This is a genomic window from Mycobacterium sp. NPDC004974, from assembly GCF_053600815.1.
Map to the genome: position 1 here is coordinate 572118 of NZ_JBSGAQ010000002.1, position 55711 is coordinate 627828.

Here is a 55711-nt window from a genome sequence, read left to right on the forward strand (position 1 = left end):
GGCGGGATCGCGTCACGGATCTTGAACGCAACGGCGCCAATCGAATTGAAGTCCGTTCGGACCAACGGCACCTCGATGCCGATCCGGCTGTCGGCGAGCGAGACGCTGAGGAGTTCATGCGCGACGGCCAATGCATCGTTGAGCTGACGGGTGACGCCGCGGCTGTGTTCCAGCGTGCCGGAGGCGACGAAGCGCTTGATCCGGCGCGCACAACGCTGCCGGGTCCGGCCCACCTCGGCCGTCTGCGCCGACACCAGGCTGAAGAACCCCGTCATCACCTCACGCAGGCCCGGATCCAGGTGCGGCAGCTCACGGGTCACCGCCTCGATGTCGGCCACCAGCGCGGCCCGCTGCTCGGGATCCTGGATCATCCGGGTGAAGGCGGTGTAGGAGGCACTCTCCCGGGAGGCGAACAGTGACTCGTAATCGTCGAACAACTGACGCTGACGCTCCCGGTACCCGAGATCGGTGTCGGCAGAGGCGTCGAGCAACCGGGTGGTGATGCGGTTTAGCATGCTGCCGTACTGGCCGATATCGGAGACGATCTGCTCCATCTGCAAAGCGATGGCACGGGCCTCGTCCTCGACGTCGACCAGGTCGGGTTCGGGGCGCTGCCCCTGGTCCAGGGCATCCAATTCGTCACGCAGCCTGGCGATTTCGGCTTCGATGTCGGCGCGGATGCGCTCGGGATCGTTGCTGACCTGTCCGGCCACCCGTCGCAGCCCCGCAGCGATGCCCGTGATCGAGCCGCCGGTGGCGATGGTGTCCTCACGGCGCATGCGGCGGCCGAAATCCAGCACGGCGCGCGCCTCGTAGGTGAGGTAACAGACATTGCGTTCGGTGTCGCCGGACTGCTCGGTGATCCGGTGCAGCCAACCCTGGCTGGCCCAGTACTTGATCAGGGCCAGGCCCGACTGGTCGGTCTCGGAGCCGAGGTCGGCCAGGTCACGTTCCAGGCGGACCACCAGTTCGATCTCGGTGAGCTTGGCGCCGCGGTCCAGGTGGCGTTCCATCAGCGTGAGGTAAGTGGCCAGGTTGTTCGTGACCAGCAGGCGCGCCGAACGCGAATCGGCGACCTCGCGATTGAGCTGGTAGAGCTGCTCCAGCGACGGGCCACTCATGCCCGCCTCAGGCATGGCCGGGCGTTTCCGTCGCGGTGAACATTCGCACCACTTTAGGCGGCAGCCGCGACAGGTTCCGTGCCAGTTCGGTTTGCTACCGGGGGAAAGCCGACATAGTGACCAACACCTCAACCAATACGCCCTACAGTCATCCGGTGACTCCCGCCAAGGTGCCGCCTGCCCGCGTTGTTCGTGCAGTCGAACGCGTTCGCCATCACCTGCGTCGCGTGCATCAGCGTGCCGTCCCGCCGCCCGCGGCGATGCTGGAGATGATCCTGGGCGCCTGGGTCGCCCAGGGCATCGCTGCCGCCGCACAGCTCGGGGTGGCCGACGCGCTGGCCGACGGCCCGCTGCACACCGAGGAGCTGGCGCGCCGGGTCGACGCCAACAGCGACACCCTGGACCGGCTGATGCGGGCCCTGGTCAGCGAGGGGATCTTCCAGCGCACCCGAGACGGGCGCTATGCGCTGAACCCGCTTGCCGACACCCTGCGCACCGACGCCCCGGTGGCCATCGGTGCGATGGCCCGGTTCGTCGGCGCGCCAGAGCACCGCGAACACTGGAGCCACCTCACCGATGCGGTGCGCACCGGTGAGGCCGTCATCCCCAAGCTCCGCGGCCAGGAGACATTTGACTACCTCGGCTCCCACCCCGAACTCGCGGTGATCTTCAACGACGCCATGACCAACGTCTCCGAGCTGGCCATCGCCCCGGTGGTGGCGGCCTACGACTTCACCCGGTTCGGCACCATCGCCGATATCGGCGGCGGGCACGGCCGACTGTTGGCGGCCGTGCTCGGGGCGACGCCGGGCGCGCAGGGAGTGCTCTACGACCTGCCGGACGTGGTCGCCGGGGCTCCGGAACTGTTGGGCAGCTACCGGGTGGCCGATCGCGTCCAGGTGGTTCCGGGGTCGTTCTTCGACAGTGTGCCCGCCAGCGCCGACGCCTATCTGCTGAAGAACATCATTCACGACTGGCCGGACGACGAGGCGCTGACCATCCTGCGCAATGTGCGGGCGGCCACTGCGCCGGGCACCACCCTGCTGCTGATCGAAGGGGTGATCCCCGACCACGACCGGGCCTTCATGGGCAAGTGGACCGATATGGAAATGCTGATCGTCACCGGGGCGCGGGAACGCAGCGCGGACGACTACCGAAAGCTCTACCAACAGGCCGGTTTCCGGCTCACCCGCGTGGTCGAGACGGCGTCCCCGTTCAGCCTCGTCGAGGGTGTGGCTGTCTGAACCTCATCCGCGGGTCAATCCGGCGGCTGGGCGGAGTTCAGCCGGCTCGCGTACTCGTCGTCGGCGCCCTGGTAGGCATTGGCGGCGTCGGTCAGTTTGCCTGCATGCGCGCTGATCTCGCTGCCGGCAGCCTTGACCGCAGCCTCCACGACCGAGGAAACCTCGCCGCAGGCGGCACCGCTCTGCAGGCCCGGCATGGCCGCTGCCGCGGCGCTCAACGGTTGCGCCACCGCCAGTGCGGTGACGGCCTCGCCCGCGGCGGTCTCGGCCGCGGCGGCCGACCGCAACGCTGCCGGAGCGACCTTCAGCTCAGAACCCATAGTGGCAGCGTAATGCCACTCTTACGGGTCTCCGGACAGCAGTTTTCAGTCCGCTAGTGCGCCGACTCTGCGCCCAGATCGCCACTCTGGGCCGAAACGTGATCTGAGTGCAGGCTCGGCGCAACCTCAGAGGGCGTGCCCTTCAGACCGCGCCAGAACAGGTTGATCATCAGCTCGGCGGCCTCGTTGACATCGGCGTCCCCGGTGCTGACCCGGCTGGCGATCGCCTCGCCGGCACCCACCAGCGCCACCGCCATCATCTCGAAGTCACTGTCGGGCTGAGGATTTCGCGTACCGGTGCTGAGCAGGCGGGCCACCAGGTCGATGATCCGGTCGCGGCCCTCACGGACGGTGTGCGCAAACGCCTGCGAGCTGGTGGCCTGGGTGTAGAGCACCATCCACGAGGCCCGGTTGGCGTCGATGTAGGTCAGGAACGCCAGCACGGCACTGCGCAGCAGGTCCTTGGGGCTCTGGGTGAAGTTGATCTCCCCGCGCACCACATCCACGAAACGGGTCAGCTCGCGGTCCAGGCAGGCGCCGAACAACTCCTCCTTGGAGCCGTAATAGAGATACAGCATCGGCTTCGAGATCTCGGCCTCCGCGGCGATCGCGTCCATCGAGGTTTCGTGATAGCCGTTGACCGAGAAAATCTGCACCGCAGCGTCGAGCATCTGCTGTTCACGCACGGCCCGCGGCAGCCGCTTCGTTCCACCTGCCATCCGACCAGGATAAGCGTCGCCAGAACCGCTCGTACCCGCGCGCTGGCAGGTTTGATGTGGTGTATTGGGCACCGGAGGTGGCGCGCGATGCCCGATGGTGAACTCGCCGACATCTTCGACGGTGTCGATGCCGAGGTTCCCGAGGCGCTGGCAGAGCACCTGCGCACAGTCGCGCTGATCGACCACCACGTGCATGGTGCCTTCGACGGGCCGATCGACCGGGCCGGATTCGAGGCGTCGATCAACGAGGCATCCACCAGTCCGATCCCCGGCTTCATGACCCAGTTCGACTCGCCGTTGGGTCTGTCCATCCGACGCTGGTGCGCCCCGCTGCTCGGCCTACCCGCTCACGCCGATGCCGACGCGTACTGGGACCGGCGCAGCCAGTTCACCCCGGCCGAGTTGGCCTCCCTGTTGCTGCCGCAGGCTCGGGTCGACCGCTGGATCGTCGACACCGGATTCCAAGGCGATCTGATCACGTCCCCGCAGCGGCTCACTGAGCTCAGTGGTCGCCCGTCCGCAGAGATCCTGCGTCTGGAGCGCCTCACCGAACAGCTTCTGGAAGCCGGCACCGCACCCGGCGAATTTCCCGACGCATTCCGCTCCGCGCTGCGCGATGCCACCCAAACCCCAACGGCCGCACCCGTCGTGGGCGCCAAGACCATCGCGGCCTATCGGACCTCATTCGACATCGACTGGGCCCGCCCTGACGATGCGGTGGTCGTCGAGCACGCCCGGGAACTCGCCGACCGGCCGTCGATCCGGGCGGACAGCCCGGCCCTGATCGCATTCGGCGTGTACGAGAGCGCCGAGCTGGGACTGCCGTTGCAGGTGCATGTCGGATTCGGGGACCGCGATCTGGACCTGCACCGCACCGACCCGATGTTGTTGCTGCCCCTGCTCCGCACGATGCCCCCGGTGCCGGTGTTGCTGTTGCACTGCTATCCATTCCACCGGCAGGCCGGCTACCTGGCGCAGGCCTTCGACAACGTGAACTTCGATGTGGGCCTTGGCATCAACCATCTCGGGGCGCGGTCGACCGGCCTGGTCGCCGAGGCATTGGAAACCGCGCCGTTTGCCAAACAGCTCTACTCGTCGGACGCCTTCGGCCCACCCGAACTACATCTGCTGGGTTCGGTGCTGTGGCGGCGCGCGATGGGACTGGTGCTGGGCGGCTGGGTACGCGCAGGCGACTGCAGCGAGTACGACGCGATCCGCTTCGTCGATCTCATCGGGGTGCGCAATGCCCAGCGCGTGTACTCGCTGTGAGCAGTGCGCTCAGCAGTGCACCCCGCCCTTCGCATCGACATTGCGCTGCACGGCAGCGTCCACCGCGGCCTGGTTCAGCTGGCCGTCGGCCAATGCCTTCTCCAGCCCGTCCAGCACCGCGGGCACCTCGTCGGTGGTGATCCACAGCGCGTTGTCCGCCCCGGCCTGCAATGCCTTGAGTACCGCCGCGGCCACGCCGTAGCGCTGGTTGATCGCCGCCATGCTGGACAGGTCGTCGGTGTAGATGACGCCGTTGAAGCCGGGTCCGCCGTAGTTGCCCGAGCGCAGCAGGTCATAGGCCGCGGGGCTGAGGCTTGCCGGATCCGATCCGGTCAGACCGGGCACCTCCAGGTGTCCGACCATCACGGCGACCGGGGCCTGAGTGGTCAGGGTCCTGTAGGGCACGAGGTCGTTGTTCTGCAGTTCGGCCAGGGGCGGCGTGGTGACGGCACCGGCGGTGTGCGAGTCGCCCGAGCCGTGACCGTGGCCGGGGAAGTGCTTGAGCACCGGCAGCACGCCGGCGTCCCGCAGCCCACGCGCGAAGGCGCCGGCGTACTCGGTGACCTTGGCCGGGTCATCGCCGAAGGACCGGTCACCGATGACGGTGTCGTCGGCATCCGAGGTGACGTCGACCACGGGCGCGAAGTCGACAGTGATTCCGAGGTCGCGCATCTTCTTCCCGCGGTCCAGCGCGATGCCGTACACCTCGTCGACGGATTTGGTCTGGGCCAGTACCCGCGCCGACGGCTGCTCGCCGATCAACGAGGCCAGCCGTGATACCCGGCCGCCTTCCTCATCGACGGTGACCGCGAGCGGCACCGGGCCGGCGGCCGAGATATCGGGCAGGGAGCCGTCGGTGAGCATCGACAGGTCGGTCCAGCTGCCGATCATGATTCCGCCGACGTGCTGCTCGGACACCACGGAACGGGCGTCGGCCGCATCTTTGATGCCGACGGTCAGCAGTTGGGCCAGTTTGTCGCGGGGTGACAGGGCGGCCAGATCACACACCGGGGCTGCCGGCATCGGCGCGTGGGTGGACATCGGCTTCGTGTCCGAGGATTGAGACTCTGGCGCCGGGGTGCTCGGAGAGCAGGCCAGCAACAGCCCGGACAACGCTGCGAAAGTTGCGACGAGACGCGGTGAAGCCATGGGCCCCGACCTTAGCCGCTGGGCAAGCGGTAATCGATTCTCTGCGTGTCGACGCAGGTCCACCTCGCACGGATTAGGGGTATCGCCGTGCTAGGTTGGCCGGGTGAACCGGTTTGTCGTACCCTCCGCGGCCAGCATTGTCGTCGGCCTGCTGTTGGGGGCGGCTGCCGTCTTCGGTGTGACGCTAATGGTGCAGCAGGACACGAAGCCTCCGCTGCAAGCGGGCGACCCGGCGTCATCGGTGCTCAACCGGGTCGAGTACGGCGACCGGTCCTAGCTTGGATGTGCCGCTGACGCGGCGGGCACCTGACTCGCCACTGTCGCGGCGCTGGTTGTGGGTGGTCGCCGCTGCGACACTGCTCCTGACTTTCGCCCAGTCGCCCGGAGAGATATCACCCGATACAAAGCTCGACCTGACCGCTAATCCACTGCGGTTCCTGGCGCGCGCGTTCAATCTGTGGAACAGCGATCTGCCGTTCGGGCAGGCGCAGAACCAGGCCTACGGCTACCTCTTTCCGCACGGCACGTTCTTCCTGGCCGGTGATCTGCTCGGAGTTCCCGGCTGGGTGACCCAGCGGTTGTGGTGGGCACTGCTGCTGACCGTCGGTTTCTGGGGCTTCATCAGGGTCGCGGAGGCCTTGGGCATCGGCAGTACCAGTTCGCGCGTGCTCGGTGCACTCGCGTTCACGCTGTCACCACGGGTGCTGACCACCCTCGGTGCGATCTCGTCGGAGACGCTGCCCGTGATGCTGGCGCCGTGGGTGCTTCTGCCGGTCATCCTGGCGTTCCGGGGAGCCGCCCCGGCGGCGACATCCGGTCAAGGCGACCGGAACCTACGGATGTTGGCCGCCCGGTCCGCGGGCGCGGTGGCGCTCATGGGCGCGGTGAACGCGGTCGCCACCCTGACGGGCTGCCTGGCCGCGATCATCTGGTGGGCCTGCCACCGGCCGAATCGGTTGTGGTGGCGATTCACCGCATGGTGGGCCCTGTGCGGGGTGCTGGCCGTCACCTGGTGGGTGGTGGCGCTGGTGCTGCTGGGCCGGATCAGCCCACCGTTCCTGGACTTCATCGAATCGTCGGGTGTCACCACCCAGTGGATGTCGCTGACCGAGATGCTGCGCGGTACCCACACCTGGACCCCGTTCGTGGCGTCGACCGCGACTGCGGCGGCATCGCTCGTGACGAGCACGGTCGCGGTCCTGGCCACCACCCTGGTGGCAGCCGCCGGGCTGGCCGGGCTCGCGTTGCGCTCGATGCCCGCGCGGGGCCGGCTGATCACCATGCTGTTGGTCGGCGTGGTGCTGCTGGCCCTGGGCTATTCCGGGGGACTGGGCTCACCCGTAGGTGCGGCCGTTCAGGACTTCCTGGACGGAACCGGCACGCCGTTGCGCAACCTGGCCAAACTCGATCCGGTGCTGCGACTGCCGCTGGCGCTGGGCCTTGCTCATCTGCTGGGGCGGATTCCGTTGCCGGGCAGCGCACCTCGGATTGTGTGGGTGCGCGCCTTCTCCCGGCCCGAACGCGACAAGCGCATCGCCGTCGCGATCGTGGTCCTCGCAGCCCTGGCCGCCGGAACCTCGATCGCCTGGACCGGCCGTATCGCGCCGGTCGGAACGTTCACCGCGATCCCGCAGTACTGGCACGACACCGCGGACTGGCTCGATGCGCACAACACCGAGCGGGGCCGGGTCCTGGTCGCTCCCGGCGCCCCGTTCGCCACCCAGACCTGGGGCAACAGCCACGACGAGCCGTTGCAGGTGCTCGGATCCAGCCCGTGGGGTGTACGGGATTCGATCCCGCTGACCCCGCCGGAGACCATCCGCGCCCTGGACTCGGTGCAACGGTTGTTCGCCGCCGGCCGCCCCTCCGCAGGACTGGCCGACAGCCTTGCGCGACAAGGCATTTCCTTTGTCGTACTGCGCAACGACCTGGATCCGGACGTGTCCCGGTCGGCCCGCCCCGTGCTGGTGCACCGCTCGATCGAGGGTTCACCCGGACTGACGAAGGTGGCGGAGTTCGGCGACTCGTCGGGACCGGGAACGCTGGAAGGCTTCGTCGCGGACAGCGGCCTGCGGCCACGGTATCCCGCCGTCGAGATCTACCGCGTCGACACCGGCGGAACCAACCCGGCCGCGCCGTATCTGGTCGACGCTGACGCAATGACACGGGTGGCTGGTGCACCCGAGGCGCTGCTGCGCCTGGACGAGCGCCGGCGCCTCGCCGGCCAGCCTCCGCTGGGGCCGATGCTGCTGACCGCCGACGCCGAGCGGGCCGGCCTGCCGGTACAGCCGGACCGATCCGCCGGGGTGATCGTCACCGACACCCCGACGGCCCGCGAGATCGATTACGGCCGCGTCGACGACCATGCCTCGGCGATCCGCACCCCCGACGACGCCCGCCACACCCACAACCGAGTCCCGGACTATCCGGCCGACAGGGCCGCGCCGGTTTACGGCAAGTGGACCGGCGGACGGGTATCCGTGTCGAGTTCCGCGGCGGACTCCACCGCGCTTCCCAACGTCGCACCGGCCACCGGGCCCGTCGCGGCCATCGACAGCGACGGTTCGACGTCATGGGTGTCCAACGCCCTACAGGCCGCTGTCGGCCAGTGGCTGCAGGTCGATTTCGACCACCCTGTCACCAACGCCACGCTGACCATCACCCCCAGCGCGACCGCGGTCGGCGCCCAGGTACGCCGCATCGAGGTGGCCACCGCGACCGGCACCAGCAGTCTGCGCTTCGACACCGCGGGTCAGCAGTTGACCATCCCGCTGCCGGTCGGCGAGACCCCGTGGGTGCGGATCACCGCGGTCGCCACCAACGACGGCTCTCCCGGTGTTCAGTTCGGCATCACCGACCTGTCGGTGACCCAGTACGACGCATCGGGCTTCGCCCACCAGGTCAACCTGCGGCACACCGTGGAAGTCCCCGCGCCGCCGGCGGATTCTGTTGTCGCTCAATGGGATCTGGGGACCGAACTGCTCGGCAGGCCGGGGTGCGCGGACAGTCCGGTCGGGGTACGGTGCGCGGCGGCGTTGGCGCTGTCCTCCGAGGAGCCCGTCAACCTGAGCCGCACGCTGACGGTGCCCACCCCCACCGAGGTCGAGCCGACGGTGTGGATCCGGTCACGCCAGGGACCCCAATTGGCCGATCTGGTCGCCCAACCCGGGACCACCCGCGCCTCCGGTGACGCCGATCCGATCGACGTGCTCGGCTCGTCCTACGCCGCCACCGACGGTGACCCGCGAACATCCTGGACTGCGCCGCAACGCGTCGTCCAGTTCAAGGCACCGCCCACGCTGACGCTGAAACTGCCCGCACCGACCGAAGTCGGCGCACTGCGGATCGATCCCGGCGCCAACCAACCGCCGGCGCACCCGACACTTGTGGCGATCGACCTCGGCGACGGCCCGCAGATGCATGAGCTGGCCGGCAACAGTGACGTCCAGACGGCAAAGCTCAAACCGCGGGTGACCGACACCATCACCGTGTCGTTGTTGGGCTGGAACGACATCATCGACCGCACCTCACTGGGTTTCGATCAGCTCAAGCCGCCCGGGCTTGCCGAGCTGACCGTGCTCGACGTGCACGGCAAGCCCATCGCCGCGGCCGATTCCGCCGCCAATCGCAAACGCTCAGTGACACTTCCATGCGGGAAGGGTCCGATCATCGGCGTGGCCGGGCAGTTCGTCCAGACCTCGGTGCGCACCACCGTGGGAGCCCTGCTCGACGGAGATCCGATTCCTGCCCATCCCTGCCGGACCGGCCCGATCGCCCTGCCGGCGGGCCAACAGGAGCTGCTGGTCAGCCCCGGCTCGGCGTTCGTCGTCGACGGCGTCGTACTGAACACCCAGGCAGCCGCCCAACTACGCACGGCGACAACCACTCCCGTCGACACCCCGGTATGGACACCGGACCGTCGTCAGGTCCAGGTGCCGGCGGCCGCCGACGCCCGCGTCCTGGTGGTCCCCGAAAGCGTGAACCCGGGCTGGATCGCGCGCAACGCCGAAGGTGTCGCGCTGACCCCGGTGAAGGTCAACGGATGGCAGCAGGGCTGGGTGGTGCCGGCCGGCCCGGGCGGGACCGTGACGCTGTCGTTCCCCTCGAACCGGCCGTACCGCATCGGGTTGATCGGCGGGCTCGCGCTGCTGCCGGTGCTGGCGCTGCTGGCACTGTGGCCGGCCCGGCGCCGCAGTCCGGATCTCGACCCGGTGCGACCATGGCAACCGGCCCCGGCGCTCGCCGGGGCGGCTGTACTCGCGGTGGGGACGGCCATCTCCGGCCTGCCAGGGCTGTTGGTCGCCGGCGGCGCGCTGGGTGTGCGTTATGCACTGCGCGACCGCGACCGCTGGCGCGACAACCTGACCGTGGCAGTGGCCGCGGGTGGACTCATCCTGGCCGGCGCGACGCTGAGTCAGTACCCCTGGCGGTCGGTCGACGGCTACGTCGGCCACTCGCCGTGGGTGCAGCTGCTCGCGCTGTTGTCGGTCACCTTCGTCGCGGCCTCCACGATCACGCCGCCGCGAACTCCTGAGCGGACATCGGACCCCGTCACGCAGCCGGCAGCGGCACCCGCCGACCACGGCTGAACTGGGCTTGCGCCGAAAGATCCGGCGGAGCTGTTGACAACACGGGTATGCGGTACTTACGGTACCGGCACGCGTGGCGCAGTCCCGGAAACACTTTGCTGTGTGGGGGATCGCAGGTTACGGACCTGGATTGCGCCCGACTGGATGCAGTAACTACGCAGTCAGTTGACAGGCAGACCATCTGGGTTGGCCGTGTTCGCGTGGCTGCGCACTATGCGGTGCGCACGGCTGCGGTGTCGGCGATGGAGGGGTTCGCCGACACCGCACTGCCCGGAGCTATGCCGTGGCCGCCAAAGCCTTGGCATCCTCGTCGGCGAACGTGTCCTCCAGCGTCAGCGGTGAGTAGTCGAGGTCGATCTCCTCGAGCGGCCGGCCCCTGGCACTGCTGATGGTGCCGAACCGGCGCATGCCCTTGTCGGCGGAGTACTGCATGAACTCGTCCTGCACCAGGCCGAACGGGATGTCCGGTGCGTAGAGGGCGAAGCCCTCCTCGGTGAGACGCAGCGCCAGCGGGATGAGCTCGTTCATCCGGTTCTCGAAAACCGCCCAGTTGGCATCGTCGGCGGCAACGTGACGCCGGCAGGTGAAGGTGCCCCATGCCATGTGGCGACGTTCGTCATCCCCGATCCGCTGGACCAGCTCCTGCATCCCGGGCAGGATCCCTCGGTCAACGCAAATCTTGTGCCACGCATAGTATCCCGTGAGCGCAAGCATTCCTTCGACGATGTGGTTGTACGTCACGGACGCCCGGACCTGGGCGGCCGGCGACGGGTCGGTGTACAACGCATCCAGCGACGCCGGCAGCTCCTCGTAGAACATCTGCCGGTAGGCCGGAAGCTCGTCGAAGTAGTTGTGCAGATCGTCGCTGATCCCGACGGCGTCGAGCCACATGCGGAACACCTGCGTGTGTTTGGCTTCCTCGAAAGCGAACTGGGTCAGGTACATCTCGTCGCCCAGGCGCCCTTCAGCCCGCATCGCGGCCATGAACGGCTGGATGTCCTTGGTGACCGCCTCCTCACCGGCGATGAACTCGGCACACAGTCGGGTGGCGTACTCACGTTCCCGATCCGTCAGCGCCTCCAAGTCCGCCCGGTCGCGGGAGAAGTCGATGTCGGCCGGATTCCAGAACTTCGCATTCCCGCCGGCGAACAGCCGCAACGGCACACTGTCCCAATTGAGACCGCCCTTGGCGAGCGAGCCGAAATTTGTGTGTGACATGGGAATTGACCTCCTCAGGTCTGGTGGGCTGCTTCGGTGGCCGCCGGCGATTTGAGTACCGCGAAGGCGGACGCCAGCACCGCGACGAGCCTGCGCACGGCGAGAGCTGGCTGCTCAGGGCTGGGCTCATCGAGGCCCAGGATCGGATCCATCCCACGGACGTACGGCGCGAGCGCCAGATGCGGGAAGATCATCAGCAACAGCGAAAGCATGGCGTCGGTATCGGCGTCCGCCCGCAGGTCACCCCGGTTCTGCGCGTCCCGCACGAGAGGTCGCAGCACGTCCAGGTAGTGCCGGTGGATAACCGTCCGCACGCTGACCCGGGCGTCGACGTCAACCTCGAAACTGGCGGCAGCGTGCAACGCCCGTTCCCTGGGGTGATCGGCGAAATAGGCCACCCAGTCGTCGAGCAGGTCGGTGAGGAAATCGAAGAACGGCCGGTTCGGATCGAGCGAGCGGATGCGCTCCTCCATGTAGGTGCGCACTCGCTGGCTGCCGATGTCGGCGATGAAGGCATACAGGTCGCGCTTGTCCGCAAAGTATTGGAACAGGCTGCCTTTCGCGACGCCGGCCCGCCGGGCGATGACGTTGAGGCTGCCACGGGAGTACCCGTGGGCCCCGAACTCCGCCTCGGCGGCCGCGACTATCGCATCCCTGCGAGCGGGATCCAAACGTGCCCAGGTGACCGTCGGCATCTGACTCTCCAGCCTGTATGACCACTGGTCATATTACTGTGATGGCGCTCACAGTCAAGGAGTTCTCACCGCGATCAGGTGGTGCGAAACCGGCTCGCCGTCGACCCACCGCTCAACCGACTGTTCGATGAGCAGGTCGTGGCCGGTCAGCCGGGTGCGGTGCTGTCGCAGATGCTCGTCCCAGGACCGCACCACGAACGCCTCGACAAACACGCCTTCGCGCTCCGCGGCACGGAACAGCCGCCATTGCGTGGCCCCGGTGCGCTGCCGGGACCGGCCGAGCACGCCCATCGCAGCGAAGAATTCGGTCTCGTGCCGGGGCTCCACCCGATAGGAGGTCAGCACCAATACGGGACCATCGGGCGGCTCCGGCTCGAACACCAGGGCCGGTTCAGGCCAGTGCGCGGACGGAGTCATGTCCAGATCGCCGGTGCGCTCGTGCAGCGGCCACCACCAGGCCGAGAGCGCACACACCACCAACAGGCCGGCACTGATCAGCAGGGCCGTCACGGTGCTGGCCGCACCCGCAACCAGGCCCCATACGAGCGAGCCGATCGCCTGGCCGCCCATGAAGGTCAGCTGGTACACCGACAACCCACGAGCCCGCACCCAGGCGGGCAGGCTCAACTGCATGGACGCGTTGAGCGTGGACAGCGCCAGCAGCCACGACGTACCACCGACGACGAGCGCCGCGAGAACGATGCCGAAATTGTGGACCAGAGCCAGAACCGCAGTGGCTCCGGCGAATCCGAAAGCCGCGACGATCAGCAGGATGTTCAGGCCGAAGGCCGACTGCAGTCGCCCCAAGACCAGGGCACCGAGCACCGCGCCTACGCCCAGCGCACCCAGTAGCAGCCCGTACCCGGACGATGACAAGCCCAGTTGACGTTCGGCGACGACGGCGAGCAGGCCCCACAGCGCGCTGCCCGGCGCGATGAACAGCACCGCGCGCAGCAGGATCCGCCGGATGATCGGCGATCTGCGGATGAACCGGCCACCCGCGCTGAGCGCGGCCAATGGTCGCTCGGCGGGCAAAACATGCTCGGCGGCGGGGCGACGCCAGAGCAGCAGGACCACGACAATGCCGGCGAACGAGACCGCGTTGAGCGCGAACACCAGCGTCGGGCCCGACAGGGATACCAGCGCCCCGGCGATCGCCGGACCGATCGCCCGGGCGCCGTTCAGACTCATACTGCCCAGTGCGGCAGCAGCTGGAATCTGTTCGCGTGGAACGAGATCCGGCTGGATCGCCTGCCAGGCCGGCGCGGTCAGCGCCTGCCCGCAGCCGATCAGGAACAGCAGGGTCAGCAGCACCGCCGGGGTGGCCAGCCCGGCACCGGTCAGCATCGCGAGCGCAGCGACCCCGGCCGCCATCGCACCCTGGGTGGCGAGCAGCAGCCTGCGCCGGTCGACCAGGTCGGCGAGCACACCCGACGGCAGGGCCAGCAGCATCACCGGCAGCGTGGTGGCGGTCTGCACCAACGGCACCAACACCGGGGCGCGCGGATCCCCGACCAGCATCCATTGGGCGCCGACCGTCTGCATCCACGTACCCAGGTTGGAGACGAACTGCGCGATCCACAGCGCCCGGTAGACCGGCGACGCCAGCGGCGCCCACGTCGACGTTGCGGTGACGGCCATCTACCCGATCGTGCCAGCGCTACTGCGGCATAGTGAGGACATGGCTGAAGTCCGCAACATTCCCGAAGCACGCCAGTACGAGATCACCGTCGACGGTGAGCATGCCGGCCTCGAGGCCTATGTCGACTCGGGCGATCAGCGCATCTTCTACCACACCGAGATCGACGACAAGTTCGGCGGACGCGGCCTGGCCGGCGAGCTGGTGTCGGCCGCGCTGGCCGATGCCCGCGCGGCCGGCAAGCGCATCGTGGCCGTGTGCCCGTATGTCGCCAAGTACGTCAAGACCCACCACGACTTCGACGACATCCTCGACCCGGTCACCCCCGAGGTGCTGGCCGTGGTCGAAGCCGCCAACTAGACCTTTGTGGCGGTCACCAGGAAGCCCGGCATCTGTGCGCGGCCTTCGGGCAGGGCGGCGTGCAGCTGGGCCGGCCGGATCTCGTCGACCTGCCAGTACCGCGAAACCTCTTCGCGCAATTGGTCTTCGGTGAATTGGGTGGGGCCCGGCCCGTCGTGATCGCCGAATGCCCCGGTGCCGAACGCCAGAATGTAGAACCGCGCCCCGGGAGCTGCCGCGTGGTACATCGAGCGCAGGTAGCCGTCGCGCAGTTCGTCCGGCAGGGCGTGCAGTAGCCCGCTGTCGAAAATCGTGGTGAACCGCCCGTCGTACCCGGTGAGCGACGAGATGTCGGCGGCCACGAACGTGGCATTGGTCAGCCCGCGTTCCTCGGCGGCCGCAGCCGCGGCAGCGACGGCCGTCGGGCTCAGGTCGATGCCGACGACGGTGTGGCCACGCGCCGCCAGTGCCAGTGCGAGCTCGGCGTGACCGCAGCCGGCGTCGAGCACGTCACCACGTACGGCACCGTCGGTGTCGATGATCGCGGTGTATTCCGGCTGCGGTGCACCGATGCTCCAGGCGGGGGTCTGCTGCTGCCGGTAGGCGTCGTCCCAATCGATCCGGTGAGTCATGTCGTCCGTCTCCGTTCCTTTAGTTCAAATTTGTACTATATTGACTGTAGGTCGAGATCGGCCCGGTGACAAGGCGATACTTCAGACTGTTCAAACCTGAACCAGTTGGCCGATTGGAGGAAGATGGCGCGCAAGCTGTCCACAGCCGAGGAGAGGGCCTGGCGGCCCTACATCGAGTCCAGCCTGCGCCTGGAGACGATGCTGGACGAGCGTCTCCGGGAGGCCACGGATCTCAGCCTGATCGATTACCACCTGCTGATGATGTTGGCGGATGCCACGGATCACCGCCTGCGGATGAGCGAACTCGCCGAGAAGATGGTGTTCTCCCGCAGCCGGATCACCTATCAGATCAACTCGATGACCAAGCGTGGCCTGGTGCTGCGCGAACCGGTCCCCGAGGACCGGAGGGGCTACCGCGCGGTGCTGACCGCCACCGGTGCCGACGCGCTGCGCGTCGCCGTGCCACTCCACAGCGAATCAGTGCGCGAACTGTTCTTCGACCACATCCGGCCCGATGAACTCGACTGTGTCGAGCGAGTATTCACCAGGCTGCACACCCACTTGCAGACCGATCTCCTGCAACATGACGACGGAAAGCAGAACCCATGACATTCACCCCCGCCGAACTGGCCTACCTGCGCGAGCAATCGATCGGGCGGTTGAGCACCGTCGGCCGCGACGGTGATCCGCAGATCCGCCCCGTCGGCGTCCACCTCAGTCCCGACGAGGCCGGCATCGACATCGTCGGACGCGCGCTGGCGTCGACACAGAAGTGGCGCAACGTACTTCGCAACCCGCAGGTGGCATTTATCGTCGACACGGTGACCTCGGTGACACCACCCCAGGCCCACGGAATCGAGATTCGGGGTACGGCAACGGCGTTGCCCGACGCGGGCACCACTGACGGCGGGTTGTCCGGCGACGTCATCCGCATCGTGCCGCGCCGGATCATCAGCTGGGGACTCGACGGTGCCGGCACCACTGCCCGTGACTGGACCGAATCCCCGAACACAACGGATTGACACACCTAGCATCGGGCTCGTGCCGACAGTCAACACCGCCCACGGACCCATCGATACCGCCGACCTCGGCGTCACGCTCATGCACGAGCACGTCTTCATCATGAGCAGCGAGCTGACCCAGAACTACCCCGAGTCCTGGGGCGACGACGCCAGCCGGGAAGCCGACGCGATCGCGCGGCTCACCGAACTCAAGTCCCACGGCGTCGACACCATCGTCGATCTCACGGTGATCGGACTCGGCCGCTACATTCCGCGTATCGCCCGGATCGCCGAGGCCACTGACCTCAACATCGTCGTCGCCACCGGCTTTTACACCTATAACGACCTGCCGCTGACGTTCCACTTCAGCGGACCCGCAGTGGGCCTGCCCGAACCGATGACCGAGTTGTTCGTCCGCGACATCGAACACGGCATCGCCGACACCGGGATCAAGGCCGCGATCCTCAAGTGCGCCACCGACGAACCCGGCGTCACCCCGGGCGTCGAACGGGTCCTGCGGGCCGTGTCCCAGGCCCACCGGCAGACCGGTGTGCCGATCTCCACCCACACCCATGCGGCCAGCCGGCGCGGCCTGGAACAGCAGCGCATCTTCGCCGAGGAGGGGGTCGACCTGTCCCGGGTGATCATCGGCCACTGTGGCGACACCACCGACATCGGCTACCTCGAGGAGTTGATCGCCAACGGCTCCTACATCGGCATGGACCGCTTCGGCGTCGATGTCTACCTTCCGTTCGAGCAGCGGGTCGCGACCGTCGCGACCATGTGCGAGCGCGGTCACGCCGAGCAGATGGTGCTCTCGCACGACACCTGGTGCTACTTCGACGCGCTGCCCGACGAACTGACCGCCCAGGCCCTTCCGAACAGCCACTACCTGCACATCCACAAAGACGTCCTGCCGGCACTACGTGAGCGCGGGGTCACCGAGGAGCAGATCACCACGATGCTGGTGGACAATCCGCGGCGGATCTTCGACCGCAAGGGCGGGTACTGAGATGACCGACGCCATCCCGACGATCCCGACCCAGTTCACCCAGTTGGCCGAGGCCGACCCCGACCGGCCTGCGGTGACGTGCCAGGGCATCACGCTCACCCGAGCCGAGCTGGACCGCTCCACGAATCGACTCGCCCGTGCCTACGCCGAACACGGTGTACGACAGGGTGATTACGTCACCATCAGTCTGCCCAACTCGATCGAATGGGTGCAGGCCACCCTGGCCACCTGGAAGCTCGGCGCGGTGCCGCAACCCCTGTCGCCCCGGTTGCCCGATTCCGAGTTCGCCGGAATCCTGGCGTTGCGCCCCCGGGCCCTGGTGGTCGGCCGCCAAGCCGGTGAAACACCATGGTTGCCAACCGGTTTCACCCCCGATGCCACGCTGTCCGATGCACCGCTACCCGAGGCGGTCGCACCGACGTGGAAGTCGATGGCCTCGGGCGGCAGTACCGGACGCCCGAAGCTGATCGAGGCGGGCGGCGACAGCCGGGTGCCGGCCCTGATCGGCGTCCCGCTGGGCGCCCAACCCGACGACGTCACGCTGATGTCCGTGCCGTTGAGCCACAACACCGGTTTCACCACATTCGCGATCGCGCTGCTGCAAGGCCACCACCTGGTACTCATGCCCCGCTTCGACCCGGCCGAGTTCCTGCGGCTGGTCACCGAACACCGCGTGACGTTCCTGACCACGGTGCCCACCATCATGCAGCGGCTGCTACCGGTCTACCGGGCCGACCCGAAAGCCTATGACCTGTCGAGCATTCGCCGGTTCTGGCACGTCGGCGCACCCTGCCCACCGGCCGTCAAACAGGCGTGGATCGATCTGCTCGGCCCGGACGCGCTGTGGGAACTGTACGGCGGCACCGAACTGCAGGCGCTGACCTTCATCTCCGGTGAGCAGTGGCTGGCCCACCCCGGATCGATCGGTGTGGTGGTGGCCGGCGAGATGAAGGTGCTCGACGACGACGGCCGGGAATGCCCGCCCGGCGTCACCGGGGAGATCTACATGCGGCCCGGACCCGGCAGCGCGCCCACCTACCGCTACGTCGGCAGTACGGCCAAGAGCCGGGACGGGTGGGACTCGCTCGGAGATCTGGGGTACTACGTCGACGACGGCCCCGAGCGCTTCTTCTACCTCAACGACCGGCGGGTGGACATGTTCACCGTCGGCGGGAAGAACGTCTACCCGGCCGAGATCGAATCCGCGCTGGCCGACCATCCCGACGTGCTGTCCTGTCTGGTCGTCGGCGTACCCCACGAAGACCTGGGCCAGGTGCCACACGCTCTGGTGCAGACAACAGGTGCGTCGGACCTGGATGCCGCTGCGGTGCAGGCCTTCCTGCGCGAGCGCCTGTCGGGCTACAAGGTGCCCGCTGACGTGGAGTTCGTCGACACGCCGCTGCGTGACGACGCAGGCAAGGCCCGTCGTACCGCGGTGCGGGACGAGGTCATCGCGCGGCTGGAGCAGGCTCGGGCTCGTCGGTGATCGAGCTGTCCAGCGGCGGCACCGGGCTCTCGTTCCGGTACTCCCAGCGCCGCAACGCCTCCCGGCACGGTGATTCCACCAGCGCGTAGCTCACCGCGGCCAGCGCGAAGCCGAACACCAGGGTCAGCACCAACACCACCAGCATCTGCCCGTTGAACAGGAACTCCCCGATCATCGGGAACACCATGGCCAACGCCGCCAGATGCCAGACGAACAGACCGTAAGACCAGCGGCCCAGCGTGACCATCACCCGGTTGCCCAGAATCGGGTGTTTGGTGCCGGGGTGGTCGAGGACCAGCGGGGCCAGCAACGCGCCCGCGACGATCGCGCCCATCGCGGTCTTCAGCGTCACCTGGCCGACCGAGCCCGGGCGCAGCCCTTCCAGGCCGGCCAGCGGCGAGGCCGCGATCGCGAACGCCACCGCGGCGATGACGCCCATCAGAATCCGGCGCCGGGCCAACCGGTGCACCCAGCCGAATGGGCTCACAGTGAGTTCAGCGAGCACCATCCCCGCGGCGAACCAGGAGAAGAACGCCGGCGGCCAGTTCCACGGGTTGAGCCCGGTGGTGCCGGAGAACGGGATGCGCACCCACAACAGGCTCAACGCTGCGAGGGCGATGATCACACCGATACGGGCCCGCACCGGCAGCCGCCGCGCCAACAGCGCCAGCAGCGGCAACGCCAGATAGAAACTGACCTCGACCGACAGACTCCACATCTGGGTCAGCCCCGCTGTCAGGGTCAGCGGCACATAGATCTGGGTCAGGGTCAGGTTCGCCAGCCACACCGTCAGATCGGCCTTTGCCTCCGGAAGGAGCAGGACGATCACCACGACCGCCACGACATAGCCGGGCATGATGCGCACGATGCGGGATCGCAGGTAATGACCCGTGCGGGGGCGGGGGCGCAAACCTCGCGCGGCTGCGGCATGACCACGCCACAGCAGGAACCCCGAGAGCGCGAAGAACACCGCGACCGCAAGGTCGAATCGGCCGAAGAACCGGCCGCTCACCCCGGTGGTGTGACCGGTCTGGAAGGCAACGTGGGTGAGCACCACACCCATGGCCGCGCATGCGCGCATGCCTTCGACGGCCGGAAGGAAACCACGTGTTCCCCCGACCGCCTCCGGACCGGTTTCCGGGTCCGATGCTCCGGTCGCCACGGCGACCAGTGTGCCGCGCCATGGCAACCCCGCCAAACTGCGGGTCAACGCACCCGCGACGTGCAACCGGAGTAAGTGATGGCCTTAAATAGTGCTGTTAGGGTCGAACGGGTTTGCCTCACGACGAGTTGGCCCACACTGAAGGAGGCACGGTTTGAACCGCGCAGTGGCGCTGCGTATCGCGGCATGCGGACTGATGGGGCTGGGTGCAGCCCTGCTCATTGCCGCACTGTTGCTGACCACGTACACCAAGGGCAAGATCGCCAAGATCCCGCTCAACCTGGATGCCAGCCTGGTCAGCGACGGGACCGCGACCGCTTTCGATCCGGAATCGCTGGTGGCCCCGAAATTCTCCGTGGACCGCAACGTGCCGGTGGCACTTCAGCAACAGGTCAGCGTGGAATCACCGTCGAACGCCGACGTGGTAACGCTGCAGGTGGGCAGCACGCTGCGGCGGACGGACCAGCAGAAGGACTCCGGCCTGCTCTTGGCGATGGTGGACACCGTCACCATGAACCGCAGCACCGCGCTGGCCGTGTCCAGCGACAACAACCCGGGCGGGGCGCTGCAGAAGCCGCGGGCCATCGAGGACGAGAAGCCGCCGACGAACGTCGCGCTTCCGCACGAGGGCCTGACCTACCGGTTCCCGTTCGATACCGAGAAGAAGACCTACCCGTTCTTCGACCCGATCGCCCAGAAGGCGTTCGACGCGAACTACGACGGTGAAGAAGACGTCAACGGGCTGACCGCCTACCGGTTCATCCAGAACGTGGGCTACGACTCCAACGGCAAGCTGGCCGAGCCCATCAAGTACTCCTCGCTCTACGAGGACGACGCCGACAGCACCGTCACGGCGAGCCCCGAGATGTGGGGTGTGCCCGGCGAACCCGACGAGCGGATCACGATGGACCGCTTCTACGCCGCGCAGCGCACCTTCTGGGTGGACCCGGTGTCGGGCACCATCGTCAAGACGCAGGATCACGGCTACCAGTACTACGCACGGGACGCGCTCAAGCCCGAGGTGACCTACGTCGACTACAAGGTCACCTACAACGAGGAGACCGTGGAATCTCAGGTCGCGGCCGCTCAGGACGAGCGTGACCGGGTGTCACTGTGGACCCGTGTCCTGCCGATCACGTTCACCGCGCTGGGCCTGCTGGCACTGGTCGGTGGCGCCGTCGTGGGTTCGTTCGCGGTGCGCGCCGAGTCCACTCTGATCGATCCCGGACTCGACACCGCCGATCACGGCTTCTTCGACACCCAGGGCTTCCAGGTTCCCGGTGCCGAGGCCAAGACCGAGAAACTGCCCGCTCAACGACCGTCCGACCTACCACCGGACCGGCCGATCTGAGCCTGCGCTCTGCTCTGCTGCCGGCGTATTCGCTGGCACTGTCGTTGCTGATAACCGGGCCGCTGCTGGCGCCCGGTTATCTGCTTTTACGCGACGCGGTGTCCACCCCCCAGTCGTATCTGACGGATGCCGCACTCGGACTGTCCGAGGCCGCACCACGGGCGTTGCCGCAGGACTTCTTCATCGCCCTGACCTCTGCCGTGCTCGACGGCGGGGTGGTGGTCAAGGTGTTGTTGGTGGCCGGTCTGTGGGTGGCCGGCTGGGGAGCCGCCCGGCTGGCCTCCACCGTCCTGGGATCGGGTTTGTCGGGCCAGTTCATCGCGGCGACGCTGGCCATCTGGAATCCCTTTGTGGCCGAACGGCTGCTGCAGGGGCACTGGAGCCTGCTCGTCGGGTACGGCTGCCTGCCCTGGGTGGCGGTGTGCGTGCTGCGCCTGCGGGCCGGTTCCGGGATGGGGCCGGCGTGGGGCCTGGCGTTCTGGACCGCGCTGGCCGGATTGACGCCGACGGGCCTGATGCTGGCCGCGACGGTCGCGCTCGTATGTGTTGCGGCCCCTGGCACCGGCTGGAGACGCCTGCGGGTCGCCGCCCTCGCACTGGGATCCGCTGTACTTGCCGCGACGCCGTGGCTGGTGGCCGCGGCTGTCGGCGGCGCGGTGGCAGCTCCGGAGTCGCCGGCCGGGGTTCACGCCTTCGCAGCCAGGGCCGAGCCCGGTCTGGCCACCCTGGGCAGCCTGGCCGGCCTCGGCGGTATCTGGAACGGCGACGCCGTACCCGGCTCGCGTACAACGCTTTTCGCAGTAGTGGCCACCGCTGTGCTGCTCGGCATCGTCGCGCTCGGCCTGCCTGTGGTGGTGCGCAACCGCACGGCGGCACCGCTGCTGATCCTGGCCGCGACGGCGGTACTGATTCCGGCGGCCATGGCCACCGGCCCCGGCCTCGCGTTCGTCGATGCGACGATCCGGGCGGTGCCCGGCCTCGGCGTGGTGCGTGACGGGCAGAAATGGGTGGCCCTGGCCATGCCGGGCTACGTGCTGGCCGCGGCCGCCGCGCCGGTCACGTTGCGACGGCTGCGGGTGCCGTTGGCCGCTTCGGCCGCGGTGAGCTGTGCTGCACTGATCGCGGTGTTGCCCGACCTGGCGTGGGGTGTGGGCAATCAGGTGCGCGCCGTGCACTATCCGCAGAGTTGGGCCGCCGCGGCGGCGCAGATCAACGCCGAGCCCCGACCCGTGGTGGCGCTGCCGCCGGACAGCATGCGTGAATTCTCTTGGGCGCCTGCCGGTCCGGTGCTCGATCCGCTGCCCCGCTGGCTGCGCGCCGAGGTGCTGACGACCGGGGATCTGTCCATCGGCGGTCAGACGGTGCCCGGTGAAGGGGTACGCGCACGGGCCGTACAGGACCTGGTGCTCTCGGGAGCCTCCGATCAGCAACTGGCCGAGGCCGGGGTGGGCTGGGTGGTGCGCGAATCCGATCGAGACGTCTCGGTGCACCGAGTCGGTGGTTCGGCCCCCACCGCCTCACAACGCGGCGTGATGATCGCCGCACACCTGGTGTGGTTGGGGGTGTTGGTGGGCGGGGCGGCCGGGATGGCGGTCAGCGCCTGGCGAGGACGCCGAGGATCAGAAACGCGCTAACCCCGGCGTGTCGCAGCGCGGAAGCAACTGCCGAGTTGCCCGGCTGTGCGCGACTTTTCAGCGACAATCACCTCATGCGTACCGTGAGCACTGTTCGTCACACGGTCGATCAGTACTCACGTCACTGAAGCCCCAACCGGCTCGCACGTAACGGATTTGGGCTTGCCCGGCTATCAGCGACAGAGTCGCTGATAGGTGGACACTGGACCCCTGTGGTTCACGGGGTCGATGATGCTCAAGTGCCAAAAATGCGCAACGGCAATGGGTTTAGTGGGTCCAGCGTTACAGGAGTGCCACCTGTCGCTGGATTGTCGCTAACAGCCGGGCACATCGGATATCGCTCCGAAAGCTGTGACTGGTGTGACCACCACGCCGACTGGCGGCCGCGCTGACTACACCAGCCCGCTGACGTACTGGCCCTCGTGCACCGATCCCAGCACGGCGTGCATCGCGTCCGCGCTGAGCCTCCAGGAGAATTCGTCGCTGCGGGTCTGAGCCTTGCTGCCCAGCTGGACGCGCATCACGGGGTCACTCAACAGCTGACGGATCCCCGCGACCAGCGCGTCGCGATCCTCGACCAACAACCCGGTGACCCCGTCGACGATCGAGTCGGTCAGCCCGCCGGATGCGCGATACCCGATGGTGGGCACCCCGTGCTGGGCGGCCTCGGTGACGGCAAGTCCCCAGCCTTCTTTGCGCGACGGCAGAACGTGCACCCAACTCTTCTGCAGCACACGGTGTTTGGTCTCTTCGTCAACGTGACCGTGGAACGTCACCGAATCGGAGATGCCGAGAAGTTCGGCGTGCTCGACCAGCCGCCGCTGCCACCATCCACCGCCCAGGATGTCCAGGTGCAACCCGGGGACCTCGGCACGCAGTGCCGCGACCGCCTCAAGGGCATCTTCGATCTGCTTGTGCGGCACCAACCGTGACAGCACAACGAGCCGCGGGCTGGTCGACCGCGGCAGCTCCAGCGTCGGACCGGGAGCCTCGTCAAGCCCGTTGCGCACCACCGCAATCCGGCCGGAATCCACCCCGAGCTCATTGAGATCGCGGGCCGAGGGCAGTGACACGGTGACGTACTGGTTGCGACGGTGCAGTCGCGGGGAGAGTTTGGACTCGACGAACCAGCCGATCCGGCCGCGCACCGGGCCGGCCACCGGCCACAGTTCCCGGTGGCAGTGATGCACGAGCACCGCGACCCGGCGGCCGAACGCCAGCCGCGCCAGGAACGGCAGCCCGTTCTGGGTGTCGACGACCACGTCGGGCCGGACCCCGCGCAACGGCCCGAGGCCGACGCGGGAGGCCACCATGGCCAGCCCGGCCCAGATGTACACGCTGTAGGGACCACCGGCCCGGTTGATCTGCACACCGTCGACCACCTCGCGGCGGGCCGCCCCCGGGTAACGCGCGGTGCGCAACGTGACGTTGACGCCGTCGTCGGCCAGACACGCGCCGATCCGCTGCAGATAGGCCTCGCTGCCGCCGCCCTGGGGATGCCCGGTGTCGCGCCAGCACAAGAGCAGGACGCTCCGCAGGCGTGGATCAGTACGGGCAGACATCGTGTTGAGGGTACCGGTCAGTAGGTTGGGCGGGTGCAGCCCAGCGACATCTCCGCGCGCTTCGCCCGCCGGGCGACCCTGAGCCGATCGGTGCGTCTGCTGGCGCAGTTCCGGTTCGAGCAGAGCGAACCGGCCCGTTTCTACGGGGCGCTGGCCGCCGATACCGTCGCCATGACCACCGATTTATGGACGGCGGCCACCGGCGAATCCGCCGCCGGACGCACGGTGCTCGACGTGGGCGGTGGGCCCGGTTACTTCGCGTCGGCGTTCGATCACGCCGGCATGCGTTACATCGGGGTAGAGCCGGATCCTCGTGAAATGCACGCGGGCCCGGCCGCCGGCGCGGCAGAGGGCACCTTCGTCCGAGCCTCAGGGATGGCCCTGCCGTTCGCCGACGACAGTGTCGACATCTGCCTGTCGTCCAATGTCGCCGAGCATGTCCCGCACCCGTGGCGGTTGGGCAACGAGATGTTGCGGGTGACGAAGCCCGGCGGGCTGGTGGTGCTGTCCTACACGGTGTGGCTGGGCCCGTTCGGCGGCCATGAGATGGGGTTGACGCACTATCTGGGCGGAGCCCGGGCGGCCGAACGGTACACCCGCAAACACGGGCATCGACCCAAGAACGACTACGGCTCGTCGTTGTTCGCGGTGTCGGCGGGCGACGGCCTGCAATGGGCCGCCAGCACCGGCGCCCTCATCGCCGCTTTTCCCCGCTACCACCCACGATGGGCGTGGTGGATGACCTCGGTACCTGGGTTGCGGGAGTTCCTGGTGAGCAATCTGGTGCTGGTTCTTCAGCCGTCCTGACCCGTTCACTGGAACAGGTTCTCGTTTTTCTAGGAAATCTAGGTAATGTGACGCTCATGACACAGAGTTCAGCCGCCATCAGGACGGAATTCGACAAGCTGTTCATCGGCGGCCAATGGGTGGAACCCGCTACCTCCGAGGTCATCGAGGTGTTCTCCCCCGCGACCGGCGAGAAGGTCGGCCAGGTGCCACTCGCTGCCGAGGCTGACGTCAACGCCGCGTGCGCCGCGGCCCGCAAAGCGTTCGACGAGGGCCCGTGGCCCCACATGTCCCCCGAGGAGCGCCAGGCCGTGCTGGCCAAGGCCGTCGAGCTCATCAACGAGCGGGCCGAGGACTTCAAGCACCTGCTGAAGCTGGAGACCGGCCAGCCGCCGACCATCGTCGACATGATGCAGTTCGGCGCGGGCGTCTCGAGCCTGCAGTACTACGCCGGTGCGGCCGACAAGTACGACTGGAAAGACATCCGCGACGGCATCTACGGCCAGACCCTGGTCATCAAGGAGCCGATCGGTGTCGTCGGCGCCGTCATCGCCTGGAATGTGCCCTTCTTCCTGGCCTGTAACAAGCTGGGCCCGGCCCTGCTCGCCGGCTGCACCGTGGTGCTCAAGCCGGCCGGTGAGACCCCGCTGACCACCAACCTGTTCGCCGAGGTGCTCACCGAGGCCGGCCTGCCCGAGGGCGTGCTCTCGGTGGTCCCGGGCGGCCCGGAGACCGGTCGCGCCCTGACCGCCAACCCCGAGCTGGACAAGTTCACCTTCACCGGCTCCAGCGGCGTCGGCAAGGAGATCGGCAAGATCGCCGCCGAGAAGCTCAAGCCCTGCACGCTGGAACTGGGCGGCAAGTCCGCGGCGATCATCCTCGAGGATGCCGACGTGGATTCCACCCTGCCGATGCTGGTGTTCTCCGGCCTGATGAACTGCGGCCAGGCCTGCGTGGGCCAGACCCGCATCCTGGCTCCGCGGTCGCGGTACGACGAGGTCGTCGAGAAGCTCTCGGCCGCCGTCGCCGCCATGCCGGTCGGTCTGCCCGACGACCCGGCCTCGATGATCGGCCCGCTGATCTCCGAGAAGCAGCGCGAGCGGGTCGAGGGCTACATCAAGAAGGGTGTCGAGGAGGGCGCCCGCATCGTCACCGGCGGTGGCCGTCCCGAGGGCCTGGATTCGGGCTGGTTCGTGCAGCCGACCGTCTTCGCCGACGTCGACAACTCGATGACCATCGCCCAGGAGGAGATCTTCGGGCCGGTGCTCGTGGTGATCCCGTTCGACACCGAGGAAGACGCGATCCGCATCGCCAACGACTCGCCGTACGGCCTGGCCGGCAGCGTGTACACGACGGACTTCCCGAAGGCCGTCGAGATCGCCTCGAAGATCCGGACCGGCACCTACGCGGTGAACATGTACGCCTTCGATCCGGGCGCCCCGTTCGGTGGCTTCAAGAACTCGGGCATCGGCCGCGAGAACGGCCCGGAGGGCATCGACGCCTACACCCAGGCCAAGAGTGTGCTGCTGCCGTTTGGCTACACCCCTTAATTTTTCCCCGCGAACAGACGCAAAACTGCCCCAGAACACCGGTTTTGGGGCAGTTTTGCGTCTTCTCGGCCAGGAAGTGGACAGCTTGCATTCAGGTTGGGCAACTACGGTAGGCGGCCCGACAACAAGGAGGCACCGTGGCAGTTTCCGTTGATCTAGACAAGTCGCTCGACAAGGCCTACGAGAGCAAGTCGCTCAAGGAGATCCTGGACGCCTCGCCTGCGGCGCTGGCCGGGGTCACCGACGCCGACGCCGAGCATCTCGCCGCGGCGTTCAACATCAAGACCGTGCGCCAGCTCGGGTCGAACAAGTTCTTCGCCGTCGCCGCGGCGCTCGTCGCGCTGGAGTCCGCCGGCTGATTTTCCAGCTGATAGTCAGCGGCCCTGGAAGTTCGCGGCCCGTCGCTCGATGAAGGACTGCACGCCTTCGGCGGCATCAGCGGTGGCGAACAGTTCGGCAACGACGGGCCGCAGTCGCGCGATCGCGGCCGCGTCGCCCTCGCGCGAGGCGGTGTGAGCCGAGGCGAGGGTGGCCCGGACCCCGAGCGGTGCGGCGCGATCGGCGATGGTGTGCGCGATCTCGCGGGCTCGGGCGACCGCCGCATCGGCATCCGGCGCGACTTCCTGGATCAGCCCGATCCGGTGCGCCTCGGCCGCGTCGAACTCGTCACCGGTGAGTAGCCACCGCATGGCATTGCCCCAGCCGGTCTGACGCGGTAGTCGCAGGGTGGCGCCGCCGAACGGATAGATGCCCCGGAGCACCTCGATCTGGGCGAACCGGGTGTCCTGCGCTGCGACTCGGATGTCGGCGGCCAGGAGCAGTTCGATGCCGAGGGTCAGGCATCGGCCCTGGGCGGCGGCGACCACCGGTTTCGTCCAGTCGCCGTCGAGGCGCCACGGGTCACGACCGCCCTCGGGCATGGGCAAATCGCCACTGGCCACATACGGCGCCACGTCGACGAGATCGAGGCCGGCGGTGAAGTGCTCGCCGTGCGCGAACAGCACACCGACGCGCAGGTCGTCGTCGGATTCGAGCAGACCGTAGGCGAGGGAAAGATCGGTGAGCATCGCGACGTTGAACGCGTTGCGTTTCTCGGGGCGGTTCAGCCCGATCAGCAGGACGTGGCCATCCCGCTGCAGCGTGAGGGTGTCGAAGGCCGGGTCAGTCGTCATAGGGGCAGTCAACGCCCGCTCGCAGAATTATGCAAGAAGCCATAATTGCGCGTCGGCCCGGCATCCCGTGAGGACCTGTTCAGAAGCGGTTCACCTGCTAGTCTTTGTTTGCAAGCATGTTCGTTGGATACTCGACTTCATGCGAGGATTCCGCCATTTCTATGGTGGACGACATAGAAGGGTGGTGCGCGATGTGGGTCGTCGAACTCAACCTCGCCGGTCACCGGTTCACCCGTCGGGTCCGCACACCGCACACCCCGGTGCGCGCCATCACCCCGCGGATGTTGCTTCGCTGTTCCTCGCAATTCCTGCATGACCGGGTCGCCTGACACCGCCACGAAGCCGCGGAACAAGCGCGGCTCCACCCGCGCCCGCATGCTCGGCAGCGCGGTCGAGGTGCTGCGCGAGCGGGGCGCGGCCGGAGTCACGATCGACGAAGTACTCGCCCGCAGCGGCGCACCGCGCGGTTCGGTTTACCACCACTTCCCCGACGGCCGCCGTCAGATCCTGATCGAGGCGCTCCAGTTCGCCGCGGACACGATCGGCGACGTCATCGACGCCGAAACTTCCGGCAGCGCATGGGATCTGGTGCACCGATTCGTCGAATTCTGGGAACGCATGCTCACCGGAAGCGATTTCACCGCGGGTTGCCCGGTGGTCGCGGTGGCGATCGCCGCCCCAGACGAAGATCCTGATCTCACCGCGGCGGCCGCCGCCATCTTCGACCGCTGGCGCACCGCCCTGACCGTGGCCTTCGCCGCCGACGGTTTCGACGAATCCGACGCATCCTCCCTGGCGGTGATGTGCATCGCTTCCCTGGAGGGCGCCGTGGTGCTGTGCCGGTCGTCAAGATCGGTCGATCCATTGCACGACGTGGCCCGACAACTCGAATTCCTGATCAAATCAAGGGAATTCGTCCGGCGTAACGGAGTGCCCCGGTTCAGTCGGTCGACGCCCTGACCCAGCGGGCGCAGACGAAGTCGCCGTTGAGCGCAGATTCGGCCAGCACCCACTCCGAACGGACCGGCAGGACCGGCGATCCCGCCCCCAGTGTGCAGGGCGCATAGCTGACGATCATCTCGTCGATCAGCCCGGCTGTGACGAACTGGGCGGCGACGTCCCCTCCGCCGACCACCCACACATCCTTTCCCGCCGCAGCTTCGACCAGCTTCGGGTGCAGCTCGGCGACATCTCCGGAGAACACCTGCACCGGATACTCGGTGGAGACGATCTGCGGCCGATGGGTCAGCACCCACGTCGGCTGGTCGTACCCCCATTCCTCGGGATGGTTCTTCACGATCCACTCGTAGGTAGTCGACCCCATCACCAGCGCGCCAATGGTTTTGATGAATTCGTCGTACCCGAACGGGCCTTGCTGATCGATGTTCCGCGAGATCAGCCAGTCCAGGCTGTCCTCGGTGTCGACGATGAACCCGTCCAAGCTCGACGCGGTGTAGTACACGGTCTTCACCAGTCAGTCCTTCCTCATCCATTCCAGTGGGTCTCCCCGATCGACGTCGACACCGTGTCGGGCCAACATGCCCCGTACGAGTGCACGCCGATGAGCCGAATAGGTCAGCACGTGCGCGACAATCCCGTACAGCTGAAAAGATTCCGGTGGATCGCACAGCGCATCGATCACAGTGTCGCCCAGCCGGCCCGCAGCAGAGTACTCCGATATCAGTGTGGTCCAGCGCTTTCCGATGACACGGTGGTGCGCGGCGAGCTGCTCGGCCGTCGCGCTCCTGGTGGTGTCGCGCGAGGGGAAGTCCCGGCCCTCGATGGTCGCCAGCCAGACCTCCTTGGTCCACACGACCGCCCCGAGTGCCGCCGCGACGCTCGGCTCCGGACCGTCCCAGTCCAGCACCACCTGCCCCGGCGAAATCTCCTGTTTCCATTGCTGTTCGGACAGTCCCGTGGCCGCACCGATCAGGTACTCGGTGTCGGCGACATCGTGCACGAGCATGAACTGGGCGATATCCGGACCGGATGCCTCCCCCGGGTCGGCGTCACACCACAACGACTGTGGCGGATGGAAGTGCACTCCGTTGGGAGCGGTCAACCGGAACCCGACATCGTCGGCGCGAGACGGAGGTACCCCGAACGCACGGCGGAACGCCCGGGAGAACACCTCGGCCGACGACCACCCCTCGGACTCCGCCACCTCGGCCACCCCGGCACCCTGCTGCAACCGCCAGGCCGCACGCTCGAGCATGACCCGCCGGCGCAGTGCTGCAGGTGGTTCCCCGGTGAGCCTGCGCACCTCCCGGGAAAAGTGGAACTCCGAGGCGTAACTGCTGCGGGCCATGTCGCCGACGCCCGAGTTGTCGTCGTCGACGACGGCGTCGAGCAGTTCACGGAGCCGGTCACGTCCGTTCGGTTGGTCCTCCACGGTCACCGAGTATGGTCGGCCGCCGGCCCGAGGAACATGACATTTCCTGCTGTGGTCACCCGGGAGCGCTCAGCTGTCCAGCACCTGCGCCACCCGGGCCTCGACATCGACGCCGTCGAGATCGGACAGGTTGACGCCGAACCGTTCGGTGAGCGCGTCGAGAACCTGTGCGGCGGTGTCGAATCGGATCCGCTCGGTCTCGCCGTGACGGTGAATGGCCAGGTTCCGGCCGCGCAGATTGATCCTGGCGTCGTCGGTGACGAGCGCCGCAGACAGCCCGACGACGAAAATGCCACCCGGATGCGTTGACACATACCAGCTTCCGACCTCCAGGTCGATGCACGGCTGCGGCACGGTGGTGAACCGGTACAGCGGCTGCCACGCCCCACGGACCTGGGCGGCCAACTCGTACTCCGGCTCATGGCGGGTCGGCAGCTCGAGCAGTCGGTAGGGCTCGTGGCGGGTCTGCTGGACCGCACCGGTCTGCAGCCGGATCGGCGAGGGCAGCGTCTGCCCGCCGAAGCCGACGTCGACCAGGTACCGTCCGGCCTCCCCCGGCACCGTCACGGCCAGCACGTTGTGGGTGAGGGCGGGCAACGGCGCGTCGGGTTCCTTCATCCAGATCACCCGCCCGGCCAGGCGTTCGACGCCGTACCCCAGCTCGTCGAGGACGTATCCGAGAAGTCCGTTGTGCTCGTAGCAGTAGCCGCCGCGGCGGCGGGTGACGAGCTTGTCCGACAGCGCCGCGGCGCTCAGATCGCCGACCGGGATGCCCACCAGCGGGTCCAGGTTCTCGAACGGGATGGAGCGGCCGTGTGCGGCGATGATGCCCCGCAAGGTGTCGGAGTCCGGTTGCGTCGAAGCGTGATAGCCGATCCGGCCGAAGTAGCCGGGGAGGTCGAATCCCATGACCGTCAATCATGCTGCCTCAACATTGGTTCAGGTCAACTGCGGAGGACACTGGACCCATGGCTGCCCACCTAACCGAGGGACTGCGGGACGATCTGCTGGCCCGTTGGTCGGAATCCCACCGCAGGCACCACAACGTTGCGCACCTACACGAAGTGCTCGACGCGATCGACGTCCTTGCTGGGGACGGGCTGCAGTTCGATCGGGAAGCCGTCGAACTCGCGGCGTGGTTCCACGACGCGATCTACGACGTCGGCCGCGACGACAACGAAGACCGCTCGGCGATGTTGGCCCGCCAAATGTTGGACGGATCTCCGGACTGCGACGAAGTGGCGCGACTCGTCCTGGCGACCAAGTTCCACAAAGTCGACAACGGCGACGTGAACGCCGCGGTGCTCAGCGACGCCGACCTGTCAGTGCTCGGTGCGCCGGCAGTCCGCTATCGGCAATACGCCGACGCGGTGCGCGACGAATATGCGGCGGTGCCGGACGACGTGTTCAAACCTGCACGGGCTCGAGTGCTCTCGGCGTTGCTCGCCGGGCAGATCTTCCACACCGTGCCCGGCCGGGAACGCTGGGAGGAGCAGGCCAGACGCAATGTCACCGATGAAATCGGTGAGCTGAACAGCTGAGGAATCGGATGCCGCCGACTGTGACGAATCCGTTGATCTCATAGCCACGCCGCGCGACCTGTGGTTTTGAGAGGATTGTCCGCAGCTACCCGGCGGTAGGTATACGGACCCGCAAAGCAAATGGGTTTTTCACCTGCGACCTGGGTACACTGGCAAAACTAGAACACGTTCCAATCCACATCAGGGGGACCCTGTGGCTGCGACCGATATCGACCCGTCCGAAATCACCAAGTGGGATCCGGGCCTGACCGAAAAGGTCATGGGCTTCCTGCGGCCGCTCATCAAGGGCTACCACCGCGCCGAGGTGCGCGGGCTGGACAGCTTCCCCAACGGTGGCGCGCTCGTGGTGTCGAACCATTCCGGTGGCCTGTTCGCCCTGGACGTGCCGGTGTTCGCGACGGGCTTCTACGAGAAGTTCGGCTACGAACGCCCCGTCTACACCCTCAGCCATGACATGTTGATGACCGGCCCTACCGCGGCCTTCTTCAAGAAGACCGGCTTCATCCGGGCCAGCCACGAGAACGCTGACGAGGCGCTGCGTTCAGGCGGCGTGGTCGTGGTGTTCCCCGGCGGTGACTACGACGTGTATCGGCCGACCTTGTCGGCCAACAAGATCGACTTCGCCGGGCGCACCGGCTACATCAAGGCCGCCATCAACGCAGGCGTGCCGATCGTTCCGATGGTCGGCATCGGCGGCCAGGAGACCCAGCTGTTCCTGTCCCGCGGCACCGGAGTGGCCAAGGCGCTCGGCCCGATCGCACGGATGGCCCGCACCAAGATCGTGCCGGTGTCGTTCGGTTTCCCGTTCGGCCTGTCGGCGGTGCTGCCGCTCAATGTCCCGTTGCCCAGCAAGATCGTGATGAAGACGCTGGAGCCGATCGACATCGAGGCCGAGTTCGGCGAGAACCCCGATATCGACGAGGTCGACGCCCATGTCCGCCGGGTCATGCAGCGCGCGCTGGACGAGCTGGCCGCAGAGCGCCGCTTCCCGGTGATCGGCTGATCACCGGTGAACCCGCTCGATCTGCTGACGGGACCGCTGGACCGGGTCACCGACACCGTCGGCCTGGTCACCACCATGCGCCGGGCCGGAATCATCACGGTGATGCGCCCGGACAAGTACCTGCGCATCGCCGCGGCCATGGCGCGCGAGAACATGAGCGTCACTTCGGGTTTCGCGGCCTCGGCGGTCCGCTGCCCGAACCGGCCCGGCCTGGTAGACGAACTGGGAACGCTGACCTGGCAACAGGTGGACCAACAGGCCGACGCGCTGGCGGCCGGCCTGCAGGCACTGCCGGGCGGTGAACCGAAAGTGCTCGGCATCATGGCCCGCAATCACCGCGGCTTCGTGTTGTCGCTGATCGCCGCCAACCGCATCGGCGCCGACGTGCTGCTGCTCAACACGTCGTTCGCCGCACCGGCGCTGGCCGAGGTGGTCAACCGCGAAGCGGTCGACGCCGTCATCTACGACGAAGAGTTCACCGAAACGGTCGACCGGGCCCTGTCGGACCGGCCCAACGCCGCACGGATCGTGGCGTGGACCGACACCAACATCCACGACGTCACCGTGGCCAAGCTCGTCGAGCAGCACCGCGGTGCGGAGCCGCGGCGCGCCGAGGAGAAGAGCAAGGTCATCTTGCTGACCTCGGGCACCACCGGAACACCCAAGGGCGCCAAGCATTCCGGTGGCGGACCCGAGGTGCTGAAGTCGATCCTGGACCGCACCCCGTGGCACACCGAAGAGCGGGTTGTGATCGTGGCGCCGATGTTCCACGCCTGGGGCTTCTCCCAGCTGGCCTTCGCGGCATCGATGGCCTGCACCATCGTCACCCGGCGCAAGTTCGACCCCGAGGCCACGCTCGAGCTCGTCGACCGGCACCGGGCCAAGGGCCTGTGCGTGGTGCCGGTGATGTTCGACCGGATCATGGAACTCCCCGAGAACGTGCTGAATCGCTACGACGGACGCACGCTGCGGTTCGCCGCCGCGTCCGGATCGCGCATGCGTCCCGATGTCGTCATCGCATTCATGGACCGGTTCGGCGACATCATCTACAACAACTACAACGCCACCGAGGCCGGCATGATCGCCACCGCGACACCGGCCGATCTGCGCGCCGCCCCCGACACAGCGGGTAAACCCGCCGAGGGCACCGAGATCCGCATCGTCGACACGGAGTTCCGGCAGGTCCCCACCGGGGAGGTGGGCACCATCTACGTGCGCAACTCGACCCAGTTCGACGGCTACACGTCCGGCACGACGAAGGATTTCCACGAGGGATTCATGTCGTCGGGCGATGTGGGCTACCTGGACGAGGCGGGCCGGTTGTTCGTGGTGGGCCGTGACGACGAGATGATCGTCTCCGGCGGCGAGAACGTGTATCCGATCGAGGTGGAGAAGGTCCTGGCCGGCCATCCCGATGTCGCCGAGGCCGCGGTGATCGGCGTCAATGACACGCAGTACGGGCAGCGGCTTGCCGCGTTCGTGGTGCTCTCCGGTTCCAATAGCCAGGCCACCCCCGACAACTTGAAGGCGTACGTTCGCGAGAACCTGGCCAATTACAAAGTGCCGCGGGAGATCACCGTGCTCGACGAGTTGCCGCGCAACAGCACCGGCAAGATCGACCGACGCCAACTCCAGGAGAAGGTGGATGGCTGAACGTCGACGGCTGCTCGCAGCGGCGGCCGAGTTGCTCAACGCTGCCAACGCAGTGAAACCGCTCGGACGCAAGGGTTACAGCACCATCCTCGCCTTCGCCTTCGGCTGGCCGACTTCGGAGAACGCCCCGCTGGTGATCACCGGGTCGGCCCTGGATGCGCTGCGCCGCGGCATCCGTGGTGACTACCGGTCCGCGAGCGGCCGGATCTCCTTGCTACTCAAGGCGATTTCCTGGGCACTGCTGGTGCTGGTGCACCGTCGCGGTGTGCAGTCGCGGCACTACTTCGAAGATCCGGTACGTGAGGCCCTGGCCGACGAGTATCCGTCCGCGCTGCGGCCCCTACGTCGCGGCGAGGTGTACTCGACGTCGATGAGCCGGCGCCGCTACGTACGCAAGACCGTGCACTACGGCCCGCATTGGGCCAACCTCGCCGACATCTGGATGCGTCCGGACCTGCCGCTCGACGGCAAGGCGCCGGTGCTGCTGCAGGTGCCGGGCGGGGCGTGGATGATCGGTATGCGCCGGCCGCAGTCATATCCACTGATGAGTCACCTGGCCGAGCAGGGCTGGATCTGCGTGTCGATCGGCTACCGGATCAGCCCGCGCCACCCGTGGCCCAACCACATCATCGACGTGAAACAGGCCTTGGCGTGGGTGAAGGCCAACATCGCCGAATACGGCGGCGACCCAGACGCGGTGTGCATCACCGGCGGATCGGCGGGTGGGCATCTGACCGCACTGGCCGCACTGACCCCCAATGATCCCAAGTGGCAGCCGGGTTTCGAGGATGCCGACACCTCGGTGGCGGCGGCGGTGCCCGTCTACGGCCGCTACGACTGGTTCAGCACCACCGGCACCGGGCGCGCGGAGTTCGTCGAGGCGCTGGAGCGGCTCATCGTCAAGCTGCCGCTGGCCACCAATGACCAGGTGTACAAGGATGCCTCACCGATCACGCTGGTACACCCCGACGCCCCACCGTTCTTCGTGCTGCACGGGGCCGACGACTCCGTCATCCCGGTAGGCGAGGGCCGCGAGTTCGTCGCCGCACTGCGCAAGGTGTCGAACTCACCGGTGATCTACGCCGAGATTCCACACGCCCAGCACGCGTTCGACATCTTCGGCTCACCGCGCGGGCACTACACGGCCGATGCCGTCGCGGAGTTCCTGAACTGGGCCCGGGCCAGGACCACGGCGCAGAACACCGCGGACGCCGCTTCCGGTTACTAGAATTTCTCAGATGTCCACACCGGACACCGAGATCGCCGCGCTGACCGCCGCGCTGCCGGATCGCGCGGTGATCACCGACCCTGCCCTGATCGAAGGCTATCGCCGCGACGCCGCGCTCGACCCGGAGGCGGGCCGACCGCGGGCCGTGGTGCGGGCCGGTAGCACCGAAGACGTGCAAGCCGTGCTGCGGTGGGCGAGCGCACACCGTGTCGCCGTGGTGCCCCGGGGCGCGGGATCCGGGCTTACCGGCGGCGCCAACGGGGTCGACGGCGGCATCATTCTCAGCACCGAACGGATGCGCGACATCCGCATCGACACCGCGAGCCGCACCGCGGTGGTGCAACCCGGTCTGATGAACTCCGAAGTGAAAAAGGCCGCCGCTGAGCACGGGCTGTGGTACCCACCTGACCCCGGTTCGGTCGAAATCTCCTCGATCGGCGGGAACGCGGCGACCAATGCCGGCGGGTTGTGCTGTGTGAAGTACGGGGTCACCAGTGATTACGTGCTGGGCATGCAGGTGGTGCTGGCCGACGGCACGGCTGTGCGGTTGGGCGGCCCACGACTGAAAGACGTTGCCGGCCTGTCGTTGACGAAGCTGTTCGTGGGTTCCGAGGGCATCCTCGGCGTGATCACCGAACTCACCCTGCGGCTGATCCCGGCGCAGCCCCCGGCATCGACCGCGGTCGCGCTATTCGGCTCCGTGCAGGACGCCGCCGACGCGGTGGTGGCCATCACCGAGAAGGTCCGGCCGGCCATGTTGGAGCTGATGGACCACGCCACCATCAACGCGGTCGAGGACTATCGCCGCATGGGCCTGGACCGCTCGGCAGAGGCGATGCTGCTGGTTCAGTCCGACGCACCGGGCGCCGCCGCCGAGGAAATCGCGCACATCGTCGAGGCCTGCGAAAAGGCGGGGGCCACTGAGGTTTACGCGACCGATGACCCGGAAGAGGGCGCCGCGTTCACGGCGGCTCGTCGCCTGGTGGGCCTGGCCCTGATGCAACTGGGCACGTTCTATCTCGAGGACGTGACGGTGCCGATACCCGACCTGCCGGAACTGGTGGCCGGCATCAAGCGCATCGCCGACGACTGCGACGTGCTGATCTGCGTCGTCGCGCACGCCGGTGACGGAAACACCCACCCGGTGGTGGTGTTCGATGCCCAGGATCCGGATATGAGTGAGCGGGCCCGGGTCGCGTTCGCCCGCGTCATGGAACTGGCGATCGCCATGGGCGGCACCATCACCGGCGAGCACGGCATCGGCCGGCTCAAAAGGGATTGGCTGCCACTGCAACTCGGCGACGACGTGATGGCGCTGACCCGCCGGATCAAGGATGCCCTGGACCCACAGGGCATCCTCAATCCGGGTTCGGTACTGCGCTGACTCAGCTCTCGGCCAGCACCCCGTGCAAGGCCTTCTTCGCCTCGGTGATCGCCGCGAGCAGGTTCGTCCGCACCTCACCGAGCTTGGCCTTCTGCTCGTCCGTGCCCGTGAACGCGATGGTGCGGGCCAGACCCGCGACCTCGTGCAGGCCGGTGCGGATCTTGATGACGTCCGCGAACTTGCCCGCCTTGCCCAAGAACGCATGTGCGGTCTCGCTGGTGACACCACGCCAGGCCAGCAACTGAGTGCCGAAGTCGGTCAGCGTGGCGACACCGTCGGACACGGTGACCACACCGCGGCCGGCCAGCGCGGCGATCGCCAAATCGACGATGTCCTGCGGCGGGGTGAACGCACCACCGGTGGCTTCCGTGGTGCGTTCGACGATCTGTTCAGCCGTGGCCGGCCCGTCGAGTAGCAGTGCCGCGGTGCCGATCGCCGCGCGCTTGAGCGCGAAGCCCGGCCCACCGAAACCGCCGCCGAAGCCGGGTCCGCCGAACGCTCCCGCACCGAAACCGCCGAAGCCGCCGTGCTCACCGTGACCGCAGTTACCGCCGCCGAAGCCCGGGCCTCCGCCGCCAAAGAATCCTCCAAAACCCATGTCACACATCCTTTTCCAGATTTTCAACCGGACCGACGGAACGCGGCCCAGTAGGTGTATCAAGTTCCTTGATACGCCCCATTCGGGGCCAATTCAATGAGATCTGGCTGAGAACTGCTTGAGCTCTGAGCGAAACGGTGCGACCGGTCCGCATGTCGATGAGGACAGCGCGTGTGAAGATGCCAGCTATGACTGCCCCAGACAGCGAGCCGCTGGGATACCTGCTGCACCGGGTGGCGGCAACGCTGCGCCCGGAGGCCGCCGCTGTTCTCGCTCCGCTCGGACTCGGACTGGCGGAGTTCGTCTGCCTGCGGATCATCTCGCTGAATCCCGGGCTCACCAGCGCCGACCTGGCCCGCTACACCAATGTCAGCGCGCAGGCGACCAACCAGCTGCTGCACCGCCTGGAAGCCGCGGGCACTGTGCGCCGCGATACGGCAGCGGTGGGAAAAGCACTGCCTGCCGAGCTCACTTCGGCAGGCCGAGCGTTGCTCACCCGCGCCGAGGAGGCCGTCCACACGGCTGATCAGCGCGTGCTGGACCGCCTGACGCCCACCGAACAACAGCAGCTCAAGGCGTTGTTACGCAAGGCCGGACGCGACGACACCGCGTGCGGGCCGGTTGGCTCCTGACTCAGAACACCCGCACCTGGCCCTCGAGGACCGGAACGGTCTCGGGGAGCTTGTAGGTCTCGATGCCGTTGCGGAACATGATGGCCTCACGCGCGTGCTCGGGCAGGTGCTTGACCAGCCAGCGCGGATCATCGAACGTCCAGTGCGGATAGTCGCTGGAGAACAGCAGGATCTTCTCGCACTCCATCCACTCGAAGGCCCGCGACAGCTCGGTCTTGTCCTCGGGGTAATCGAGTGGCTGCGTGGTGAACTTGATGTGGTCCTTGACGTATTCGGACGGTTTGCGCTTGATGTCCATCCAGGATTTGCGCGCCTCGTAGATCGCGTCCATGCGCCACATCAGCGGCAGGATCCAGCTGAACGCATGCTCGACCAACACAATGCGCAGGGTCGGGAACCGGTCGAACACGCCATCGAAGACCAGGCTCATCACCTGATTGGCCGCCAGCAGCGAGTACGTGACCATGAAGTCGTGGTTGTAGCTCGGCAACCCCACCGGCGGTATCGGTAGCTCGTCGAACTCGCCGCGCCCCAGGTGACAGCTCACGGTGATGTCATGCTTGGTCGCCGCCGCCCATACCGGGTCGTACTTCGGGTCCCCCCACGACGGCCGTGGTTCGGCCGTGATGAGGATCTGCGCCATGTACGGATGCCCGGCCCAGCGCTCTATCTCCTGCGCCGCCGACTCCGGAGCCTCGATTGCGACGCAGATCGAGCCCCGCCACCGCTCGTGCCAGTTGTTGTGACTGTCGAGCCAGTGGTTGGCCTGCCAGTCGTTCATCGCGCACTTCATGGCGTGGTTGGCCTCGGGGATGTGCGCCCCATAGGCCGCGGGCTCCAGGATCGCGATGTCCGAACCGGCCTCCATGATCAACTGCCGGAAGGCGAGGTCAGGATCGCTGCCTGCGAATTCGCCGTCGGCCGGGAACGTGTCAGCGCGCATGGCGTAGGCGTGCGCGTAGTCGGGGGCGTCGTAGTAGATGAGCTCACCCACATCGTGGGTGTTGAAGTATCTGCTGCGCCAGGGCTCCGGGATGTACTGACCCAATTCGCCCCGACGCGGCATGGGATGCACATCGGAGTCGACGCAGCGCACCGCGATGCGTTCGGTGGCGGGAACCCTCTGCGAGGTGGTCACGGTCATCTTCGTCCCCTCAACATGCGGTTGCGACGGCGATGGATTTGGTCTCGAGATGGCCTTCGAGCCCTTCACTGCCCAGCTCCGGGCCTTATCCGCTGTCCTTGACGCCGCCGAACGGTGCGAACGGATCCATTGCGTACCCCTGGTTTACCCCGAAAGTGCCCGTTTGTACACGTTCGGTGATGCTGACGCCGCGGTCGGCATCAGCCGTCCATACCGCCCCGGCCAGGCCTATTTGCGGCGTCGCCGGCCGATGCTCAGCATCCAATCGGGAAACGCCAAGCTATGGATGATCCGTTGGGTCCGGAAGAGCTGGCGCGGAAGCGATGCCGTGTTGTAGGGCAGGTCGTACTTCTCGCACAGTTCCCGCACGCGAACGCTGACCTGTGGGAGGCGGTTGCTCGGCAGGTCGGGGAACAGGTGATGCTCGATCTGGTAGCACAGGTGACCGCCCGAGATCGCCAGCAGCGGGCCCGCGTTGAAGTTTGCGGTCCCGAGCATTTGCCGGAGATACCACTCGCCTTTGGTCTCGTCCTTGACCACCGCCGGGTCGAACGTCTCGGCGCCGTCGGGGATGTGCCCGCAGATGATGTTCACGTACACCCACAGGTTGCGGATCACGTTGGCGGTGAGGTTCGCCGTCAAAGTTCGGCACCACCGGCGTCCGCTCAGCGCGGGCAGGAACACATAGTCCTTGCTCAGCTGGCGGGCGATCTTGCCGAGAAACCTTCGCTTCTCCACCGCCACAGCGTCCGGCGCCTCGTGCCGGAGACGCTCGGAGTGCAGGCCGTGCAGGGCAATACCCCACTCGAACATCGCTGCCAGCACCAAGTTTCGCACCGGAGTCGCCAGGTGGACCCAGCGCCACGGCTGGTCGGTGGTGACCCGATGGAGGCGGTAGCCGATGTCCTCGTCCATGCCGAGCACATTGCTGTACACGTGGTGCCGATAGTTGTGCGAGTACCGCCACTGCGCAGAATGCCCGACCATGTCCCACTCCCAGGTATTGGAGTGGATTTCGGGATCGTTCATCCAATCCCACTGGCCATGGGAGATGTTGTGGCCGAGTTCCATGTTCTCGATGGACTTCGCATATGCCAGCGCGCACGTTCCCACCAACCAACCGGTCTTCGACCGACTGCCGGCGATCACCAGCCGCGACGCGACGTCGAGCACCCGCTGGAAATGGATCACCCGCCGGATATAGGCCGCGTCCTCCGCCCCGAGCGACTCCTCGACGTCTCGGCGGATCACGTCGAGTTCATAGGCGATCTCTTCGACGTCCGCGCTGCTGAGATGCAGGTAGGTGGAGACATCGGCGATCGCCATCAAGGTGTCCTCGGGTGGGTGCAGCGTTGGAGCGGTGGAATCCCGGCCACCGCGAGGGCCAGACCGCAGCCTAAAGGCTCGGGCTTGACGACAGGAAATCGAGGTTCGCCGGACAGGCGAAATGGCGGCGCGGACGTACGGCCCGCGCCCAACTCCCCGCGCCACATGCTGCACACCACGGTGCTCGGCGACGAACCGATCCAATAGGAGCGCGCATAACCTGCACGTTCAATGCGTGCTGGCGGCCGGCCGCACGATGATCTCGTTGACGTCCACCGTCGGGGGTTGCCCGATCGCGAATGCGATGGCATCGGCGATAGCGGAGGCGGGAATGGCCAGGGCGCGGTAGGTACGCATGGCCTCACGGGCCGCCGAGTCTGAGATCGATTCGGCGAGTTCGGATTCGGTAACACCCGGGGAGATCACGCTGACCCTGATGGCCCCGGACTGTTCTTTGCGCAGCCCTTCGGAGATGGCCCAGACCGCGAACTTGGTCGCGGAGTAGACGGCCGCGGTCGGTTCCACTTCGTGGGCGCCGATGGAAGCCACATTGACAATGTGACCGCTGCCCTGGACCTGCATCACGGGCAGCGCCGCGCTGATGCCATGAAGTACACCGCGGATGTTCACATCGATCATCCGGTTCCACTCGTCGACCTTGTTTTCGGCCAGCGCCGACAGCGGCATGACGCCCGCGTTGTTGATCATGACGTCCACGCCGCCGTAGGTGCTGACCGCGCCACCGACGAACTGCTGAACGTCGGCGGCATCGGTGACATCCAGCCGGCGAGACGATGCGGTGCCTCCGGCGGTCTCGATACGCGCGGCCAGGGCGTCGAGCCGTTCGGTGCGGCGGGCGCCCAGGAAGAGCCGGTGACCGTCCTCGGCGAGGCGCAGTGCCGTGGCTTCGCCGATTCCGCTGCTGGCTCCGGTGATCAGGACTGTCTTCGGGTTGTTGGTCATGGTGGTGTTCTCTCGGGTCAGACGGCTTGCTGGGTGGGCAGGATGGTGATTTCGGTGAGGTTGACGTGCCGGGGTACCGAGGCGATGAAGGCGACCGTTTCGGCGACGTCGGCGGCACTGAGCACGTCGATGTCGTTGATGAGGTCGGCCATCAACCGGCTGGCGTCGGGGTCGGTCACATGGTCCGGCAGTTCGGTATCCACCATCCCCGGTTCGATGGTCGAGACGCGCACCATCTTGCGGCCGAGCTCGACGCGCAACAGCCGGGTCAGCTGGCTGATGTACGCCTTGGTCCCGGAGTAGACGGAGAACTTCTCCAGCACGCGGGTCGCCGCGATCGACGACGTGGTGATGAGGTCGGCCGGTTTGCCGTGAGCGGCTGAATCGATCAGCTGCGGGACGAATGCCCCGATGACATTCATGACGCCGGTGATGTTGAGGTCGATCTGACGTTGCCATTCATCGAACCTGACGTCTTCGACGGGCGAGATCAGTTGAACCCCAGCGTTATTGAATACCAGGTCGACCGGGCCGAACTGGTCGGCGATCTGTTGGGCAGCCGCGTTGACCGCCGTGCGATCGGTGACGTCGAGCGGCACCGCGAGTGCGGTGCCCCCGGCGTTCGTGATGCGCGCCGCCAGCGCGTCGAGCTTGTCTGCCCGGCGCGCCGCGATGGCCACCTTGGCGCCCAAAGACGCCAACCGAAATGCGGTGGCTTCGCCGATACCGCTGGAGGCTCCGGTGACGACGGCGACGCGGCCGGACAGCGGGGTGGCGGTGATGACTGTGGACATGTGCTTCGGTCCCTTCGGAAATGCGTGGATGTGTACATCCGAGACAACAGCTCCGAGGGTTGTTGTTGGGGGCACAGGCTGGCCCGAAGTATCGGGGGACAAGTTGGGCCACCATAAAGCACCGCCGACGGGTGCACGGCGCGGCAGACTGCTGATATGAGCGACCGGAGACCCACCGAGCTGGCGGAGTTCCTCAGCGCCCGACGCGCCCAGCTCAGCCCGCAAGATGTCGGCCTGGACGGGCCTGCCCAGCGACGCCGGGTACCGGGTCTGCGCCGCGAGGAGCTGGCCAGGCTCGCCGGCGTCAGTGTCGACTACTACACCCGCCTGGAGCAAGGCCGCAGCCGCAGCGCATCCGCCGATGTGCTCGACGCGTTGGCCGCTGCGCTGCGGCTCAACGACGCCGAACGCCAGCATCTTCATCTGATTGCCAAACCACAACCGGCGCAAAGGAAACGCCGATCGAGGCCACAATCGGTTGACCCGGCGACGCTGCGCCTATTGGAGCTTTTCGACCAGGTGTCATCTCCGGCGTTCGTACTGGGCCGGCGGCTGGATGTGCTGGCGCACAACCGTTTGGCGGGTGCGCTCATCACCGAGTTTCGTGAACTTCCTGCCCCATTGCGCAATCAGGCACGATTCGTGTTCTTCGACCCGCACGCGCGGGAGTTGTATGCGGACTGGGACGAGGTGGCCACCGATACCGTGGCGATGCTGCGCCTGGACGCCGGCCGCTACCCCGATGACGAGAAGCTGTCGGCGCTGGTCGGTGAGCTGTCCATCCGGTCGGTGGAATTCCGCAAGTGGTGGTCGAACCACAACGTGGAACGCCGCACCACCGGGACAAAGGCCTACCACCATCCGCTGGTCGGCGACCTCACCGTCAGATATCAGGCGCTCAATCCATCGGGCGACCCCGATCAGATCCTCATCGTGTACACGACCGAACCCGGATCACCCGACGAGACGTCGCTACGACTACTTGCCAACTGGCACGACGGTGAGCGTCACGTCCAGCCGGCCCCCCACTCAGGTCGGTAACTGCCCGAGCTGCTGCAGGACCGAATACAAGTTGGCTACACCCCAGTGGTCGCTGATCTTGCCGTCACGCACGCGCATGGCGTCGACCGTCTCGAACTGGATGCGCTTGCCGGTAGGGGCGATGCCGAGAAAGTCGCCATCATGGGTGCCGTGGTAGACCTTGTAGGTGGTGACGATGTCGCCGTCAGCGGTTTGCCAGTGGATCTCGGGACGAAAATCGCTGAACGCCCCCCGCAGCCGCTTGTAGAGCACCAGCACCCCGGCCTTGTCGGCAGTGGTGCCGGGTTGCGGCGTGTGGTCGACGAAATCATCGGCGAACAGTTCCTCGAAGAGGACGAAATCGCCTTGGCCCTGAACCTGTTCGGTGTTGCGGCGAACCACCGCCTTGATGGCCTCGGAAGTATCGGGATCGGTCATTGATGGCGGCCTTTCTGTTGCTGCTGATATGGGAAGTGCCCTGCTAGCGTGTTGCTGTGGTGAGAAGGTCAGGGTGGCTCACTAAACGAGAAGCACGGATCTGGCAGTCCTACCGAGATGTTCGGCGGGAGTTGCAGGCGGCGTTCCACCTCCAACTGTCGCGGCAGGAAGGCATCTCGGCGGCCGACTACGCCGTGATGGTGCCGTTGTCGGACGCCCCGGACGGGCAATTGCGGACCAAGGACCTCGGTATCGCCCTGGGATGGGACCGCAGTCGCACCTCGCATCAGGTCACGCGAATGGTCAAGCGGGGCTTGGTTGCTCGCGAACTCTACGCAGACGACGCTCGCGGTTCGATCGTTCGGCTCACACCCGCGGGCAAGGCTGTCATCGAACACGCCGCACCCAACCACGTGGCGCTGGTCCGGCAACTGTTCTTCGACCCGATCTCCGACGACGAACTCGACACGTTGGGTGTGGTGCTGGACCGCATGCTGGTGGCGATCCGCCAATACACGACCGAAGACACCGACACTGAGCGTCATATCTGACGGTCGCCCGGCCCGATCCGAAGAACGCGTTTGCCGCTCACGTGGCGGGTACCGACATCGCGGTAAGCCTGGCGGACCTGTTCGGTGGTGAGGTCGTAGACCGCCGCGATCGGCACCGTGATGTCGCCCGTCGCGACCAGGCCTGCGAGTTCTGCCCAGATATCCGGAGTGTCGGCCTCCTCCTGGGCTTCGGAATGCACCCCGAACCGCTCGACCGCTTCCTGATCGATGAGCGTGTTGATGCGTTCGGGTTCAACGCCGAGGCCAATGGCAAGCGAGACATTGCCCGACCCGAAAGTGTCGATGAAGCCGTCGACACCGTTGGGGGCCAACTCACGAAGCCGGTCGGGCAATCCCGACCCGTACCGGACGGGCACGATTCCCAGCGAGGACAGGAGGTCGACGTTGGCTTCCCCGCAGGTGCCGATGACCTCGGCGCCACGCAACCTGGCCAACTGGGCTGCGTAGATCCCGACACCGCCGGCCGCGGCGGACACCACCACGGTCTCACCCGGCTGCGGGTTTACCGCGGCGACCGATGCCCATGCCGTGGCACCGGCGCCGGCGATGGTCGCGGCCGCCTCCCAGGACAGCCCGCCAGGTTTGGGCGCGACTCGATCGACACCGAGCCCGACGTATTCGGCCTGCGCCTGCCGCGGCGCGAACCCGATGACCTCGTCACCGACCACGAATTCGTCAACCCCGTCGCCGATCTCGGCGATGAACCCGGCGAAATCGTTGCCCTGCCCTTCGGGGAAGTGGGCCGGCCAGATATCGGCGAACCGGCCCTCGCGAATACCGATCTCACCCGGGTTGGTGGCCGCGGTTACCACAGCCACCACCACCTGCCCCGGACCTGCGGTGGGACGGGGAACCTCGATCACCTCGAGGACATCTGGTCCGCCGTAACGAGCGAACCGCACCGCCCTCATCACAGCCGGCCCGGCTGCGCGTAGCGGTAGAAGAACGGCCCGGACGTGGCCGCCAACGCGCGAGTCAGGCCGGAGCTGTCCTCGAGGAGGCGCGCCCCGGGATCCAACGGGCCCACATACACCGGCTCAAAACCGGCATCGACGCTGAGTTGCTCGGCACAGGACCGGGCGCCGTCATCGGCGGCGTACAGGTTGCTCGGCGCCACCCGCTGCTCGCCGATCCGATCGTAGAGACTGGCGAAATTGGTCGAAAACGCCTTGGCGGTCGGACCACCGATGATCGACTGAATCTGATGCGACAACGACGGAAAGTCGCCGTGACGGTCGGTGTAGATGTTGCACGCATCGATGGTGAGTTGACCCGCCAGCCCGGCCACCGCACCCAGAGCCTCCGAAATCTGGGCTGCCGCAACCGCAACCACAACGACATCGGCATCGGCGGCATCGCCACCTTCCCGCCCGAAGGCGCGCACCTGGTGGCCGTGGGCACTCCACAACCGGGCCAGTCCCCCACCCACGTGCCCTCTGCCGATCACGGCGATCTCCACGGAATCGACAATACCCAGACTTCGCAAGATTGGTGACGTATCAGCAAAATGTTGCGCGTTGGCCTCTCCGTGGGCAGATACCGTGCTCAGTGACTTCTCGCGCGTCCGCACACTCCTGCGAGGACTCAGCCCATCGATGCCCCGTCAACCACCCTGATGATCGTCTTGCCCGCGACGCGTTGTGCCGGATCGAATGCTGACACCGCATCCGCGAGCGGAACTACCGCACCGACGGACGGCCGCAGTCGGCCCTTGCGGAGCTTGCGCTCCAGCGCGGCGAGTTGCGTGCGGTCGGGCTCGACGACGAAGAAGACCGCTCGAGCGTCGGCCGGCTGAACCCGCGGCGGTTCCGCGATGGTGACCAGGGTGCCGCCCGGCCGCACCAACTGCGCCGAGCGATCCAGGATCTCACCGCCGATGACGTCGAAGACCACGTCGACCTGGCCGACTTCCTCTGGCCACCCTCGCTCGAGATCCACGAACACGTCGGCACCCAGATCGAGCGCGACGTCCCGTTGTGCACCTCGCCCACTACCGATCACTCGGGCTCCGCATGCGCGCGCCAACTGCGCCGCGATCGATCCGACAGCGCCCGCGACACCGTGGATCAGCACGGTCTGCCCGGTCGCGAGGTGTCCGTGGTCGAACAATCCCTGCCAGGCCGTCAGGCCCGAGATCGGAAGTGCCGCCGCGACAGTGTGGTCGACATCGGCCGACAGCGGGACGAGATTGCGCGCCTCGACCGCGACATACTCGGCCAGCGTGCCGTTGCGGGCCCAGTCGGTGATCCCGAACACCCTCCGACCTATCGTCAGACCCGTTGTGCCATAGCCAAGTTCGACGACAGTTCCCGATACTTCGTGACCCGGGATGGTCGGCGTCCTGTCACGGCCGGCGCGATCCGTCCACGTCCCCGGCCAGTCAAGCTCGCCCGGGGTGAACGCCGCCGCGTGCACCCGGACGATAACGTCATTCTCGGCCGCGTGCGGATACGACACCTCGGACAGCGACAGTCCGGCGAACCCCGCCGCGCGGTCGCTTGCAATCACAGCTTGCACGGTTGTCTCCTTTTCTCGGTCAACGACTCTTGGTTTGACGCGCGCTCGGGTGACGAAGATGGTCTCGGGCTTTGATCTCGTCGGGATCCAGCATGGTGATCATGTCGACCCCCGGCGCACAGATACAGACCGCCAGGAACACGCTGCGGTTGTGCTGCTCCAGATTCGCGACCTGGTAGTGGACCACGTCTCCACCTGGTTCCCAGAAAGCCTCGCCTGCAATGATTTTCCTGGGCTCCTCGCCCTCCAGCTCAAACAGGATCGAACCCTCCAGGACGTAACCGAAAACCGGTCCGGAGTGGCGGTGCGGTTGCACCCCCTCGTCGGCGGGCGGGATCTCGATGATCTGCGTCATCGCATGTGCACCATCGGGAATCCACGGCGGGGTGACGCACAGAAGATCGGTGACCGTGACGTTGCCTGCAGCCAGCATTGTTCATTTCCTTCGTCCGAACCATCGCCCTTCCATCAGACCAATGCAGCTCCATCAAGTCCAACGAACAATATTGATCATCTCTATCGCGAAACGCGATACTGCGACCATGGAACTTCGCCAGCTTGAGTACTTCATCGCCGTCGCCAGCGAGATGAGCTTCTCCCGCGCCGCGAACCAGACGCATGTTGTCCAGTCAGCGCTGTCCACAGCAGTGGCGAAATTGGAGAAGGAACTCGGAGTGGAGCTGTTCGACCGCTCCAAACATCAGATCAGAATCACCCCTGCGGGAGAGTTGTTCCGTGAGCACGCCCGGCAAGTGGTCCAGACCGCCCGGCTGGCCAAGGACGCCGTGAGCGCGTACCACGGGGAACTGACGGGCACAGTCGATCTCGGCTCACTGATCTCGTTCGGCACGCTCGACGTGCCGAAGGTACTCGGCGACTTCCACCGCGAGTATCCGTTCGTCCGCATCAGGTTGCGGCAGAGCCAAATTGGTTCCGCGGCTTACCTTTCAGCGATCGCAGACGGATCGCTCGATCTTGCTCTGATATCAGCCCCCGACCGGTTCCCCGCGCGGGTTGAGATGCAGTTGCTGTGTCAAGAGCCGATGGTGTTCGTCTGCCGCACCGATCATCCCCTCGCCCACCGCGACGCCGTCGGAGTCACCGAGCTCTGCGATGAGGACCTGATCGGCTTCCCGTCCGAGTTCGGGCTCAGACGTCTCGTCGATGCCGCTTTCGCTGCCGCAGGCGTTACGGCGCGCGTGTCCCACGAGGTGGCCCTCGAGTATTCGATCGCTGGGCGCCTGGTCCGACACGGGCTGGGCACCATCGTCATGCCGGCCAGCGAAGCTGCCCACTATCCGGACCTGCGCGCCATCGACATACGACCGGCAATCGTGTGGGAGATCTACCTTGCGTCAGCCGAGCAGTCGCGGCTCGGACCCGCCAGCGCCAAGCTGGCGGAATTTCTCCTCGCCTCCGCTGCCCCTCCTCGGCCCGCGAGGTCACGCTGAGTCTTGTTCGGCTGCTACTGCGGCATCGCCGACTCGACGACCGTCAGCTTGTCGGAAAGTCCTGCCACCCTGCGGATCTCGCGGAACTCCTCGATCATCCCGTCGGTGACCTCGTGAGGATCGTCGACGGTGGCATCGTCGGAGAGCACCGAGATGTTGAGTTGGTCGACATAGCTCCACACCGTGATGTTGAGCCCGCTGCCGGTGGTGATCGGCCCCACCGAATAGATCTCGGTGACCGTGGCACCGCCGACCTTGCCGCGTTCCCGTGGACCCGGCACGTTGGAGATGTTGAGGTTGAGCACCTTGTTCTGACCGTCCTGATGGGACAGCCACTTGAACATCGCCTCCACCGGGGCCGGCGGCATGTACGCGGCCCAGCGGGCGATCAGTTCGGGACCGATCAGCTGATGGCTTTCCTTGGCCAGGGCGGCAGCGTCGTGCGCCTGGCGCACCCGTTCAGCGGTATCGGCGACGTCCACCGGAAGCGCCACCAGCACGCCGCTGAACCGATTGCCCGAGATGCGATCCGGTGAGAAGTCGAAACTCATCGGCACCGACGCCAGCAGCGGATGGTCGGCCTTGCCGTCGTACTTGAGCGACAACGTACGCAGTGCTCCCGACGACATCGCGAGCACCAGATCGTTGATCGTCACCCCGAGCTTCTTGCTCGTCTCCTTGACATCGGCCAATGCCAGTGTGGCCGTGGCGAAGAGCCGCTTTTCATCGAGGATGTGGTTCATGAAGCTGGGCGGCGGGGTGAAGGGCCGGGTCAGCTCGGGCGACAACTTGCGGCTGCTGCGTCGAACCCGCCCGAACCCCTTTGCCGTGTAACGCATGGTCCCGGGCAACCGGCCGAGCTGGCGCATGTGATCGGCGAATGCCGAGCGCACCAGTTCGGTCTTGGTGGGCGCAGGATCGGTGACATACGACTCGTCGTCGGGACCCGGGCCGTCGCGCAGGTCCATCCCGCGGGCCAGCAGATTCGCCGAGGCGACCCCGTCGGCCAGCGCGTGGTGAATCTTGCCGACCACCGCGATACGCCCGTTGGCCAGGCCCTCGACGAAGTACATCTCCCACAACGGCCGGCTGCGGTCCAACGAGGTACTGCCGATCTGGCCGATGGCCTCGTCGAGTTCGCGGCGCCCGCCCGGGGCGCGTACCCGCCACGGCCGGACGTGGTACTCCAGGTCGACGTCGCAGTTCTCCCGCCACATCGGGTGATGGAACTTGAACGGTATGTCGACGAGCTGATAGCGGAACGGGTCCAGCTTGTGCAGCCGGCCGCGGATCACCTCCCGGAATTCGTCGATTCCGAAGGTCCGGTCCCCCATGTCGTCGAGCGCGATGACCGCGATCTTCAACGTGTGCATGTGCACGTTGGGTGTCTCTGTATAAAGCAGGAACGCGTCCCACCCACTCAACCGCTTCACGGTGTCCTCCCCAGGTGTGGAAACGTCTATATGACTGCTTTTGCCTCGCCCATCGCCCGGTTTCGGTGAATTTGGTTGAGGAACAAGCCGATTGCGGTGGCCATCGCCCCGGTTCTGGCCCCGTCGGTCATGTCGAAGGCGTGTCCGGCGCCGGGCAGCTCAATGTAGCTCACCACTGCCCGCGAGACGGCCTTGAGCTTGTCGACGAAACTGCGGGCCTGCGCCACTGGGATGACGCTGTCACCGGTGCCGTGGATGACCAGGAACGGTGGCGCGTCGGGATGGACCCGGGCGATCGGTGAGGCCTCCCGGAAGATCTCCGGATGGCGATCGATCTTGCGGCCCACCACGATCCGTTCGAGGAAGTCGACGAACCGGACCCGCTCCTCGGTGGAGCGGTCCTCCCAGTCGTAGCGCCCGTAGATGCCCACCACGGCGTCGACTGAAGTGTCGGCCCCGTCGGGCAGATTCCCCTGCAGGTCCGGGTCGTTGGGGGTGAGGCCGGCAAGTGCGGCGAGGTGACCACCGGCCGAGCAGCCCGCGACGGCGACGAAGTTGCGGTCGCCACCGAACTTGTCGACATTGGCCCGCGCCCAGGCCATTGCGGCCTTGACGTCGGTGATGTGCCGGGGCCAGCGGTGATGCGGTGCCACCCGGTAGTCGATCGACAGACATACCCAACCCTGCTGGGCCAGATGTGACATCAGCGCGTAGCCCTGCAGGATCCGGCCGCCGTGCACCCAGCCACCGCCCGGCACGAACAGCAGCACCGGCGCCGGCTCGGAGGGCAGGTGCTTGGGCCGCCACACATCGAGCAACTGGGCCGGGTCGTCGCCGTAGCGGACCGAAGTGCGGTACACGTCGCGCCGGTATTCCATGGTGTGCCACAAGGGCGGCATGTTGTCCGGGGCCGGCCAGTCGATCGCCAGGTCAGCGGGCGAGACCACCCCGCGCAGCGCCTCCTGCGCGACAGCGTTGGTCTGCTCCCGCTCCGCCTTGCGGAGCTCGCTGTCGTCCGGGGCGAACCAGGACTTCGCCGAGGAAGAGACGAATTCAGGCAGGTGGCGGAATCCCCACACACTCATCGCAGTGAGGGCGCCGAGCGGTTCCAGGTGCTTACCCACCACTGGTAGCGAAGTTGATGCCACGCTCAGCGCCAGCATGTGGTCGGCAGGCTTGGCATGCAGCAACCATCGAGCTCGATCAGCGAGCGTCGGTGCGGGGTACCGGTTATCCGGTCGTGCCGTCATTGCGCGAGCGTACCCCGCAGCGGATTGACGGACGGGACAACTTCGCCGACTTGTTCACCCCGCCGTTCAAATGTGACCTGCATCACGTCGACGTCCCGCGGAACCCCCGTTAGCTTCGCTAACCATGACTAAGTCTGCGCTGGCCATCACCGAAGAACACCAGGACCTCGCCGACGCGGCGTTGGGCCAGCTGAACCGGCTCGACAGCCGCGCGGCCGCCCGCGCCACGCTTGAGAACGCCGGCACCTACCCCGGTGAGATCTGGTCGGCCGGTGCCGAACTCGGCTGGAACGGGCTGGCAATCTCCGAGCAATACGGCGGTTCCGGCTTCGGCCTGCCCGAACTTGCGGTGGTTGCCGAGGTAGCCGGCCGAGAACTGTCCCCGGGCCCGTTCCTGCCGACCGTGTCAGCCTCAGTGGTCATCGACCGATACGCCCCGGATACCGTTCGGGCCGAACTACTTCCGGGCCTGGCCAGCGGGGCCACCGTGGCAGCCCTGGGGCTCGCCGGCTCGGTGAGCGTCGGCGCTGATGGACTTCTCGGCGGGCAGGCGCGCGCCGTACTCGGCGCTCCCGACGCCCAGGTACTCGTGCTGGCCGCCGGTGACGACGTCGTCGTCCTGGATGCCACAGCCGACGGAATCACCGTCACCGCAGAGGATTCCCTCGACACCACCCGCAGCATCGGCGCGGTGGACCTACGGGCGGTGGCCGTCGACGAAAGCCGGATCCTGCGTGGTGCCGCGCGGGCCGCCCGGACGGTGTTCCGCATCCTCGGTTCCGCGGAAGCGGTCGGGGTTTCCTGGGCGGCGCTCGACATGGCCGTCGAATACGCGAAGGTGCGCGAGCAGTTCGGGCGCACCATCGGCACCTTCCAGGCCGTCAAGCACCACGCGGCCAACATGCTCGTCGACGCCGAACAGACCACCGCGGCGGTCTGGGACGCCGCCCGCGCCGACAACCTCGACGGCGCCTGGTTCGCCGCCGCGGTGGCCGCGGCCCACGCCATCCGGGCCCAGATCTTCTGTGCGCAGACCAACGTTCAGCTCCACGGCGGAATCGCGTTCACCTGGGAGCACGACGCACACCTCTATCTGCGCCGCGCCCGCACGCTGGCCGCGGTACTCGGTGACGGTGCCGATCCCCTGGTCGACGTCGTCGACGGGCAACGCAGCGGGCAGGCACACGGGGCGTCGTTCGCGCTACCGGAAGAGGCCGAGCAGTACCGGCAAGACGCCCGCGACGCCGCGGCCGCCGTCCGCGCCCTGCCCGAGGACAAACGCCGCGACTACCTGGTGGACTCCGGCTACCTGGTGCCGCACTGGCCCAAGCCGTGGGGCCGGGCCGCGAATGTGTTGGAACAGTTGGTGATCGAAGAGGAATTCACCGACGTCGAACGGGCGGACATGGGCATCACCGGCTGGGTGACCCTGACCATCGCCCAGGCCGGTACCGACGATCAGCGCGAGCGCTGGGTGGAGCCCGTGTTGCGCGGGCAGGTCATGTGGTGCCAGCTGTTCTCCGAGCCGGGCGCGGGTTCGGACGCCGCTGCGGTGCGCACCGCAGCCAAGAAGGTCGACGGCGGCTGGCGGGTCACCGGGCAGAAGGTGTGGACCAGCCTCGCTCAGCATTGCCAGTGGGGCCTGGCCACGGTGCGCACAGATCCCGAGGCGCCCAAGCACGCCGGTGTCACCATGATGGCAATCGATATGAAATCCCCTGGGGTGACGGTGAATCCGTTGCGCGGCCTGACCGGTGACGCACACTTCAACGAGGTGTTCTTCGACGATGTCTTCGTTCCGGACACCGATGTGGTCGGCGACGTGAACCGGGGTTGGCTGGTGGCACGGGCCACCCTCGGCAACGAGCGCATCTCGATCGGCGGCGGTTCGGCGGCGCCGACCGGATTCGACGCCGACGAGCTGGTGGCCCTGATCGACGCGGATCCCGACGGGGCCCGCTACGTACGCCGCGCCGGTGAGGTGATCGCGGTCGGCCGCACCCTCCGGCTGCTGAATCTGCGCCGGGTCGGCCGGGCCATCGCCGGGACCGAGCCCGGACCCGAGGGCAACGTCACCAAGCTGCTGGTGGCCGAGCATTCCCAGCATCTGACCGAACTGGGCATGGACCTGGTCGGCACGGCCGGGGTGACCGGCGAGACGCCGAAACTGACTCGCGCATATCTCGGTAACCGGGCCATGACAATCGCCGGTGGAACGTCCGAGATCACCCGCAACACCATTGCCGAGCGCATCCTGGGCCTGCCCCGCGATCCGCTGCTGAAGTAGCCGCAGGCCTACACCGTCGGCACGGTACCGCCGTCGACCACCACGTCGGCACCCACGATCGAGGATGCGGCGTCGGACACCAGGAACCCGACCACCTCGGCGACTTCGGCAGGCTGGGCCGGCCTCCCCAGCGGGATACCGCCGAGCGCGGACATCAACGATTCGAGTGCCTCCTCGCGGGATCCGTCGGCGGCTGCGGCGATGCGATCGATCAACGCCTCGGCTGCCGTGGTCTCAATGAAGCCCGGGGATACGGTGTTGACCCGGATACCCTTGGGCGCCAACTCATTGGCCAGCCCCTTGCTATAGGCCCGTAGGGCAGCCTTTGCCGCGGCATACCCCAGGGTGCCGTCATACAGCGGCATCCGACTCTGAATCGACCCGATATGCACCACCGCGCCCGAGGCGGCTTCGATCATCATCGGCAGCAGTGCCCGGTCGAGCCGAACCGCCGCCAACAGGTTCAGGTTGAGCTCGTCGGCCCAGTCCTGATCGCATAGCGCCACGAAACCTCCTGGTGGCGCCCCCGAGCCGCCCGCTGTGTGTACCAGGATCTGGGCACCGCCATTCCGGCGAATATGAGAAGCCAGATCGGCGACATCGGTCACCGAGGTGAGGTCCGCGGCGACGAAATCATGTGCCGTCAGGACGCCATCACCGTGGTGACGCGCCACTGCGGTCACGTGCGCACCGGCAGCCTGCAGCCGGGCGACGATCGCCGCACCGGCACCCTTGGTGCCGCCGGTGACCACCGCGCGCCGCCCCTGCAACGTGCTCATGCGTCGGCCCGAAACACCGGCCAGCACAATGTGGTCAGCCATTCCGTGGAATCGTCCGTGTCCCAAGCGAATCGCTCGTAGTACTCACGCAGCGGGCCCTCGACACTGATTTCGTGGCGGTTCGCATACTCGCCCAGAGCGCTGTAGGCCAGGTCGACGTCGTCATGCGATCCGCGGTGACGCATGACCGCGAGCTCGGCCGCCGGGATGACGACGTCCTGCACGCGCCCGGCCGGCCGCACACCGCGTTCGACAGGAATGAACACCGTTGCGGTGCCGTGATCGTGGGCGAAGATGTCGAAGTCGAACAGAGCCGCGGGCGCACCGGCAGCCCCCGAGTTCGCATTTGCGGCGACCGTCGCCCGTAGTTCACCCATGGCGCCATGCCACCAAGGCAACAGATCGTCGCGGTCGACGGTCGCGGTGATCGCGGCGGCCGAGGTCGCCGCGACACTGATGTGCTCGATAGCCACAGCTGCTGAATTCCCCCCGGGACGTTCGAGGATCGCGCGCAGGGATTCGACGGCGCTGCGGGTCTCGGCGAGTTGGCCCTCCAACCTTTGCAGGTGACCGCTGATCAGCCTGTTGCGGTCGGCGGGGGCGGACGCCAGCACCGCTCGCACATCGGCAATGGGCATGCCCAGCTGACGGAGGCGGCGCACCACCTGCGCCGTCGGCACCTGGTCGGCGACGTAGTACCGGTACCCGGTACTCGAATCGATACGGTCCGGCTCGAGCAGGCCGACCTCGTGATAGTGCCGCAGCGTCTTGACCGACAGCTGCGTCATTCGGGAGAAATCTCCGATGGACAGATCGATCGTCATGAGGTCAGTGTGAAGGCTCCCCCAGGGGGAGACTCAAGGTTCGGTGTCGGCCTTGACCCTCCGCATACCGACGGGTCGATGCTGTCGGCATGTCCATTGAACAGATGTGTGAAATGCCCGCCGCAGCGCGCCGTTACGTCGACGCCGTCAATGCCTTCGATGTCGAAGCGGTCCTGGCCGCTCTCACTCCTGACGCGCTGGTCCACGACAACCAGCGCGAGTTCGCCACTCCAGACGCCATCCGCACCTGGGTGCGCGACGAGATCGTCGGTGATCGAGTCACCATGCAGGCCATCGAGGTGGTGGAGCGGTCCGGGGTAACGGTGCTGCGAGCCCGTTATGACGGCGACTACGACAAGACAAATCTGCCCGAGGAGTTGATCCTCACCAACTACATCGTGACCCGCGAGGACCTGATCGCCGCGTTGTTCATCGTGTTCAACAAGTCCTGACGAACCGGCACGGCGACATCGAATTGCCCGTCGTGACCCTTCACGACGTCAGTGCCAGGCAATGTCGACGTCCTTACCAGCGGTCTGGCGGTTTTTTCCACACCACCGAGATCACCGGGTAGAACTGTGGGGGTGACGACCGCCACCCCGCCCAGCTTCCATCCGGACCTCGAACGCATCGCCCGCTTCATCCCGCGTCAGCTGGTGACCAGGCGTTCCCTGCCGCTGCTGCAGCGTCTGACGGCGTTGCAGAACCGGCAGACACCCAAGGACGTCGAGGTGCTCACGTTGAGCTCCGGTGTCGGGGTCCGACTGTTCCGGCCGACCGGTGTGACCGAACCGACGCCGGCCCTGTTGTGGATCCACGGTGGCGGCTACGT

55 protein-coding genes and 2 pseudogenes (2 of these 57 only partly in view) are annotated in these 55711 nt (G+C 66.9%); 28 read left to right on the forward strand and 29 right to left on the reverse strand.

Annotated elements, in window-relative coordinates; translation table 11 throughout:
• A protein-coding gene (locus ACWEFV_RS07600) for a DUF3375 domain-containing protein (protein WP_450069687.1) crosses the window boundary here: on the reverse strand, positions 1–1121 show its 5' portion. 331 nt of this gene lie to the left of the window's left edge; 1121 of the gene's 1452 nt are visible here — the first part of the coding sequence; the start codon lies at positions 1119–1121; its stop codon lies beyond the left edge, outside the window.
• A 155-nt stretch (positions 1122–1276) separates the two neighbouring features.
• On the opposite strand from ACWEFV_RS07600, the gene ACWEFV_RS07605 reads away from it, so the two are divergent.
• Positions 1277–2365 carry a methyltransferase gene (locus tag ACWEFV_RS07605; protein ID WP_450069688.1) on the forward strand — a complete coding sequence of 363 codons (1089 nt, stop codon included), beginning with the start codon at positions 1277–1279 and terminating at the stop codon, positions 2363–2365.
• A 14-nt stretch (positions 2366–2379) separates the two neighbouring features.
• On the opposite strand, the gene ACWEFV_RS07610 is transcribed toward ACWEFV_RS07605, so the two are convergent.
• Together ACWEFV_RS07610 and ACWEFV_RS07615 are read right to left on the reverse strand one after the other, a co-directional pair.
• Positions 2380–2685 (reverse strand): type VII secretion target, encoded by a 306-nt coding sequence (locus ACWEFV_RS07610; RefSeq protein ID WP_450069689.1) that lies wholly within the window; start codon positions 2683–2685, stop codon positions 2380–2382.
• A 53-nt stretch (positions 2686–2738) separates the two neighbouring features.
• Complete coding sequence (locus tag ACWEFV_RS07615; protein WP_135451598.1) at positions 2739–3404, reverse strand: TetR/AcrR family transcriptional regulator; 666 nt, start codon at positions 3402–3404, stop codon at positions 2739–2741.
• Positions 3405–3491: 87 nt separating this feature from the next.
• Between ACWEFV_RS07615 and ACWEFV_RS07620 the strand changes: the two genes are divergently transcribed.
• Positions 3492–4673, forward strand: coding sequence for an amidohydrolase family protein (locus ACWEFV_RS07620; RefSeq protein ID WP_450069690.1), 1182 nt, complete (start codon positions 3492–3494; stop codon positions 4671–4673).
• Between the two features lie 9 nt (positions 4674–4682).
• Here ACWEFV_RS07620 and ACWEFV_RS07625 read toward each other — a convergent pair whose 3' ends face one another.
• The gene (locus ACWEFV_RS07625; RefSeq protein WP_450069691.1) at positions 4683–5822 is read right to left on the reverse strand and encodes a glycoside hydrolase family 3 N-terminal domain-containing protein; all 1140 of its coding nucleotides are present in this window, start codon (positions 5820–5822) and stop codon (positions 4683–4685) included.
• Positions 5823–5925: 103 nt separating this feature from the next.
• Between ACWEFV_RS07625 and ACWEFV_RS07630 the strand changes: the two genes are divergently transcribed.
• Positions 5926–6099, forward strand: a complete 174-nt coding sequence (locus ACWEFV_RS07630) for a DUF2613 domain-containing protein (protein WP_003891682.1) — start codon at positions 5926–5928, stop codon at positions 6097–6099.
• A 40-nt stretch (positions 6100–6139) separates the two neighbouring features.
• Positions 6140–10411 carry an alpha-(1->3)-arabinofuranosyltransferase domain-containing protein gene (locus ACWEFV_RS07635; protein WP_450069759.1) on the forward strand — a complete coding sequence of 1424 codons (4272 nt, stop codon included), beginning with the start codon at positions 6140–6142 and terminating at the stop codon, positions 10409–10411.
• Positions 10412–10687: 276 nt separating this feature from the next.
• On the opposite strand, the gene ACWEFV_RS07640 is transcribed toward ACWEFV_RS07635, so the two are convergent.
• The 3 genes and pseudogenes from ACWEFV_RS07640 to ACWEFV_RS07650 form a co-directional block, all read right to left on the reverse strand.
• Positions 10688–11629, reverse strand: coding sequence for a R2-like ligand-binding oxidase (locus ACWEFV_RS07640; RefSeq protein ID WP_450069692.1), 942 nt, complete (start codon positions 11627–11629; stop codon positions 10688–10690).
• Positions 11630–11633: 4 nt separating this feature from the next.
• Positions 11634–12324: pseudogene (locus tag ACWEFV_RS07645) on the reverse strand (TetR/AcrR family transcriptional regulator); the annotation flags it as partial.
• Positions 12325–12378: 54 nt separating this feature from the next.
• Positions 12379–13965 carry an MFS transporter gene (locus ACWEFV_RS07650; protein ID WP_450069693.1) on the reverse strand — a complete coding sequence of 529 codons (1587 nt, stop codon included), beginning with the start codon at positions 13963–13965 and terminating at the stop codon, positions 12379–12381.
• A gap of 40 nt (positions 13966–14005) precedes the next feature.
• Between ACWEFV_RS07650 and ACWEFV_RS07655 the strand changes: the two genes are divergently transcribed.
• Complete coding sequence (locus ACWEFV_RS07655) at positions 14006–14323, forward strand: GNAT family N-acetyltransferase (RefSeq protein ID WP_450069694.1); 318 nt, start codon at positions 14006–14008, stop codon at positions 14321–14323.
• On the opposite strand, the gene ACWEFV_RS07660 is transcribed toward ACWEFV_RS07655, so the two are convergent.
• The gene (locus ACWEFV_RS07660; RefSeq protein WP_450069695.1) at positions 14320–14934 is read right to left on the reverse strand and encodes a class I SAM-dependent methyltransferase; all 615 of its coding nucleotides are present in this window, start codon (positions 14932–14934) and stop codon (positions 14320–14322) included. The genes ACWEFV_RS07655 and ACWEFV_RS07660 overlap by 4 nt on opposite strands.
• A gap of 105 nt (positions 14935–15039) precedes the next feature.
• Between ACWEFV_RS07660 and ACWEFV_RS07665 the strand changes: the two genes are divergently transcribed.
• From ACWEFV_RS07665 to ACWEFV_RS07680, 4 genes are read left to right on the forward strand one after another with little or no spacing between them, the layout of a single operon-like run.
• A complete protein-coding gene (locus tag ACWEFV_RS07665) occupies positions 15040–15543 on the forward strand; it encodes a MarR family winged helix-turn-helix transcriptional regulator (RefSeq protein ID WP_450069696.1) in 504 nt (167 codons plus the stop codon).
• Positions 15540–15956 carry a PPOX class F420-dependent oxidoreductase gene (locus ACWEFV_RS07670; protein WP_450069697.1) on the forward strand — a complete coding sequence of 139 codons (417 nt, stop codon included), beginning with the start codon at positions 15540–15542 and terminating at the stop codon, positions 15954–15956. The genes ACWEFV_RS07665 and ACWEFV_RS07670 overlap by 4 nt, the downstream gene beginning before the upstream one ends.
• Positions 15957–15975: 19 nt before the next feature.
• Positions 15976–16947 carry a phosphotriesterase family protein gene (locus ACWEFV_RS07675; RefSeq protein WP_450069698.1) on the forward strand — a complete coding sequence of 324 codons (972 nt, stop codon included), beginning with the start codon at positions 15976–15978 and terminating at the stop codon, positions 16945–16947.
• A 1-nt stretch (position 16948) separates the two neighbouring features.
• Positions 16949–18433: an AMP-binding protein gene (locus ACWEFV_RS07680; RefSeq protein ID WP_450069699.1), complete on the forward strand. Its 1485-nt coding sequence runs from the start codon at positions 16949–16951 to the stop codon at positions 18431–18433.
• Here the strand turns inward: ACWEFV_RS07680 and ACWEFV_RS07685 are convergent.
• On the reverse strand, positions 18396–19514 hold the full coding sequence (locus tag ACWEFV_RS07685; protein WP_450069760.1) for an acyltransferase family protein: 1119 nt from the start codon (positions 19512–19514) through the stop codon (positions 18396–18398). The two genes, ACWEFV_RS07680 and ACWEFV_RS07685, sit on opposite strands and share 38 nt — an antisense overlap.
• A gap of 235 nt (positions 19515–19749) precedes the next feature.
• Here ACWEFV_RS07685 and ACWEFV_RS07690 point away from each other — a divergent pair, with 235 nt between their 5' ends.
• Positions 19750–20946 carry a DUF3068 domain-containing protein gene (locus ACWEFV_RS07690; RefSeq protein ID WP_450069700.1) on the forward strand — a complete coding sequence of 399 codons (1197 nt, stop codon included), beginning with the start codon at positions 19750–19752 and terminating at the stop codon, positions 20944–20946.
• Between the two features lie 17 nt (positions 20947–20963).
• Positions 20964–22580, forward strand: a complete 1617-nt coding sequence (locus ACWEFV_RS07695) for a hypothetical protein (RefSeq protein ID WP_450069761.1) — start codon at positions 20964–20966, stop codon at positions 22578–22580.
• Positions 22581–22972: 392 nt separating this feature from the next.
• On the opposite strand, the gene ACWEFV_RS07700 is transcribed toward ACWEFV_RS07695, so the two are convergent.
• A complete protein-coding gene (locus ACWEFV_RS07700; protein WP_450069701.1) occupies positions 22973–24142 on the reverse strand; it encodes a glycosyltransferase family 4 protein in 1170 nt (389 codons plus the stop codon).
• 48 nt (positions 24143–24190) lie between these two features.
• On the opposite strand from ACWEFV_RS07700, the gene ACWEFV_RS07705 reads away from it, so the two are divergent.
• From ACWEFV_RS07705 to ACWEFV_RS07715, 3 genes are all read left to right on the forward strand, one after another.
• Positions 24191–24949 (forward strand): class I SAM-dependent methyltransferase, encoded by a 759-nt coding sequence (locus ACWEFV_RS07705; protein ID WP_450069762.1) that lies wholly within the window; start codon positions 24191–24193, stop codon positions 24947–24949.
• 56 nt (positions 24950–25005) lie between these two features.
• Positions 25006–26478, forward strand: a complete 1473-nt coding sequence (locus tag ACWEFV_RS07710) for an aldehyde dehydrogenase (protein WP_450069702.1) — start codon at positions 25006–25008, stop codon at positions 26476–26478.
• Between the two features lie 137 nt (positions 26479–26615).
• Entirely contained in the window at positions 26616–26837 is a 222-nt protein-coding gene (locus ACWEFV_RS07715) for a hypothetical protein (RefSeq protein WP_135451584.1), read from the forward strand.
• A gap of 15 nt (positions 26838–26852) precedes the next feature.
• Here ACWEFV_RS07715 and ACWEFV_RS07720 read toward each other — a convergent pair whose 3' ends face one another.
• Complete coding sequence (locus tag ACWEFV_RS07720) at positions 26853–27650, reverse strand: crotonase/enoyl-CoA hydratase family protein (RefSeq protein WP_450069703.1); 798 nt, start codon at positions 27648–27650, stop codon at positions 26853–26855.
• A 191-nt stretch (positions 27651–27841) separates the two neighbouring features.
• Between ACWEFV_RS07720 and ACWEFV_RS07725 the strand changes: the two genes are divergently transcribed.
• Both ACWEFV_RS07725 and ACWEFV_RS07730 read left to right on the forward strand, forming a co-directional pair.
• Complete coding sequence (locus ACWEFV_RS07725) at positions 27842–27979, forward strand: hypothetical protein (protein ID WP_167857670.1); 138 nt, start codon at positions 27842–27844, stop codon at positions 27977–27979.
• Entirely contained in the window at positions 27963–28610 is a 648-nt protein-coding gene (locus tag ACWEFV_RS07730; RefSeq protein ID WP_450069704.1) for a TetR/AcrR family transcriptional regulator, read from the forward strand. Before ACWEFV_RS07725 ends, ACWEFV_RS07730 begins: the two co-directional genes overlap by 17 nt.
• Here ACWEFV_RS07730 and ACWEFV_RS07735 read toward each other — a convergent pair.
• The 3 genes from ACWEFV_RS07735 to ACWEFV_RS07745 all read right to left on the reverse strand — a co-directional run bounded on the left by ACWEFV_RS07735 (position 28591) and on the right by ACWEFV_RS07745 (position 30951).
• Positions 28591–29121, reverse strand: coding sequence for a dihydrofolate reductase family protein (locus ACWEFV_RS07735; RefSeq protein ID WP_450069705.1), 531 nt, complete (start codon positions 29119–29121; stop codon positions 28591–28593). The two genes, ACWEFV_RS07730 and ACWEFV_RS07735, sit on opposite strands and share 20 nt — an antisense overlap.
• A gap of 3 nt (positions 29122–29124) precedes the next feature.
• The gene (locus tag ACWEFV_RS07740; RefSeq protein ID WP_450069706.1) at positions 29125–30048 is read right to left on the reverse strand and encodes a helix-turn-helix domain-containing protein; all 924 of its coding nucleotides are present in this window, start codon (positions 30046–30048) and stop codon (positions 29125–29127) included.
• 63 nt (positions 30049–30111) lie between these two features.
• Positions 30112–30951: an arylamine N-acetyltransferase family protein gene (locus ACWEFV_RS07745; protein WP_450069707.1), complete on the reverse strand. Its 840-nt coding sequence runs from the start codon at positions 30949–30951 to the stop codon at positions 30112–30114.
• Positions 30952–31010: 59 nt separating this feature from the next.
• Here ACWEFV_RS07745 and ACWEFV_RS07750 point away from each other — a divergent pair, with 59 nt between their 5' ends.
• The 5 genes from ACWEFV_RS07750 (at position 31011) to ACWEFV_RS07770 (ending at position 36851) form a co-directional block, all read left to right on the forward strand.
• Complete coding sequence (locus ACWEFV_RS07750) at positions 31011–31583, forward strand: HD domain-containing protein (protein ID WP_450069708.1); 573 nt, start codon at positions 31011–31013, stop codon at positions 31581–31583.
• Positions 31584–31776: 193 nt separating this feature from the next.
• The gene (locus ACWEFV_RS07755) at positions 31777–32586 is read left to right on the forward strand and encodes a 1-acyl-sn-glycerol-3-phosphate acyltransferase (protein ID WP_450069709.1); all 810 of its coding nucleotides are present in this window, start codon (positions 31777–31779) and stop codon (positions 32584–32586) included.
• A 75-nt stretch (positions 32587–32661) separates the two neighbouring features.
• Entirely contained in the window at positions 32662–34239 is a 1578-nt protein-coding gene (gene fadD12 / locus ACWEFV_RS07760) for an acyl-CoA ligase FadD12 (RefSeq protein WP_450069763.1), read from the forward strand.
• On the forward strand, positions 34232–35467 hold the full coding sequence (locus ACWEFV_RS07765) for an alpha/beta hydrolase (protein WP_450069710.1): 1236 nt from the start codon (positions 34232–34234) through the stop codon (positions 35465–35467). The genes fadD12 and ACWEFV_RS07765 overlap by 8 nt, the downstream gene beginning before the upstream one ends.
• 10 nt (positions 35468–35477) lie before the next feature.
• Positions 35478–36851: an FAD-binding oxidoreductase gene (locus ACWEFV_RS07770; protein WP_450069711.1), complete on the forward strand. Its 1374-nt coding sequence runs from the start codon at positions 35478–35480 to the stop codon at positions 36849–36851.
• A 1-nt stretch (position 36852) separates the two neighbouring features.
• On the opposite strand, the gene ACWEFV_RS07775 is transcribed toward ACWEFV_RS07770, so the two are convergent.
• Entirely contained in the window at positions 36853–37449 is a 597-nt protein-coding gene (locus ACWEFV_RS07775) for a hypothetical protein (RefSeq protein WP_450069712.1), read from the reverse strand.
• Positions 37450–37637: 188 nt separating this feature from the next.
• Between ACWEFV_RS07775 and ACWEFV_RS07780 the strand changes: the two genes are divergently transcribed.
• Entirely contained in the window at positions 37638–38081 is a 444-nt protein-coding gene (locus tag ACWEFV_RS07780) for a MarR family winged helix-turn-helix transcriptional regulator (protein ID WP_135451572.1), read from the forward strand.
• A 1-nt stretch (position 38082) separates the two neighbouring features.
• On the opposite strand, the gene ACWEFV_RS07785 is transcribed toward ACWEFV_RS07780, so the two are convergent.
• From ACWEFV_RS07785 to ACWEFV_RS07805, 5 genes and pseudogenes are all read right to left on the reverse strand, one after another.
• The gene (locus tag ACWEFV_RS07785) at positions 38083–39225 is read right to left on the reverse strand and encodes an amidohydrolase family protein (RefSeq protein ID WP_135451571.1); all 1143 of its coding nucleotides are present in this window, start codon (positions 39223–39225) and stop codon (positions 38083–38085) included.
• A gap of 10 nt (positions 39226–39235) precedes the next feature.
• Positions 39236–39454, reverse strand: a pseudogene (locus ACWEFV_RS07790) (aldehyde dehydrogenase family protein); the annotation flags it as partial.
• Positions 39454–40551: a fatty acid desaturase family protein gene (locus ACWEFV_RS07795; RefSeq protein ID WP_135451570.1), complete on the reverse strand. Its 1098-nt coding sequence runs from the start codon at positions 40549–40551 to the stop codon at positions 39454–39456. The gene ACWEFV_RS07795 and the pseudogene ACWEFV_RS07790, both read right to left, overlap by 1 nt.
• Before the next feature lie 228 nt (positions 40552–40779).
• Complete coding sequence (locus ACWEFV_RS07800) at positions 40780–41514, reverse strand: SDR family oxidoreductase (protein WP_135451569.1); 735 nt, start codon at positions 41512–41514, stop codon at positions 40780–40782.
• A 17-nt stretch (positions 41515–41531) separates the two neighbouring features.
• Positions 41532–42308 carry an SDR family oxidoreductase gene (locus tag ACWEFV_RS07805; RefSeq protein WP_135451568.1) on the reverse strand — a complete coding sequence of 259 codons (777 nt, stop codon included), beginning with the start codon at positions 42306–42308 and terminating at the stop codon, positions 41532–41534.
• Positions 42309–42464: 156 nt separating this feature from the next.
• Here ACWEFV_RS07805 and ACWEFV_RS07810 point away from each other — a divergent pair, with 156 nt between their 5' ends.
• A complete protein-coding gene (locus ACWEFV_RS07810) occupies positions 42465–43349 on the forward strand; it encodes a helix-turn-helix domain-containing protein (RefSeq protein ID WP_135451567.1) in 885 nt (294 codons plus the stop codon).
• Here ACWEFV_RS07810 and ACWEFV_RS07815 read toward each other — a convergent pair.
• The gene (locus ACWEFV_RS07815; RefSeq protein WP_135451566.1) at positions 43338–43766 is read right to left on the reverse strand and encodes an ester cyclase; all 429 of its coding nucleotides are present in this window, start codon (positions 43764–43766) and stop codon (positions 43338–43340) included. The genes ACWEFV_RS07810 and ACWEFV_RS07815 overlap by 12 nt on opposite strands.
• Positions 43767–43822: 56 nt before the next feature.
• On the opposite strand from ACWEFV_RS07815, the gene ACWEFV_RS07820 reads away from it, so the two are divergent.
• A complete protein-coding gene (locus tag ACWEFV_RS07820; protein ID WP_450069713.1) occupies positions 43823–44317 on the forward strand; it encodes a MarR family winged helix-turn-helix transcriptional regulator in 495 nt (164 codons plus the stop codon).
• Here ACWEFV_RS07820 and ACWEFV_RS07825 read toward each other — a convergent pair.
• From ACWEFV_RS07825 to ACWEFV_RS07840, 4 genes are all read right to left on the reverse strand, one after another.
• Entirely contained in the window at positions 44308–45249 is a 942-nt protein-coding gene (locus ACWEFV_RS07825) for an NADP-dependent oxidoreductase (RefSeq protein WP_450069714.1), read from the reverse strand. The genes ACWEFV_RS07820 and ACWEFV_RS07825 overlap by 10 nt on opposite strands.
• A complete protein-coding gene (locus tag ACWEFV_RS07830) occupies positions 45249–45797 on the reverse strand; it encodes an NAD(P)-binding domain-containing protein (RefSeq protein ID WP_135451564.1) in 549 nt (182 codons plus the stop codon). Before ACWEFV_RS07830 ends, ACWEFV_RS07825 begins: the two co-directional genes overlap by 1 nt.
• Before the next feature lie 125 nt (positions 45798–45922).
• A complete protein-coding gene (locus ACWEFV_RS07835) occupies positions 45923–46855 on the reverse strand; it encodes an NADP-dependent oxidoreductase (protein WP_450069715.1) in 933 nt (310 codons plus the stop codon).
• 19 nt (positions 46856–46874) lie between these two features.
• The gene (locus ACWEFV_RS07840; protein ID WP_450069716.1) at positions 46875–47288 is read right to left on the reverse strand and encodes a cupin domain-containing protein; all 414 of its coding nucleotides are present in this window, start codon (positions 47286–47288) and stop codon (positions 46875–46877) included.
• A 109-nt stretch (positions 47289–47397) separates the two neighbouring features.
• Between ACWEFV_RS07840 and ACWEFV_RS07845 the strand changes: the two genes are divergently transcribed.
• Positions 47398–48306 (forward strand): LysR family transcriptional regulator, encoded by a 909-nt coding sequence (locus ACWEFV_RS07845; RefSeq protein ID WP_450069764.1) that lies wholly within the window; start codon positions 47398–47400, stop codon positions 48304–48306.
• A 14-nt stretch (positions 48307–48320) separates the two neighbouring features.
• Here ACWEFV_RS07845 and ACWEFV_RS07850 read toward each other — a convergent pair whose 3' ends face one another.
• Positions 48321–49739, reverse strand: coding sequence for a WS/DGAT/MGAT family O-acyltransferase (locus tag ACWEFV_RS07850; RefSeq protein WP_135451548.1), 1419 nt, complete (start codon positions 49737–49739; stop codon positions 48321–48323).
• A gap of 26 nt (positions 49740–49765) precedes the next feature.
• Complete coding sequence (locus ACWEFV_RS07855) at positions 49766–50989, reverse strand: alpha/beta hydrolase fold domain-containing protein (protein ID WP_450069717.1); 1224 nt, start codon at positions 50987–50989, stop codon at positions 49766–49768.
• A gap of 124 nt (positions 50990–51113) precedes the next feature.
• On the opposite strand from ACWEFV_RS07855, the gene ACWEFV_RS07860 reads away from it, so the two are divergent.
• A complete protein-coding gene (locus ACWEFV_RS07860; protein WP_450069718.1) occupies positions 51114–53276 on the forward strand; it encodes an acyl-CoA dehydrogenase in 2163 nt (720 codons plus the stop codon).
• Positions 53277–53284: 8 nt separating this feature from the next.
• On the opposite strand, the gene ACWEFV_RS07865 is transcribed toward ACWEFV_RS07860, so the two are convergent.
• Both ACWEFV_RS07865 and ACWEFV_RS07870 read right to left on the reverse strand, forming a co-directional pair.
• On the reverse strand, positions 53285–54097 hold the full coding sequence (locus ACWEFV_RS07865; protein ID WP_450069719.1) for an SDR family oxidoreductase: 813 nt from the start codon (positions 54095–54097) through the stop codon (positions 53285–53287).
• Positions 54052–54879, reverse strand: a complete 828-nt coding sequence (locus ACWEFV_RS07870; protein ID WP_450069720.1) for a MerR family transcriptional regulator — start codon at positions 54877–54879, stop codon at positions 54052–54054. Before ACWEFV_RS07870 ends, ACWEFV_RS07865 begins: the two co-directional genes overlap by 46 nt.
• An 89-nt stretch (positions 54880–54968) precedes the next feature.
• Here ACWEFV_RS07870 and ACWEFV_RS07875 point away from each other — a divergent pair, with 89 nt between their 5' ends.
• Together ACWEFV_RS07875 and ACWEFV_RS07880 are read left to right on the forward strand one after the other, a co-directional pair.
• Entirely contained in the window at positions 54969–55331 is a 363-nt protein-coding gene (locus ACWEFV_RS07875; RefSeq protein ID WP_450069721.1) for a nuclear transport factor 2 family protein, read from the forward strand.
• Positions 55332–55463: 132 nt separating this feature from the next.
• On the forward strand, positions 55464–55711 hold the start of the coding sequence (locus ACWEFV_RS07880) for an alpha/beta hydrolase (protein ID WP_450069722.1). 649 nt of this gene lie beyond the right edge of the window; 248 of the gene's 897 nt are visible here — the first part of the coding sequence; the start codon lies at positions 55464–55466; its stop codon lies beyond the right edge, outside the window.

What these genes read in the sequence shown, in the direction of transcription:
- ACWEFV_RS07610 (WP_450069689.1), bottom strand. Translation starts at nt 2,685, where the DNA reads ATGGGTTCTGAGCTGAAGGTCGCTCCGGCAGCGTTGCGGTCGGCCGCC.
- ACWEFV_RS07615 (WP_135451598.1), bottom strand. Translation starts at nt 3,404, where the DNA reads ATGGCAGGTGGAACGAAGCGGCTGCCGCGGGCCGTGCGTGAACAGCAG.
- ACWEFV_RS07620 (WP_450069690.1), top strand. Translation starts at nt 3,492, where the DNA reads ATGCCCGATGGTGAACTCGCCGACATCTTCGACGGTGTCGATGCCGAG.
- ACWEFV_RS07625 (WP_450069691.1), bottom strand. Translation starts at nt 5,822, where the DNA reads ATGGCTTCACCGCGTCTCGTCGCAACTTTCGCAGCGTTGTCCGGGCTG.
- ACWEFV_RS07640 (WP_450069692.1), bottom strand. Translation starts at nt 11,629, where the DNA reads ATGTCACACACAAATTTCGGCTCGCTCGCCAAGGGCGGTCTCAATTGG.
- ACWEFV_RS07650 (WP_450069693.1), bottom strand. Translation starts at nt 13,965, where the DNA reads ATGGCCGTCACCGCAACGTCGACGTGGGCGCCGCTGGCGTCGCCGGTC.
- ACWEFV_RS07655 (WP_450069694.1), top strand. Translation starts at nt 14,006, where the DNA reads ATGGCTGAAGTCCGCAACATTCCCGAAGCACGCCAGTACGAGATCACC.
- ACWEFV_RS07660 (WP_450069695.1), bottom strand. Translation starts at nt 14,934, where the DNA reads ATGACTCACCGGATCGATTGGGACGACGCCTACCGGCAGCAGCAGACC.
- ACWEFV_RS07670 (WP_450069697.1), top strand. Translation starts at nt 15,540, where the DNA reads ATGACATTCACCCCCGCCGAACTGGCCTACCTGCGCGAGCAATCGATC.
- ACWEFV_RS07680 (WP_450069699.1), top strand. Translation starts at nt 16,949, where the DNA reads ATGACCGACGCCATCCCGACGATCCCGACCCAGTTCACCCAGTTGGCC.
- ACWEFV_RS07685 (WP_450069760.1), bottom strand. Translation starts at nt 19,514, where the DNA reads ATGCGCGCATGCGCGGCCATGGGTGTGGTGCTCACCCACGTTGCCTTC.
- ACWEFV_RS07700 (WP_450069701.1), bottom strand. Translation starts at nt 24,142, where the DNA reads ATGTCTGCCCGTACTGATCCACGCCTGCGGAGCGTCCTGCTCTTGTGC.
- ACWEFV_RS07710 (WP_450069702.1), top strand. Translation starts at nt 25,006, where the DNA reads ATGACACAGAGTTCAGCCGCCATCAGGACGGAATTCGACAAGCTGTTC.
- ACWEFV_RS07720 (WP_450069703.1), bottom strand. Translation starts at nt 27,650, where the DNA reads ATGACGACTGACCCGGCCTTCGACACCCTCACGCTGCAGCGGGATGGC.
- ACWEFV_RS07725 (WP_167857670.1), top strand. Translation starts at nt 27,842, where the DNA reads ATGTGGGTCGTCGAACTCAACCTCGCCGGTCACCGGTTCACCCGTCGG.
- ACWEFV_RS07730 (WP_450069704.1), top strand. Translation starts at nt 27,963, where the DNA reads ATGACCGGGTCGCCTGACACCGCCACGAAGCCGCGGAACAAGCGCGGC.
- ACWEFV_RS07745 (WP_450069707.1), bottom strand. Translation starts at nt 30,951, where the DNA reads ATGGGATTCGACCTCCCCGGCTACTTCGGCCGGATCGGCTATCACGCT.
- ACWEFV_RS07750 (WP_450069708.1), top strand. Translation starts at nt 31,011, where the DNA reads ATGGCTGCCCACCTAACCGAGGGACTGCGGGACGATCTGCTGGCCCGT.
- fadD12 (WP_450069763.1), top strand. Translation starts at nt 32,662, where the DNA reads ATGCGCCGGGCCGGAATCATCACGGTGATGCGCCCGGACAAGTACCTG.
- ACWEFV_RS07765 (WP_450069710.1), top strand. Translation starts at nt 34,232, where the DNA reads ATGGCTGAACGTCGACGGCTGCTCGCAGCGGCGGCCGAGTTGCTCAAC.
- ACWEFV_RS07770 (WP_450069711.1), top strand. Translation starts at nt 35,478, where the DNA reads ATGTCCACACCGGACACCGAGATCGCCGCGCTGACCGCCGCGCTGCCG.
- ACWEFV_RS07775 (WP_450069712.1), bottom strand. Translation starts at nt 37,449, where the DNA reads ATGGGTTTTGGAGGATTCTTTGGCGGCGGAGGCCCGGGCTTCGGCGGC.
- ACWEFV_RS07780 (WP_135451572.1), top strand. Translation starts at nt 37,638, where the DNA reads ATGACTGCCCCAGACAGCGAGCCGCTGGGATACCTGCTGCACCGGGTG.
- ACWEFV_RS07785 (WP_135451571.1), bottom strand. Translation starts at nt 39,225, where the DNA reads ATGACCGTGACCACCTCGCAGAGGGTTCCCGCCACCGAACGCATCGCG.
- ACWEFV_RS07795 (WP_135451570.1), bottom strand. Translation starts at nt 40,551, where the DNA reads ATGGCGATCGCCGATGTCTCCACCTACCTGCATCTCAGCAGCGCGGAC.
- ACWEFV_RS07800 (WP_135451569.1), bottom strand. Translation starts at nt 41,514, where the DNA reads ATGACCAACAACCCGAAGACAGTCCTGATCACCGGAGCCAGCAGCGGA.
- ACWEFV_RS07805 (WP_135451568.1), bottom strand. Translation starts at nt 42,308, where the DNA reads ATGTCCACAGTCATCACCGCCACCCCGCTGTCCGGCCGCGTCGCCGTC.
- ACWEFV_RS07810 (WP_135451567.1), top strand. Translation starts at nt 42,465, where the DNA reads ATGAGCGACCGGAGACCCACCGAGCTGGCGGAGTTCCTCAGCGCCCGA.
- ACWEFV_RS07815 (WP_135451566.1), bottom strand. Translation starts at nt 43,766, where the DNA reads ATGACCGATCCCGATACTTCCGAGGCCATCAAGGCGGTGGTTCGCCGC.
- ACWEFV_RS07825 (WP_450069714.1), bottom strand. Translation starts at nt 45,249, where the DNA reads ATGAGGGCGGTGCGGTTCGCTCGTTACGGCGGACCAGATGTCCTCGAG.
- ACWEFV_RS07840 (WP_450069716.1), bottom strand. Translation starts at nt 47,288, where the DNA reads ATGCTGGCTGCAGGCAACGTCACGGTCACCGATCTTCTGTGCGTCACC.
- ACWEFV_RS07845 (WP_450069764.1), top strand. Translation starts at nt 47,398, where the DNA reads ATGGAACTTCGCCAGCTTGAGTACTTCATCGCCGTCGCCAGCGAGATG.
- ACWEFV_RS07855 (WP_450069717.1), bottom strand. Translation starts at nt 50,989, where the DNA reads ATGACGGCACGACCGGATAACCGGTACCCCGCACCGACGCTCGCTGAT.
- ACWEFV_RS07860 (WP_450069718.1), top strand. Translation starts at nt 51,114, where the DNA reads ATGACTAAGTCTGCGCTGGCCATCACCGAAGAACACCAGGACCTCGCC.
- ACWEFV_RS07865 (WP_450069719.1), bottom strand. Translation starts at nt 54,097, where the DNA reads ATGGCTGACCACATTGTGCTGGCCGGTGTTTCGGGCCGACGCATGAGC.
- ACWEFV_RS07870 (WP_450069720.1), bottom strand. Translation starts at nt 54,879, where the DNA reads ATGACGATCGATCTGTCCATCGGAGATTTCTCCCGAATGACGCAGCTG.
- ACWEFV_RS07875 (WP_450069721.1), top strand. Translation starts at nt 54,969, where the DNA reads ATGTCCATTGAACAGATGTGTGAAATGCCCGCCGCAGCGCGCCGTTAC.